At 49.8% G+C, this 57,671-nt stretch carries 48 protein-coding genes (1 of these 48 running past the window's edge); 36 read left to right on the top strand and 12 right to left on the bottom strand.

The genetic code is table 11. The features are described from left to right. The 27 genes from DC28_RS15820 to DC28_RS12370 form a co-directional block, all read left to right on the top strand. Positions 1-269, top strand: the end of a protein-coding gene (locus tag DC28_RS15820) for a glycosyltransferase (protein WP_052078865.1). 835 nt of this gene lie to the left of the window's left edge; 269 of the gene's 1,104 nt are visible here — the last part of the coding sequence; its start codon lies off the left edge, out of view; the stop codon is at positions 267-269. Beyond that, positions 266-1,669, top strand: a complete 1,404-nt coding sequence (locus DC28_RS12495; RefSeq protein WP_052078864.1) for an oligosaccharide flippase family protein — start codon at positions 266-268, stop codon at positions 1,667-1,669. Before DC28_RS15820 ends, DC28_RS12495 begins: the two co-directional genes overlap by 4 nt. A gap of 9 nt (positions 1,670-1,678) precedes the next feature. Next, positions 1,679-2,779, top strand: coding sequence for a Gfo/Idh/MocA family protein (locus DC28_RS12490; RefSeq protein WP_037549256.1), 1,101 nt, complete (start codon positions 1,679-1,681; stop codon positions 2,777-2,779). A 12-nt stretch (positions 2,780-2,791) separates the two neighbouring features. Continuing rightward, positions 2,792-3,883 carry a DegT/DnrJ/EryC1/StrS family aminotransferase gene (locus tag DC28_RS12485; protein WP_202962977.1) on the top strand — a complete coding sequence of 364 codons (1,092 nt, stop codon included), beginning with the start codon at positions 2,792-2,794 and terminating at the stop codon, positions 3,881-3,883. After that, a complete protein-coding gene (locus tag DC28_RS12480; RefSeq protein ID WP_037549251.1) occupies positions 3,876-4,454 on the top strand; it encodes an acyltransferase in 579 nt (192 codons plus the stop codon). The genes DC28_RS12485 and DC28_RS12480 overlap by 8 nt, the downstream gene beginning before the upstream one ends. Then, on the top strand, positions 4,451-5,506 hold the full coding sequence (wecB, locus tag DC28_RS12475) for a non-hydrolyzing UDP-N-acetylglucosamine 2-epimerase (RefSeq protein WP_037549248.1): 1,056 nt from the start codon (positions 4,451-4,453) through the stop codon (positions 5,504-5,506). Before DC28_RS12480 ends, wecB begins: the two co-directional genes overlap by 4 nt. After that, entirely contained in the window at positions 5,506-6,813 is a 1,308-nt protein-coding gene (locus tag DC28_RS12470; RefSeq protein ID WP_037549246.1) for a nucleotide sugar dehydrogenase, read from the top strand. Before wecB ends, DC28_RS12470 begins: the two co-directional genes overlap by 1 nt. Continuing rightward, positions 6,810-7,865 carry a glycosyltransferase family protein gene (locus DC28_RS12465; RefSeq protein WP_037549244.1) on the top strand — a complete coding sequence of 352 codons (1,056 nt, stop codon included), beginning with the start codon at positions 6,810-6,812 and terminating at the stop codon, positions 7,863-7,865. The genes DC28_RS12470 and DC28_RS12465 overlap by 4 nt, the downstream gene beginning before the upstream one ends. A gap of 74 nt (positions 7,866-7,939) precedes the next feature. Continuing rightward, positions 7,940-9,238 carry a hypothetical protein gene (locus tag DC28_RS12460; RefSeq protein WP_037549241.1) on the top strand — a complete coding sequence of 433 codons (1,299 nt, stop codon included), beginning with the start codon at positions 7,940-7,942 and terminating at the stop codon, positions 9,236-9,238. Then, positions 9,235-10,389, top strand: a complete 1,155-nt coding sequence (locus DC28_RS12455) for a glycosyltransferase family 4 protein (RefSeq protein ID WP_081942186.1) — start codon at positions 9,235-9,237, stop codon at positions 10,387-10,389. The genes DC28_RS12460 and DC28_RS12455 overlap by 4 nt, the downstream gene beginning before the upstream one ends. Then, positions 10,379-11,125 carry a glycosyltransferase family 2 protein gene (locus DC28_RS12450; protein WP_037549237.1) on the top strand — a complete coding sequence of 249 codons (747 nt, stop codon included), beginning with the start codon at positions 10,379-10,381 and terminating at the stop codon, positions 11,123-11,125. Before DC28_RS12455 ends, DC28_RS12450 begins: the two co-directional genes overlap by 11 nt. 52 nt (positions 11,126-11,177) lie before the next feature. Next, positions 11,178-12,305, top strand: a complete 1,128-nt coding sequence (gene gmd / locus DC28_RS12445) for a GDP-mannose 4,6-dehydratase (RefSeq protein ID WP_037549235.1) — start codon at positions 11,178-11,180, stop codon at positions 12,303-12,305. After that, positions 12,302-13,354, top strand: coding sequence for a GDP-L-fucose synthase family protein (locus DC28_RS12440; RefSeq protein WP_456242872.1), 1,053 nt, complete (start codon positions 12,302-12,304; stop codon positions 13,352-13,354). Before gmd ends, DC28_RS12440 begins: the two co-directional genes overlap by 4 nt. Positions 13,355-13,498: 144 nt before the next feature. After that, on the top strand, positions 13,499-14,671 hold the full coding sequence (locus DC28_RS12435) for a nucleotide sugar dehydrogenase (protein WP_037549232.1): 1,173 nt from the start codon (positions 13,499-13,501) through the stop codon (positions 14,669-14,671). 274 nt (positions 14,672-14,945) lie between these two features. After that, the gene (locus DC28_RS15815; RefSeq protein ID WP_052078863.1) at positions 14,946-16,466 is read left to right on the top strand and encodes a sugar transferase; all 1,521 of its coding nucleotides are present in this window, start codon (positions 14,946-14,948) and stop codon (positions 16,464-16,466) included. 14 nt (positions 16,467-16,480) lie between these two features. Then, positions 16,481-17,722: a GumC family protein gene (locus tag DC28_RS12425; RefSeq protein ID WP_037549227.1), complete on the top strand. Its 1,242-nt coding sequence runs from the start codon at positions 16,481-16,483 to the stop codon at positions 17,720-17,722. Between the two features lie 48 nt (positions 17,723-17,770). Continuing rightward, positions 17,771-18,859: a glycosyltransferase family protein gene (locus DC28_RS12420; protein ID WP_156104684.1), complete on the top strand. Its 1,089-nt coding sequence runs from the start codon at positions 17,771-17,773 to the stop codon at positions 18,857-18,859. Further along, entirely contained in the window at positions 18,849-20,132 is a 1,284-nt protein-coding gene (locus DC28_RS12415; protein ID WP_156104683.1) for a hypothetical protein, read from the top strand. Before DC28_RS12420 ends, DC28_RS12415 begins: the two co-directional genes overlap by 11 nt. Further along, positions 20,122-21,222, top strand: coding sequence for a glycosyltransferase family 4 protein (locus DC28_RS16275; RefSeq protein WP_162180237.1), 1,101 nt, complete (start codon positions 20,122-20,124; stop codon positions 21,220-21,222). Before DC28_RS12415 ends, DC28_RS16275 begins: the two co-directional genes overlap by 11 nt. After that, positions 21,219-21,980, top strand: a complete 762-nt coding sequence (locus tag DC28_RS12405) for a glycosyltransferase (RefSeq protein ID WP_037549219.1) — start codon at positions 21,219-21,221, stop codon at positions 21,978-21,980. Before DC28_RS16275 ends, DC28_RS12405 begins: the two co-directional genes overlap by 4 nt. 22 nt (positions 21,981-22,002) lie before the next feature. Further along, a complete protein-coding gene (gene rfbA / locus DC28_RS12400; RefSeq protein WP_037549218.1) occupies positions 22,003-22,875 on the top strand; it encodes a glucose-1-phosphate thymidylyltransferase RfbA in 873 nt (290 codons plus the stop codon). Beyond that, on the top strand, positions 22,875-23,429 hold the full coding sequence (gene rfbC / locus DC28_RS12395) for a dTDP-4-dehydrorhamnose 3,5-epimerase (RefSeq protein ID WP_037549216.1): 555 nt from the start codon (positions 22,875-22,877) through the stop codon (positions 23,427-23,429). Before rfbA ends, rfbC begins: the two co-directional genes overlap by 1 nt. Then, positions 23,426-24,328: a dTDP-4-dehydrorhamnose reductase gene (gene rfbD / locus DC28_RS12390; RefSeq protein WP_052078862.1), complete on the top strand. Its 903-nt coding sequence runs from the start codon at positions 23,426-23,428 to the stop codon at positions 24,326-24,328. Before rfbC ends, rfbD begins: the two co-directional genes overlap by 4 nt. Next, positions 24,315-25,382, top strand: a complete 1,068-nt coding sequence (rfbB, locus tag DC28_RS12385; protein ID WP_037549214.1) for a dTDP-glucose 4,6-dehydratase — start codon at positions 24,315-24,317, stop codon at positions 25,380-25,382. Before rfbD ends, rfbB begins: the two co-directional genes overlap by 14 nt. 195 nt (positions 25,383-25,577) lie before the next feature. Beyond that, positions 25,578-26,720 (top strand): glycosyltransferase family 4 protein, encoded by a 1,143-nt coding sequence (locus tag DC28_RS12380; protein ID WP_037549212.1) that lies wholly within the window; start codon positions 25,578-25,580, stop codon positions 26,718-26,720. A 43-nt stretch (positions 26,721-26,763) separates the two neighbouring features. Continuing rightward, complete coding sequence (locus DC28_RS12375; RefSeq protein WP_156104682.1) at positions 26,764-27,072, top strand: RpnC/YadD family protein; 309 nt, start codon at positions 26,764-26,766, stop codon at positions 27,070-27,072. 147 nt (positions 27,073-27,219) lie between these two features. Continuing rightward, positions 27,220-28,293, top strand: coding sequence for an Rpn family recombination-promoting nuclease/putative transposase (locus DC28_RS12370; RefSeq protein ID WP_037549207.1), 1,074 nt, complete (start codon positions 27,220-27,222; stop codon positions 28,291-28,293). 7 nt (positions 28,294-28,300) lie between these two features. On the opposite strand, the gene DC28_RS12365 is transcribed toward DC28_RS12370, so the two are convergent. The 3 genes from DC28_RS12365 to DC28_RS12355 all read right to left on the bottom strand — a co-directional run bounded on the left by DC28_RS12365 (position 28,301) and on the right by DC28_RS12355 (position 30,747). Further along, positions 28,301-29,206: a DUF72 domain-containing protein gene (locus DC28_RS12365; RefSeq protein ID WP_037549205.1), complete on the bottom strand. Its 906-nt coding sequence runs from the start codon at positions 29,204-29,206 to the stop codon at positions 28,301-28,303. A gap of 137 nt (positions 29,207-29,343) precedes the next feature. Further along, a complete protein-coding gene (locus DC28_RS12360) occupies positions 29,344-30,027 on the bottom strand; it encodes a hypothetical protein (RefSeq protein ID WP_037549203.1) in 684 nt (227 codons plus the stop codon). A gap of 33 nt (positions 30,028-30,060) precedes the next feature. Then, positions 30,061-30,747: an HU family DNA-binding protein gene (locus tag DC28_RS12355; RefSeq protein ID WP_037549200.1), complete on the bottom strand. Its 687-nt coding sequence runs from the start codon at positions 30,745-30,747 to the stop codon at positions 30,061-30,063. 356 nt (positions 30,748-31,103) lie between these two features. Here DC28_RS12355 and DC28_RS12350 point away from each other — a divergent pair, with 356 nt between their 5' ends. From DC28_RS12350 to DC28_RS15810, 5 genes are all read left to right on the top strand, one after another. Next, positions 31,104-31,709, top strand: coding sequence for a helix-turn-helix transcriptional regulator (locus DC28_RS12350; RefSeq protein ID WP_037549196.1), 606 nt, complete (start codon positions 31,104-31,106; stop codon positions 31,707-31,709). A 98-nt stretch (positions 31,710-31,807) separates the two neighbouring features. Continuing rightward, positions 31,808-33,496 (top strand): capsule assembly Wzi family protein, encoded by a 1,689-nt coding sequence (locus DC28_RS12345; protein ID WP_037549194.1) that lies wholly within the window; start codon positions 31,808-31,810, stop codon positions 33,494-33,496. Between the two features lie 59 nt (positions 33,497-33,555). Next, a complete protein-coding gene (locus tag DC28_RS12340; RefSeq protein WP_156104681.1) occupies positions 33,556-35,304 on the top strand; it encodes a hypothetical protein in 1,749 nt (582 codons plus the stop codon). A gap of 274 nt (positions 35,305-35,578) precedes the next feature. Further along, the gene (locus DC28_RS12335; RefSeq protein WP_081942184.1) at positions 35,579-37,588 is read left to right on the top strand and encodes a DUF1538 domain-containing protein; all 2,010 of its coding nucleotides are present in this window, start codon (positions 35,579-35,581) and stop codon (positions 37,586-37,588) included. Next, a complete protein-coding gene (locus DC28_RS15810) occupies positions 37,581-38,891 on the top strand; it encodes a hypothetical protein (RefSeq protein ID WP_052078860.1) in 1,311 nt (436 codons plus the stop codon). The genes DC28_RS12335 and DC28_RS15810 overlap by 8 nt, the downstream gene beginning before the upstream one ends. A 252-nt stretch (positions 38,892-39,143) precedes the next feature. Here the strand turns inward: DC28_RS15810 and DC28_RS12325 are convergent, their stop codons facing one another. Together DC28_RS12325 and DC28_RS12320 are read right to left on the bottom strand one after the other, a co-directional pair. Then, positions 39,144-41,189 carry a hypothetical protein gene (locus DC28_RS12325; RefSeq protein WP_037549189.1) on the bottom strand — a complete coding sequence of 682 codons (2,046 nt, stop codon included), beginning with the start codon at positions 41,187-41,189 and terminating at the stop codon, positions 39,144-39,146. Between the two features lie 281 nt (positions 41,190-41,470). Beyond that, complete coding sequence (locus tag DC28_RS12320; RefSeq protein WP_037549187.1) at positions 41,471-42,118, bottom strand: hypothetical protein; 648 nt, start codon at positions 42,116-42,118, stop codon at positions 41,471-41,473. Between the two features lie 250 nt (positions 42,119-42,368). Here DC28_RS12320 and DC28_RS15805 point away from each other — a divergent pair, with 250 nt between their 5' ends. After that, positions 42,369-43,331: a GGDEF domain-containing protein gene (locus DC28_RS15805; RefSeq protein WP_052078859.1), complete on the top strand. Its 963-nt coding sequence runs from the start codon at positions 42,369-42,371 to the stop codon at positions 43,329-43,331. A gap of 274 nt (positions 43,332-43,605) precedes the next feature. Here DC28_RS15805 and DC28_RS12310 read toward each other — a convergent pair whose 3' ends face one another. Then, positions 43,606-46,008 carry an SLBB domain-containing protein gene (locus tag DC28_RS12310; RefSeq protein WP_081942182.1) on the bottom strand — a complete coding sequence of 801 codons (2,403 nt, stop codon included), beginning with the start codon at positions 46,006-46,008 and terminating at the stop codon, positions 43,606-43,608. A gap of 261 nt (positions 46,009-46,269) precedes the next feature. On the opposite strand from DC28_RS12310, the gene DC28_RS12305 reads away from it, so the two are divergent. Both DC28_RS12305 and DC28_RS12300 read left to right on the top strand, forming a co-directional pair. Continuing rightward, a complete protein-coding gene (locus tag DC28_RS12305) occupies positions 46,270-47,889 on the top strand; it encodes a hypothetical protein (protein WP_037549182.1) in 1,620 nt (539 codons plus the stop codon). Positions 47,890-47,901: 12 nt separating this feature from the next. Next, positions 47,902-49,257, top strand: a complete 1,356-nt coding sequence (locus DC28_RS12300) for a PorV/PorQ family protein (protein WP_037549176.1) — start codon at positions 47,902-47,904, stop codon at positions 49,255-49,257. Between the two features lie 211 nt (positions 49,258-49,468). On the opposite strand, the gene DC28_RS12295 is transcribed toward DC28_RS12300, so the two are convergent. The 6 genes from DC28_RS12295 to DC28_RS12270 form a co-directional block, all read right to left on the bottom strand. Continuing rightward, positions 49,469-50,458 (bottom strand): DUF1295 domain-containing protein, encoded by a 990-nt coding sequence (locus DC28_RS12295; protein WP_052078858.1) that lies wholly within the window; start codon positions 50,456-50,458, stop codon positions 49,469-49,471. Positions 50,459-50,870: 412 nt separating this feature from the next. Further along, positions 50,871-51,077 carry a zinc ribbon domain-containing protein gene (locus DC28_RS12290; RefSeq protein WP_037549174.1) on the bottom strand — a complete coding sequence of 69 codons (207 nt, stop codon included), beginning with the start codon at positions 51,075-51,077 and terminating at the stop codon, positions 50,871-50,873. A 278-nt stretch (positions 51,078-51,355) separates the two neighbouring features. Further along, positions 51,356-52,108: a fumarylacetoacetate hydrolase family protein gene (locus tag DC28_RS12285; protein ID WP_238565821.1), complete on the bottom strand. Its 753-nt coding sequence runs from the start codon at positions 52,106-52,108 to the stop codon at positions 51,356-51,358. Further along, entirely contained in the window at positions 52,098-53,198 is a 1,101-nt protein-coding gene (locus DC28_RS12280; RefSeq protein WP_037549171.1) for a hypothetical protein, read from the bottom strand. Before DC28_RS12280 ends, DC28_RS12285 begins: the two co-directional genes overlap by 11 nt. Positions 53,199-53,226: 28 nt before the next feature. Beyond that, complete coding sequence (locus DC28_RS12275) at positions 53,227-54,552, bottom strand: hypothetical protein (protein WP_037549169.1); 1,326 nt, start codon at positions 54,550-54,552, stop codon at positions 53,227-53,229. Beyond that, on the bottom strand, positions 54,552-55,913 hold the full coding sequence (locus tag DC28_RS12270; protein ID WP_081942190.1) for an aminotransferase class I/II-fold pyridoxal phosphate-dependent enzyme: 1,362 nt from the start codon (positions 55,911-55,913) through the stop codon (positions 54,552-54,554). The genes DC28_RS12275 and DC28_RS12270 overlap by 1 nt, the downstream gene beginning before the upstream one ends. Positions 55,914-55,977: 64 nt before the next feature. Here DC28_RS12270 and DC28_RS12265 point away from each other — a divergent pair, with 64 nt between their 5' ends. Beyond that, positions 55,978-57,624, top strand: coding sequence for a DUF5312 family protein (locus DC28_RS12265; protein WP_052078857.1), 1,647 nt, complete (start codon positions 55,978-55,980; stop codon positions 57,622-57,624). The last annotated feature ends 47 nt before the right edge of the window (positions 57,625-57,671 follow it).

The raw sequence follows: 57,671 nt of genomic DNA, 5'->3' as shown, positions 1-57,671 counted from the left end.
AATCCGCGTCTATGCAAGAGCATATGTTTGCAGGGAGTATAGTCATCACTGGAAACTGGTTGCCCTATGATAAGTTACGAAAAGAAGGCTGTTACTTTCATTCGATTGACTCAATAGGGTGTTTATCTGAGACTCTGAGCCAAATCTTAGGGGACATTGAGGTTGAAAAGCAAAAAGCATCAGTAAATACTTCCATTATTGATAGGATATCATCATGGGCTGCAGTAAAGAGCCAATGGCTTGACTTATATAATGGTGCTCGTAGGTGAGTAAGCAAACCGAATTTTCTAAATTCTTTAGGGGGCTTAGCGGGTTCTCTATTGGCCCCATAGTATCTGCGTTAATTGCCTTTGCTGTAGTTCCCATTACAACGTTCCTTATTTCACCTGAAGAACTAGGGCGAGGGTCCTTTTTCATTACTATAAATCAACTAATACAATTGATCACTGTTCTTGGTTTTGATCAGGCGTTTGTAAGGGAATATCACCAGTCGACCGATAAAAAAAGCCTATTCACCAATTCCTTTATTCCACCGCTACTGTTTTCTGGATTGATCGGAATAATTGTGGTGATATGGTGGAAGCCGGTTTCCAATCTGGTTGTTGAGGAGCAATCATTTTTGGTCGCTGGGTTGCTATGTGTTTCTGCTGTATTATCAGTTGTACTAAGGTTTTCGTCTCTGCTTATTCGTATGCGAGAGAAAGCTTTATTGTATTCTGTTTTCAATATATCAAATAAAGTCACCAATGTTTTAGTGCTTTTACTGTTTGCATACTTAATACAGGCAGATTACTTGGCGGTAGTTGTTGCATTTGTTACTTCTCTTGTTCTTACTAGCCTCCTTCAGAGATTGTATCTGAATAAGACCTGGGAACTTGATCTAAAAAGTTTGAACATCCGGGAACAGGTGTCTTATTTAAAGTATGGTACACCCCTTGCTATTGCAGGAGCGTTCATGTGGATATTAAATTCTATGGATAAAGTAGCACTACGTTCATGGTCAACTTTTTATGAATTAGGGCTGTATTCTAATGCTTTTAGAATCGCAGGGCTTTTCACAATTATTCAAACTGCTTTCAGTACATTTTATGCACCAACCAGCTATCGATGGTATTCAGAAGAACCGGGTACAAAACGCTTTAGCATAATTAGTTCTCTCATGGCGTATGTTCTAACAATCATATTTATTGTAGTTGCCGTTTCTAAAGACCTGGTAAAAATAATTATTGATGAGTCATACTATGCTTCGCTTACAATGATCCCCTTTCTGCTTTTTTTTCCGGTGATGTATACTCTCTCCGAAACCACAGGTTTGGCGATTTCCTTTAAGAGAAAAACATGGTTGACTCTCGTAGTTACGATCGTAGCTGCGATGGTGAATCTAGTTGGTAACATACTTTTAGTACCAACTTATGGAGGATTCGGAGCCTCTGTAAGTACCGGCATTTCATTTATTGTCTTTTTTTGGTTAAGAACCCTAATTGCGCACAGTCAATTGACGTTAGTTACATTGAAACCCCATGTTTTTACTACGTTATCAATGTTACTTATAGCTATCTTGGTATCCATTAACGTGCAAGGACTCATTTTGTACGGGTGTGCAGGTTTACTTATATTAATTTTTACTCGGTTAGCAATCAAAAAAATTTATGAGTTTAAAAGGATTTAATTAGGAAACATGATGATTAAAATTGCTCTCATCGGCTGTGGCCGCATCAGTTACAAGCATATAGAAGCATACCAGAACAACAAAGAATTGGTACAATTGGTAGCCGTATGTGATCCAGACCTTAACCGGGCAGAAGAAAAAAAACAGGAATACTACACGAAAACAGGTCATGTGAATCAAGTTGAAGTCTATCAAGATTATCACGACTTGATTGCGAAGGAAGAAATCGATCTGGTTGCTATTGCAACAGAATCAGGTATCCATGCTCAGATTGCCATCGATGCCATGCGTGCTGGTTTTCATGTATTAACAGAAAAGCCCATGGCTTTGGATACGGATGATATGACCCGTGTGATTAGTGTTTCTGAAGATACTGGTATGCGGCTTGGTGTGTGCTTCCAAAATAGGTTTAATGCACCTATTCAGAGATTGCGGACTGCTGTAGAACAGGGGCGTTTTGGCCGAATCTTGCATGGACAAATTCAAATCCGATGGAACAGGAATGAAGGGTACTATGCCCAGGCCCCCTGGCGGGGAACATGGGCTCAAGACGGCGGCACCCTAATGAATCAGTGTACCCACGGAATTGATCTGCTCCAGTGGCTCATGAATAGTCCGGTTAAAAGAGTTCATGGAGTAACAAGGAAGTTCCAGAGACCTATTGAGGCTGAAGACTTCGGATCAGCCATCCTTGAATTTGAAAGCGGCGCGGTGGGAATAATTGAGGGCACTGCAAATGTGTACCCGACAAATATAAACGAAACACTAAGTATCTTTGGTGAAAGAGGATCTGCTGTCATTGGCGGTCTTGCTGTAAATAAGATTGAAACCTGGAGATTCGCCGATGCGCAAGAGTATGGGGACCTTGAAGACTCTGTAGTAAATCCACATGAGAAGGATCCGCCGAGTGTGTATGGTTTTGGCCACACCGCCCTGTATAGGGATTTTATTGATGCTATCCGAGAAGATCGTGATCCCGCGGTTTCTGGGGAGGAGGGAAGGAAGGCGGTAGATGTTGTTCTGGCCATCTACAAGTCGATGAAAGACGGACGACCCGTAGACCTTCCATTTGAGTTCAAGACCACCGATATGGTGGGAACCTTTTCATAAGGAGCTATGAGAATGCAATTTGTCGACCTTGGTAAGCAATATAGAGAGTATAAAAAAGAAATAGACCAGGCAATTCAGGGTGTACTTGATAGTACGCAGTTTATAAATGGTGATGAGGTTTCATCTCTCGAGGCTGAGCTTGCGGATTTCGCAGGTGTTTCCTATGCTATAGGGTGTTCGTCCGGAACCGATGCATTACTTGTACCGCTTATGGCGAAGGGTGTTAAACCAGGGGATGAGATACTTGTTCCCGCTTTTACCTATTTTGCTACCGCTAGTATGGTGAGCCATTGGGGAGCACGGCCTGTATTTGTTGATGTTGATCCAATTACGTTTAATATTGATCCGGCAAAAATTGAAGAAAAGATTACCAATAAGACGCGTGGGATCTTTGCCGTTTCCTTGTATGGTCAACCAGCGGACTTCGATGCGATAAACAGCATCGCCAAAGCACATGGACTTTGGGTACTTGAAGATGCGGCGCAATCCTTTGGTGCACGCTCTGGTAGTAAATGTTCTTGCAATCTCAGTGAGATCGCCACGACAAGTTTTTTTCCTGCAAAGCCTTTGGGTTGTTATGGCGACGGTGGAGCAATGTTCACTAATGATCCTGATCTTGCCGACCTGCTTAGAAAATATATTAATCATGGACAATCAAAGCGGTACCATCATAGATACGTTGGCATTAACGGAAGGCTTGATACCATTCAGGCAGCAATATTGCGGGTAAAGTTAAGAAACTTTTCTCAAGAGATTGAGCTGCGCAATGAGGCTGCTGCATATTATACCAAGCATCTACAAGATATTGTTGAGACACCGGTGATTATAGATGGGAATGTTTCTTCTTGGGCCCAATATACAATCAAGGTTGAAAATCGGGACAAGGTGAGAGAAGTATTGTCCACAAAAGAAATACCAACCTCTGTGCATTATCCTATGCCGCTATATAAACAAGAAGCCTTCTCTTATCTTAAGGATTCTGGACCGTACCCGGTAAGCGATTCTCTGAGTACACAGGTATTAAGTCTGCCAATGCACGCATTCATTACTCGGAACGAACAGGATGAGGTGATTGCTTCCATCCGAGAGGCAATTCATGGCTAAAGAAGAAAATTACTTCGTCCACGAAAGCTCCTATGTGGATGAGGGGGCAAGAATAGGTCCGGGGACAAAGGTGTGGCATTTTACCCATATAATGCCACATGCTGTTATCGGTTCAGACTGCTCCCTGGGACAGAATGTGAATGTTGGTTCTCGGGCTATTATCGGCAATAGGGTGAAGGTTCAGAACAATGTCAGTATTTATGATGATGTTGTTCTTGAAGATGATGTGTTTTGCGGCCCGTCCTGTGTATTTACTAATGTAATAAACCCGAGAGCCTTCGTTGAACGGAAGGCGGAGTATAAGAAGACTGTTGTAAAACAAGGCGCATCCATTGGTGCTAATGCAACAATCGTGTGCGGAGTAACCTTGGGAGAATATTGCTTCATAGGAGCCGGTGCGGTTGTTACTAAAGATGTGCCCGCCCATGCCTTAGTGTACGGTAATCCAGCAAAGGCTAATGGTTGGGTGTGCAAATGCGGAGAGAAATTAAATAGCGACCTGATTTGCCCGACGTGTGGTACTGAATATCTCCAACGGGAGGGATTGTTAGAAGGGAAGGAACAACATTGAAGAAGATAATAACGGTAGTAGGCGCACGCCCTCAATTTGTAAAAGCCGCAGTCCTCAGCCGGAAAATAAGAGAGAAATATGCACACTTTTTTGAAGAGCTTATTGTACACACAGGACAACATTACGATGCAAATATGTCTGAGGTGTTTTTTGATCAAATGAAAATTCCCAAACCGCATAGAAACCTGGAAATAGGCTCCGGTAGTCATGGAGCTATGACGGGAAGGATGCTGGAAGGAATTGAAGGAATTTTAAAAGAGGAGTGTCCTGATTGTTTATTAACCTATGGCGATACAAACTCTACTATCGCAGGAGCTCTTGCTGCAAGTAAGCTACACATACCCGTTGTTCATGTAGAGGCAGGATTACGAAGTTTTAATAAAAACATGCCAGAAGAGCAAAACCGTATTCTTACAGACCACATTTCGGATTTCTTGTTTTGTCCCACGGATACTGCAGTAGCGAATTTAAAAGAAGAAGGGATCAGTAAGGGTGTGTATAAAACCGGAGATATCATGCTTGATGCTTCATTGTACTATCGGCAATTTACCGTAAACCTGCCCTTTTCCCTGCCGGGGGAGTTCTTTTTAATCACTCTTCACCGGGCAGAGAATACCGATGATCCTGTGCGCCTTCGTAATATTGTAGAAGCTCTGAATGAATCACAGATCAATGGTGTGTTGCCCTTACATCCGAGAACAAAAAAGGTATTGGAACAACAAGGGTTAGAGTTCACATCAAACATAATTACTGTACCTCCGGTTAGTTTTTTTGAAATGATTGCACTTGAGGAAAAATGTATGGGAATAATTACTGACTCAGGTGGCGTGCAGAAGGAAGCATACTTTTTTAAAAAGCCTTGTATTACCTTGCGCGACCAAACCGAATGGGTAGAGACGGTAGATGCGGGTTGGAATGTCCTGGTTGGTTCTGAAAAAAATCGGATACTAGGTGCGATTAAATCTTTATCTGATAAACATCCATATAATGAACTCTACGGAAGTGGAAATGCTGCCGATGAAATACTTTCTGTTCTTAAAGGAGCAATTTAATGTCAACACATGAAGGATTTTTAACAAAGATAGCCAACAATTCAGTTAAAATCGGAGTTCTCGGCTTAGGGTATGTTGGTCTACCATTAGCGGTAACCTTCGCTAAAAAGGGTATTGAAGTTCTAGGTTTTGAAAAATCGGTAAAAAAAGCCCAAGATGCTGCGGCAGGCCGAAATTATATTTCGGACGTGACCGACGAGGATCTTCTCCTAGTCGTTCAGAATAAAACCTTCTCTGCTACAACGGATTTCAGCCGTCTTAATGAGTGTGATGCAATATTTATTTGTGTGCCCACCCCGTTAGACAGATTCCGTAAACCTGATATGCGGTATATTGAAGGGGCTTGTGAAGAAATTGGGCGTAATATGAAAAAAGGAACCTTCATTGCCTTAGAGAGTACAACCTATCCAACTACGACGGAAGATTTTATGCTCCCCATTATCGAACGTGAATCGGGATTAACCCATGGAACTGATTTTTGGCTTGCATATAGTCCAGAGCGTGTCGATCCAGGAAATACTACCTTTAAAACTGAGAACACACCAAAAGTGCTGGGAGCTATGACGGCAGAGGGGCAGGAAATCGGTATGGCCTTGTACAAGAAGGCTATAAATCAGGTTTTTCCTGTTAGTAGCCCCAAAGTCGCCGAAATGGTGAAAATACTCGAAAACACCTATAGATTGGTAAATATAAGCTTGATAAATGAGCTTGCATTATTGAGCGGTAAAATGGGGATTAATATCTGGGAGGTTATTGATGCAGCTAAAACAAAGCCCTACGGGTTTCAAGCCTTCTATCCAGGTCCCGGTATCGGTGGGCACTGTATTCCTTTGGATCCATTTTACCTGGAGTACATTGCTAAAAAATTCGATTTTGATTTAACCATGATCCATACTGCCGGACATATTGATATGCTCATGCCCCATAGGATGACTATAAAGATTACCTCGGCGCTTAACCGGCAGAAAAAATCAGTGAATGGATCCCGTATTCTTTTCGTGGGTGTGGCTTATAAGCCAAACATTGCTGATGAACGTGAAAGCCCTGCTTTAAAAATTATGCAGGAAGTAGCAAATAAGGGAGGTCTTGTAGAGTTCTTTGACCCACATGTGTACGAGGCTGTCACGGAGGATGGAACCCAGTACACTAGTAAGCCAGCGTTGGATGATGTTTCAATATATGATTGTGTTGTAATCACAACGAAACATAGCAGTGTGGACTTCGAAACGGTACGTGAACAAGCTAAATTAATTGTTGACTTGCAAAATGTGTATGAAGACGGTACAGACAGGATTTATAAACTTTGAGAATTGGTTATTTCTTATATCATGATATCAGCAAAAATGATGGTGTCACGAAAAAAGTCTTCATGCAAGTACAACAATGGCAGCGGTTTGGGCATGAGGTCAAATTATTTGTAGTTTCTGAGCACGTACCCAAGAATTATATCTCCTCAGAAATATGTGTTCCTAAGGGTGGTTTACTCAAATCTAAGTTTGGAATATACCATGAATTGAACCGTGCTGTTGAAGAGTTCGATCCTGACCGACTTTATTTAAGATACGTACCGTTTTGCAGAAATACTCTTGTTTTGCTTAGAGCTTATAAAACTGTGATTGAGATAAACTCCGACGAGATTAAAGAACAAAAACTTGTTTTAAGAAAAAACCCTAATGTAAAAAACTTATTAAGTCTTGTTGCTAATGCGATGACAAGAAATTTTCAACTTCAGCTAGCGGATGGACTGATTACTGTCACTAACGAGTTAAGAGTGAGAGCTGCAAAACTCCATCACAATACTATTGCGATTCCAAATTCAGCAGACTTATCTATTCAATTACAAATTAAAAAGGTCGATGTTGATAGAAGAATTGGTTTTTTCTTCATTGGGTCTCCCAATCAAAGCTGGCATGGTGTTGACTTGATTGTAGGTCTCGCCGAGCGCCTACCTGAATATGACTTTCATATTGTGGGTTCGGAAGGAGAGAGCACTACTAATCTATTCTACTATGGATACAGAACTGAATATGATGATATTCTTGCTAAGTGTGATATTTCCATAGGTTCATTAGCATTGTTTCGAGAAAATATGTTAGAAGCTTGTCCCCTTAAGGTACGAGAATACTTAGCCAGGGGTTTTCCCGTGATAATCGGTTATGAGGATACTGCCTTTTTAAAAGAGCTACCCAATTTCATATTAAAAATAGACTTGTCAAAGGGTATTTCTCAAAAGTCAATCCAGGAAATCAAATCTTTCGCTAAGAAAATGAAAAACTATATAGTTCGTCGTGATGAGATTGAGTCGATAGACAGCACAGTGGTTGAATCCCAGAGACTTAAATTTATGACGCAATTATAAAATCAACTTTAAAAGAACTTTTCTGATGGAATGTGATTATGGTAAAGGCTGCTTTCTGGTAAAAAAGTGATTGAATGAATAACATATCGAAAAAACCAGATTTTTTGGATCAATTCTATCGATTGATCTTATTCACAATACCATTTGATAATCTTTTTTTTGCACCTAGTGCCGGGTGGGCGACGATCACGCCCATGTTGGCTGCAGTTTGGGTGATCCTACGTTTAGCACTAGGCATTAGAATCGAACGAGTAGTGTTATTGAGACAATATGCTGTACTTCTCGGGTTTATTGCTCTAGTGAGTATTCCGGTTGTCTTTTATCCTATACAGATTGGAAATTATATTTCAAGCTTGTTTACGATTGTACTTGGTTTTTCAGTTTTTTTACTATTCTATTTCCGGTATATTATTGATGGCAGATCACTGGAAGAAGATGTAGAAACGTTAATTTTTGCATATACCATTTCTATAATCTACGGTGTTATAAAGCTTTTTGTACATTTCCTTGATATTAACCTATTCAAGTCAATATTTATATTTATTGAAAAACGATACACTCCCCGTATGGGGTTTACGTTTACCGAACCTTCGTTTATTAGCATGCATGTATATGGGGTTCTTTTTATTGTTTATTCTGCATTAAAAAATGAATTAGCAAAAACAAAAGTGCGCTGGCTCATGGGAACCATGGTTCTCCTAGGTACAATTACTTTTTCTTCCATGCGTCTGCTTCTAGATTCAGTTGTTTTTATAACAATTTATCTATTTATTACTGCATTCATGCCTCAAAAATCTTTGAAAAAATCAATACTTTCCACATTGGTAATTCTGCTAGGAGTATTGGGTTGGTTTCTATTATTCGAACCGGTCCTGGAAAAAATTCCAAGACTTGCAAATATTGTATCCGCTGGGATATACAGTGATGGATCTTTAGCATCACGCTTTTTTAGGATTAATGCAACAGTTAAGGGATTATTTGAAGATCCTTTGCTGTTCCTATTCGGATCAGGATTGGGGAATATCTACATCCCACTACGGGAGGGATGGGAGGGTGCGTATGCTGAGTACGATAGTTTGTATCTTAAAGAAGTGATGGGGCTTAAGACTGCGCCGGTAGATAGTATCTTTAGCATGCCGTTCCGATTGATTGGTGAAATTGGGTTCTTTCCAGTTATGATCGGCGGGGTGTATATTGCGTTTAAATCCGTTCAGCAACGGGTCCCATTACTGGTAATTCTAACCACTTTTTGGTTATACATTCAATTTGATAGTTATACTTTTTATACTTTTTATATTTTTCTCGTACTGTTTATCTGTAAGCCTGAGATTAATTCTAATACTAAACTACAGAACAGAAGTGATGTACTATGAAACAAAAAAAAATTTTATTTATTGCACCATTCCCTCCTCCGGTAACAGGGCAATCTCTTATATCTAAACAGCTCTTCCATTGCTTAGGTCGGAAGTTCTCAATGGTTCCAATTGATTTTACAAAAGGGAACTTTGAACAAGGTAAAGCACGGGTGAAGCGACTATTACAGGTCCTAGAAGTAGTTCGGGACTCAATTCGTCTTGGCACGGTTGATATTGTTTACCTGACAGTCTCTCAGTCGCTTTTAGGAAATCTCAAGGACCTTTTAATCATGATATTCGCAAGAGCACCGGTTGTTTTACATCTGCATGGAGGAGGGATATACGAGACGGTATTTCGTTCGCATAAAATCTTGGCTGAATTTAATAAACGAGTTTATCTAAAAAAAGTGAAAAAAATTATTATATTAAGCGATTCCTTGCAGTCCAATTATCCATTTATTGAGAGAAAAGATTACTTCGTTTCCATACCAAACTTCGTTTCTGAAGACTTGTTTATGCCCCTTCAGGGTATTGAAAGAAAATTCCATACTAGCGAGAAGCTGAAGGTTTTATTTTTATCGAATCTCCTAGAAGAAAAGGGTTATCGAGAAATAGTCAAGGCGTTTCTTAGTTTGAGTGAACATACACGCGAGTCTTTAGAGTTGCACATTGCAGGTGCATTTGAGAATGAAGGCAGTGAGGAATGGATGTCTGATATTCTCCAGAAATCATGTGGCATTTTCTATCATGGGATAGTTGCTTCTGAGAGTAAGCGTGAGTTGTTGCAGGGATCGCATATTTTTATTTTACCAACATATTACCGTTATGAAGGTCAACCGGTTAGCATTCTTGAGGCATATGCGACTGGTAATGTTGTTATTACCACAGATCAAGGTGGGATACCAGATGTTTTCTGTGCTCCAGAAAACGGGTACTTAGTAGTTAAAAAGTCCATTCAAGCTATACAGAGAACGCTTGAAGAAATCGTAAAATCTTTTTCAATTGACAATACAATGCTATTACAAATCGCAATAAAGAACTCGGAATATGCACGTAGAGAATTCACTGAAGAAAAATTTTCTGAGAACTTTTTTACTCTCATTGATGAAATCATGCCTGTTGATGATCATAATGAAGTAGTGCTAAAGCAGGGGCCCCGTGAAAATTAGTGTCATAACTGTATCATTTAATAATGAGCAGACAATTGCTGATACCATACAATCAATAAAAGAGCAGGACCACCGGAATATTGAATATATTATTATTGATGGTGCCTCCCAGGATACCACATTACAGGTGATAGATAGCTTTGGACCTGTAGTCTCTCATGTAGTGTCTGAGCCTGATCGTGGAATATATGATGCAATGAATAAGGGAATTGGGATTGCTTCAGGTGACGCAATTGGATTCTTAAATGCAGACGATATGTACTATGATTCAAAGGTTCTTAGCGACGTGGACTTGTTGTTTAAGAGGACAAATAGCGATGTGGTTTACGGTGATATTGAGTTCGTCGATCCAGTGCACACCAACCGAGTAAAGAGAAAGTGGAGAGCTGGAGAATATAAACCCGGAAGTTTTGTCCGTGGATGGATGCCTCCTCACCCGGCGTTCTTTGCAAAAAAAAGTATTTTTTTAAAATACGGAAGCTTCAGACTCGATCTTGGTTCTTCAGCCGACTACGAATTAATGTTGAGGTTTTTGCATGTGAATAAAGTGCCTGCGGTCTACCTATCCAGGATGTGTGTAAAAATGAGGTTAGGTGGGGCGAGTAATGCGAATTTAGGAAACCGATTGCTTGCGAATAGTAATGACAAGAAGAGTTGGGTAGTTAACGGGATAAGGCCAAAATGGTATACGACTATTTTGAAACCTCTAAGGAAAATATCTCAATTTTTTGTTTAATAATTTGGTTATGAACAAGACTAATGGATTGAATTAAGGAGAAGACCAAGGGATGGCGAAAAAAGCACTCATTACAGGCATAACTGGTCAGGATGGAGCATATTTAACGGAATTTCTTTTGAATAAAGGCTACGAAGTACATGGACTGAAGCGTCGATCGTCCTTGTTTAATACGGATCGAATTGACCATTTATACCAAGATCCTCATGAATCTGATGTCCGATTAAAACTTCATTATGGTGATATGACCGATAGTATGAATCTGACCCGGCTTATACAAGAAATCCAACCTGATGAAATCTACAATTTGGCTGCGATGAGCCATGTTCAAGTAAGTTTTGAAACTCCTGAATATACAGCCAATGCAGACGGGATTGGTACCTTGCGTGTGCTTGAGGCGGTGCGACTTCTCGGCCTTTCAGAGAAAACAAGGGTCTATCAGGCAAGTACTAGTGAACTGTTTGGGAAGGTTCAAGAGATTCCGCAGAAAGAAACTACTCCTTTTTACCCTCGAAGTCCCTACGCGGTAGCAAAAATGTATGCCTATTGGATTACGGTTAACTACAGAGAAGCGTATAATCTATTTGCCTGTAATGGAATATTGTTCAATCATGAAAGTCCCATCAGAGGCGAAACGTTTGTTACCAGAAAAATAACTCGTGCAGCAGCGAAAATAATTCTAGGATTACAAGATTGTCTCTTCCTCGGGAATCTTGATTCAAAACGTGATTGGGGACATGCAAAAGATTATGTAGAAATGATGTGGTTAATCCTTCAGGCAGATATCCCGGAGGATTGGGTTATTGCAACCGGAGTAACAACATCGGTTCGTGATTTTGTGAGAATGGCCTTCGCTCATGTTGGTGTATCCTTGGAATTCAAAGGCAGCGGGGTAGATGAGGTTGGTGTCGTTTCTAAAGTGAATCCTACAGATCCCGAGTTGGAATGCAAATTAACGGTAGGCCAAGAAGTAGTGCGGGTAGACCCAAGGTATTTCCGGCCGACTGAGGTAGATATTCTTATTGGGGATCCAACAAAGGCAAAAGAAAAGCTTGGATGGGTTCCTAGGTATACTCTTGATGAGCTTGTAAAGGATATGATGGAAGGAGATGTGGCTCTAATGAAAAAAGATAAATATTTAATTGAAGCGGGCCATCAAATCTTTAGGTACTTCGAATGATGAATCAAGAATCAAAGATTTTTTTGGCTGGTCATAGAGGATTAGTAGGCAGCGCCATACATAAGAATTTACTCGCCAAAGGGTATAATAATATCATTACGCGGACTCATGCCGAATTAGAATTGACTAATCAGGCGGCTGTTGACGAATTCTTTTTACAGCAGAAACCAGAATACGTATTTCTTGCTGCTGCGAAGGTAGGAGGTATTGTTGCAAATAATACCTATCGGGGAGATTTTATCTATACGAACTTGATGATCCAAAATAATGTTATTCATTCGAGTTACGTACATGGGGTTAAAAAATTGCTATTCTTAGGAAGCACATGTATCTACCCCAGACTAGCTCCTCAGCCTATGCCTGAGAGTTGCCTACTAACAGGTGAACTAGAGTATACCAACGAGCCGTATGCTATTGCGAAAATTGCCGGGATAAAGCTTTGTGAGAGTTATAATATACAATATGGCACAAATTTTTTATCGGTGATGCCAACGAACCTTTATGGACCTGGGGATAATTTTGATCTAGAAAAATCTCATGTATTACCCGCACTTTTAAGAAAATTACACCTTGCGAAACTGCTTCATCACGAGGACTTTGAAGGTATTGTCAAAGATTTGGGTGTTTCTTCCTTTGAGGATGCAGTGCCTATACTGGATAGGTTCGGTGTTTCTAAAGACGTTGTGGAAATCTGGGGTAGTGGAAAACCACGCCGTGAGTTCCTTTGGAGTGAAGACATGGCTGATGCATGTGTGTTTATTATGGAGCATCAAGATTTCTCGGATCTAATTAAAGACAAGACGAGGGAGATACGGAATACCCATATAAATATTGGCACTGGCATAGATATAAGCATTCGAGATCTTGCCGAACTCCTTCGTGAAGTTGTTGGTTTTCCAGGAGACTTAAGATTCAATCCTGATTTACCAGATGGGACGTATCAAAAACTCACCGATGTTAGTAAATTGAATCAATTAGGCTGGAAGTATTCTACATCCCTAGAACAGGGATTACCGAGGCTGTACGAAAATTATTTAGGGCAGCCTTGAGTTAAGTTGAGAGCCGGTAAAAATCTGTCAACCTGTCTCTCAATGCTCATATAGCTCGTAACTGATTTGGACTAATTAAATTCTCATTAAATGAAAAAGAACTTTTAAAATGCGGCAACTAACCTCGCCTTTAGCGAGGTCACGATGTCATTACCCATTACGGTGGTAGGTCTTGGATATGTTGGATTGTCCAATGCAGCGGTGTTGTCAAAACACAACCATGTTATAGCCCTGGACATCGATCCAACTAGGGTAGATATGGTAAACTGCGGCCAGTCACCCATTATAGATCCGGAGCTGGCTGACTACCTGCAGAATAGGGGGTTGCACCTAAATGCAACCACGGATAAGCAGCAAGCCTATAAAGCATCCGACATTGTTATTATTGCCACGCCGACGAACTACGACCCGAAGAATAATTTTTTTGATACTACAACCGTTGAGTCGGTGATTGAGGATGTTCTTCGCGTGAACCCCCATGCAACCTTGGTCATAAAATCCACTGTACCGGTTGGATTCACGGCTCAGATGCGGGAGCGCTTTGGTACAAGGAACATTATTTTTTCCCCAGAATTCTTGAGGGAGGGGAAGGCCTTGTACGATAATCTGCATCCATCTCGAATTGTGGTGGGGGATCGGTCTGTCAAGGCTCGCCAATTTGCAGAGCTACTCAGGCAGGGTGCGTTAACAGAAGATGTGCCGGTGCTCTTTACTGACTCAACTGAGGCTGAGGCAATAAAGCTTTTTGCCAATACGTATTTGGCTATGCGGGTGGCATATTTTAATGAATTAGACAGTTACGCGGAAAGCCATGGTCTGAATACGAAGCAAATTATCCAGGGGGTCTGCCTTGATCCTCGTATTGGCGATTTTTATAATAACCCGAGTTTCGGGTACGGCGGTTACTGTCTACCAAAGGATACAAAGCAGCTTTTAGCCAACTACAATCGGGTCCCGAACAACATAATAAAGGCCATTGTAGATGCCAACCAGACCCGGAAGGACTATATTGCTGAACGTATTTTAGCAAGAAACCCGAAGACCGTCGGTATTTACCGCCTGACAATGAAGACCAATTCAGACAACTTTAGAGAGTCAGCCGTACAGGGAATAATGAAACGGATAAAGGCCAAAGGAATTCCGATAGTAGTGTACGAGCCGGCATTCACGGAGCAAGAGTTTTTTCGCTCCCCTGTTCTCCATGATCTAAAAGCCTTCAAAGAGACCTGTGACATTATTCTAACAAACCGAATGGCGGACGAACTCTTGGATGTTAAAGAGAAGGTCTATACCAGAGACCTTTACCAACGAGATTAGGATAAACACCAAACAACTCATTGACCCCTATTTATCCATTAGCTATTCTTTGGGCTGTTGATGCCCGAGAAGGATCTGAATCGGAATCAGGAAATAAATCTATGTCAGCGTGTTTCGGCCGCGGCATGGAGCTGTAGAACTATATATAATAGGAGAAAGTCCGAAACCGGCCTGGCTCGGAAACCTCTGTGTAATCTCGCAAATTGCTGGGTCATGCGTTATAGTGAAAGGTGCTGGCACAGTCAGGAAATAGTAAAAAGTATTTGAGAGGAACATGTTCAACACCGGTAGTCACTATAAGCGAGGCATATCTCTTGGGTTATTTTTTGCATTGCAGACCCTGGTAGCGGTAGGCTTTGCGGTCATAATAAATGATTTATTGGGTAACGGCCGAAGGCTCCTTACCCTCCTCGTATTTTCCGGGCTGTACAGCCTGCTCCATACCCTGTTTTCATGGGTGCTCATCCACTCGAAGAACTACCATATTTATCTTCGTGCTTCCCTGGGGCTCCTCATTCGGGCAACCGCCATCACCGCCGTGGTGTATATTGGATTTGCTCTACTCTTTATATATGGGTTCTACGGGATTTTACCGTCTCCGGCATTTCAATCCTCGGAGTTAACCGAGTATGCAAGTATCCTCGCCATCATTGCCGGAGGATCATCCCTAATAGCCAGCATTCTTATCTACATAGCCTTGTTTGCGTGGATCAGAAACTTGGCTACCGTGGGGTTTTTTAAGAAACGGATTCTGTATATTGGGGACCGTGCGACCGGAGACAGCATTATTAACGCCTTTATCGATTTCGGACGGTCACGGAAGATAGTCTGTTCTGCGGAGTACCGCAACGGCTTTTGGTATGCCCAATTATCCGGCCAGCCTCACCGGGAAATCTGGTATTCTTCTATTCAAGAATTAATCTATACCAACCACATCGGCGAGGTTTTGGTGCTTAACAACAGCGCCCCGACAAGCCAGATAAATAGGGTTCTTGATTTTTGCGAAGGCAACCATATAGTATATTCCGTTGTTGACCCTTTTAAACTGCGCAGCCACCGGGGAAAGATCCATATCGATAGTATCCTAGACGGATTGAGCCGCCGTACCTTCAACCGCGATACCTTTAGCTACGTAAGTCTCAAGCGGCTTGCCGATCTTGTTATTACCAGTCTTGCCTTTGTTGTCCTACTGCCCGTCTTCGGATTGGTGGCCTTGCTGATCTGGCTTGAAGACCGGGGACCCGCCCTCTATGTAAGTACGAGAATCGGTGTACATGGGCGGAAGATAAAATTTTACAAGTTCCGGTCCATGGTCATGGATGCTGAAAAGAAAAAAGCTGAGCTGTTACACCTAAACCAGCGGAAGGACGGACCGCTGTTTAAGCTGGACAACGATCCGCGCATAACCAAAATTGGTCATTTTATCCGGAAAACCAGCATCGACGAGCTTCCCCAGATGATCAACGTGTTAAAGGGCGATATGAGCATCATCGGGCCCCGGCCGCACCTACCCAATGAGGTTCAGGCATACACCACCCGGGACCATCTGCGGTTAGAATGCATTCCGGGTATTGCCTGCCTACCCCAGATCTACGGGCGCGATACCCTAGGATTCCGGGACTGGGTGGAATTAGACCTGTTATACCGGAAACAGGCATCGCTATACAAAGATGCTTGGATATTTGTCCGAGCTCTTTCGGTAAGCCTCTATCCCATTCTGCGTCGTATTCGACCAAAAAAACCAGTACGCACACCCCGGGCTGTTAGAAACGCCTTTCGGTACCAGCCTGATTAAAGGAAACAATACCCATGAGCGACTCTCCAGTGTCTCCTCCTCAGATCGAGGATGATGAGATTGATTTAGTAGAACTCTTTGCCATTCTGCTGCAGTACAGAAAAATGATCATCATTACTACCCTGGTGGTGGGCATTCTGGCCCTGGCTGCCATGGTAGTGACAAAGTTCATTCCCCCTGATATCAGCCCCCTGCCGGATGAGTATACATCAAACGGAAGGCTATTATTGAATCAATCAACCGGAGGCGGTTTGAGCAGTGCCATAGGCGGCGATCTGGCAGGCCTGGCCAGCCTTGCCGGGGTAAATGTATCCAGCGGCGGCTATGGACCCCTAGTAGTGCATATTGTAAAAAGCAATTCAATTCTTGATAGTATTGCTTCTGAGTTTGGGTACTACCAAAAATTGATTGATGAAGGAAACGAAATAGCCAAGACTGTTAGTAGAGATATTGTTCGTTCCATGATAGATGTACAGTTTTTACCCGACTTAAATATTGTAGAAATACTAGTAACAGATATTGATCCGTTGAAAGCTAAAAGAATCACCAATCGATTAATGGGCTTGGTTGATGAGAGGTTTGGTTCAATAGGAATTAATAAGACTTTATCCGAAAAGGCTTTGCTAGAACAAAAACTTACTGATGTTAAGTTGGAATTGACACGGCTTGAGGCTGAACTAAAAGATTTCCAAACAAGGCATGGAATATTAACGGTTGAACAGTTTGCTACCGAGCAGGTGACAATCCTCGCGAGAGCAAGAAGTGAGCTAATACTAAAAGAAATGGAAATATCTACGTATAGTGATTTTTCAATGATTAATGATCCTGTATTATTGAGAATGCGATCTGAAAGAAATGCATTGGAGAGGTTGATCCTACAACTCGAAGAAGGCAGATCTGATCGATTTTCTACTGGGATGTTAAGTCAGAAAGAGTTACCTGAACTGGCGCTTGAGTTTAGTAGATTGGAGCGCGATCTTCGTGTACAGGCAGAGATATATAAACTTCTTACTCAGCAATATGAATTAGTGAAACTAAAAGTAGAAGGTGAAGCTCCTGTATTTCAAATACTAGATTATGCGGAGGTGCCAGAAGCCAGTAGCTCTCCCGATCGGAAGATGATAATAATAATTGCTACCATGATAACCTTTTTTACTTCATGTTTCATTTCTTTTTTAAATCATTTTTTTAAAAAAGTGCTAAAAGATGAAGGTCGTCGGCAGTTGATAAAAAAAGGGTTAAAAAGAGAGTTATAAATCTAGGGTGATTTCGAATAAAATAGTAATTCTTGAAAAGGAACAGATTTGCGAATTGCATATGTTTTAACTTGGAATAAATTCGGGAATGATGGAGTCTCAAAAAAAGTATTGGCTCAAATAAATGCATGGCGCTCATTCGGGCATTTAGTAGATTTATTTTGTTTTGGTGATTGTGTGAGTGAAGAATTGAGTACTGAACAGTATCTGCATTTTTTCCCAAATAATAATGTCGATAAAATTCTAGGCAACGGTCAGGCATATAACCAAATTTGTCTGTTTAAACCAGATTTTATCTACCTACGGTTTGAAATATTCAACATGCGGGTTTATCATATCATTAAATCAATCCCATTTGTATGTGAAATCAATAGTGATGATAACAAAGAGCTTCGTTTATTCAATTGGTGGGAGGTAAATAGGCTAGCTAAATACCTAATAAATAGATTTACACGGAGAATAATCTTGTCGCGAGCTAAGTTACTTTTAGCGGTAACTGCGGAATTAAGCCAAAAGAAGAACTTTAAATTTAAAAATGTGCCAATTTGTCACGCCCCTAATTCTATAAACATGTCTGATCACCCAGTGGTAAAGGACGTTCGAGCAAATACTAATACATTTCAGCTATTTTTCTTGGGAACTCCAAATCAAGAGTGGCATGGATTAGACATAATAGAAAAGATTGCTAAAAAATTGGGTAATGAGTATACATTTCATGTGATAGGCACATATAAGCAGCTAAATAAGATTGAAAATATTGTTTATCACGGGTATCTGAAAAAAAGTGACTATATTGAGGTAATAAGGCACTGTCAGGCTGCAATAGGCACATTGGCATTATATAGAAATGGAATGACTGAAGCTTGTCCACTGAAGGTTCGGGAATATATAGCCATGGGCTTTCCCATAATTATTGGATATACTGACTCTGCTTTCGCTTTAACCAAGCCAGATTGGGTGCTCCAACTTAAAAAGCCTAAAAAAATACTTGAGGAGACAGATGCTATTAAAAAATTTCTAACAAATAAAGGTGATTATGTAGTATCGCACGATGAATCAAAAAAATATATAGATGGATTTATTCTGGAAAAAAATAGAATTAAACTAATTAGCAAATATTTAGGTCATGATGCTTAAAGGAGTGTTTTACAAAAAAGAAATATTACCACTATTGCTACTAATAAGCGTAAGTCTTCCAAATTCATATATCGGTACACTTCTTATCTTGATTGTATTTGTTTTTTTAAATCGAAATCTGATAATAACGATACCAATTGGATTGGAAAAATCGTTAAGATTATTTTTTAGCATGTTTATCTGGATGGTGTTTAGTTTTGCTTTACATCCAGCCTCTTTACAAAATTTGTTCTGGGGAATTTTTACTTTGAGTAGTTTCTTAATTACTCCATTATTGTTAAAGAGGCTTTGTGAAAACGTTGATATAGGGAAAATATTAAAAAAGTATATTGTATTAGAATTTGGGTTTTATATTATACAATACACGTTACTTGTTTTAAATTATAGAACAATTAATCCATTCAGTGCTACTCTAGCGGCTGGGGATTTTTTATCGGGCACTTCAATTGGTAACTCGCATCAGATTGCTGTAACGATGGGTTTGATTAGTTTATATTATTTACCTAAAGTGATTGATAAGTCAGTAACATGGGCTTGGTTTTTTCTTCCACTGATAATGTTTCTTGCTTCATCCTATGTTAGTGCATTCATTGTTTTTGGGATAACCATGATTATTTACTTAGTGAGAAATATTTATTGGGAGCTTAAAAAACTTCGAATTAAAAAGAAAAGTTTTGTTCTTTTAACAGGAATTTTTTTGGTTGCGCTTATTTTCGCAATTTCTCAATTCGGCAATATTCAGTATGGATTAAATGTAATAAACACTGTTGGGGGTTCGAATACCCCAAGAAAAATAATAGGACTACAAAAAACCTTTCTTGAGCTTCCCAGTGAAAGCTCAGAACTCATATTTACTGGAACCGGTCTTGGTACTTATAGTAGTAGGGCAGCACTCATAACCGGAGGAGAATATTTAACACCACAACCTAGCTTTATTCCCACGACACCATCCTTTTATACAAAAAAATATATTTTACCACTGTGGAATAGAGAATTAACCAAAAGAGGTTCGGAGAATTCTGTTGCAAATCAACCGTTTGTACAGTTTCAATCAATTTTTGGTGAAGGGGGCGTAATTGCGCTTTTATTGTTTATCGCAGGCTTTTTAGTACTACTGAAAGGACGTGTGAAGGATAAAAGTGTGTTTTTACTTGTTGTATTTGCTTTAGGAATATTCTTTTTTGATATGTGGGTTGAATACCCTTCTTTCGCACTATTCTTTTGGTTTTTAGTATATGCTGAAAAAAAAGAGGTCAAAAAAATTGAATACTAATAACAATCTTCTTTTTTTGGTTCATTTGCCCCCACCTATTCATGGTGTATCCATAATAAATGAAGAAATCCGACAGCATTTTAGTGCGAAATATCCAGAAAATACCTTATTTCTTAATATTGCAACGTCAGGTAAAACTGAGTATTTAGGAAAGCTTCATTTTAAAAAAAAATTAATTTCATACCTAAAATTATTTTATTCACTTCATAAATTATTAAGATCCCATTGCATAAGAAAATGTTATTTTACTTTTACGCCCGTAGGACCTGCTATTTACAAAGATTATATTCTTTATCTATTGCTTAGAATTTATAAAACAAAGGCACTTGTGCATCTGCATAGTAAAGGGGTAATCAAAGAGAAGAATAATTTATTAAAACGTGTCATTTATATGGATGTTTTCAGGAATAGTGATTTAATAGTCTTATCTCCTAGGTTACTGAGTGATCTTGATGGATTTAGATTAAAATCTGTTAGATATTGTCCGAATGGATTGTTGACTAAATCACCAGAAAATTTTAAGTATCCTAAAAAAGAAAAATTAAGGATATTGTATCTTTCAAATCTAATTAAAAATAAAGGCATTGAAGATTTACTCAGAGCCGTTTCACTGTTAAGAAATGAAAGTATCGAGTTGGTTTTTGTTGGAGGAATGGTTGATGTAAACCAGGCTTGGTTTGATAATAGAGTTAATCGATATGGTATAGAAAATATTACATTTTATTTGGGGCCAAAATATGGTCTTGCGAAAGAAGCTATATATGAAAGCTCTGATATATTTGTTTTACCCACACATCATGATTGTTTTCCTTTGGTTATAATAGAAGCTATGAGTCACGGACTTCCCATTATTTCAACGAAAGTTGGTGCTATACCAGATATATTGATCGATGAGTTTGATAGCTATTTGATAGATCCTGGTGATCATATGGAACTATTCAGAAAATTAAGGCAATTGGTCACGAACCCAGACCTGAGAAGAAAGTTTGGGAAGCGTGCCTTTAGTAGGTATGAGAAAAATTTCACGAAGGAGCAATTTCTTTTGAGATTAGATAAAACTGTTACCGATTGGGTAGATGAGTCTGTATGAATTACGCTCTACTCATAGTTACTCATAATCATGCTAGGTATCTTCCCAGATTAATAGAGTCAATTAAAAACCAAAACTACAAAAATACTTATTTTTGTGATGCAGCTTCAACTGATGGATCTGCAGAGATTATCGAGTCAAGAGGTTTTCAGTCACAAATATTAAAAAAAACTAAACTAGAAAGTTTTTCTAAAAATAACAACGATTTAATACGTGTGTTTAATCTGAGGCCAGATGTTTTCATTTTATTAAATCCAGATACCTATTTCGAGATTGATTTTATCTCGCCAATTCTAAGCATTTTTGAAGAGAATCAAAAAATAGGAATTGCTTGTCCTCAATTAATAAATTTTGATGGTTCATTACAAGATAATATACGGTCATATCCAGGTCTTCATGGATTCTTTAAAAATAGACTTGGTATAGAAATCTTAAAAGACAATAAACCTAGACAATCCCAGAATTATTGGTGTCTAGGTGCTTGTATGTTTATTCGAGCAAATCTTACCAGAGAAGGTGATATGCTTTTAGATGAACGCTATCGATTGTATTGTGAAGACAGTGATGTGTGTTTTAATGCGATTCAGGAAGGTTACATCATTAAAAAGTTTCCAGATCTATGTGTTTATCATGATTTGCAAGAAGAAAGTAGGGTAAAAATATTAAGCAAGAAAAACTTTTGGAATATACAAAGTATATTCAAATTTCTTTTAAAATGGAATTTCAAATATTTTCCGTATATTTTTAGTAAATCATAAACTACTAGAGGTTATTGTTGTAATGAAGGGAATAATTCTTGCGGGGGGGGCTGGAACACGTTTATACCCCGCCACTCAACCGGTTTGCAAACAGCTGCTGCCTATTTACGATAAACCCATGATCTACTACCCCCTGTCCACCCTAATGCTGGCCGGTATCCGGGAGATTCTCATAATCTCCACCCCCCAGGATACCCCGCGTTTTGAGGATCTCCTGGGGAATGGTAGCCAAATCGGACTTTCAATAACCTACCAGGTTCAGGAAACCCCCAACGGCTTAGCCCAGGCCTTTGTCCTTGGAAAGGAGTTCATCGGTAACGACTCGGTTTGCCTGGTTTTAGGGGATAACATCTTTTTCGGTCATGATTTTGCGAAGCTAGTACACCAGGCGGCTCAGCTACAAACCGGAGCCCGGGTCTTCGGCTACCGGGTTTCCGACCCACAACGGTACGGGGTAGTTTCCTTCGACGGCCAGGACAGAGCCTTAAGTATTGAGGAAAAACCCGAACACCCAAAATCGCATTTTGCTGTAGTGGGGCTGTACTTTTACGACAATTCTGTTGTTCAGGTAGCTGAGAATCTGCAGCCCTCAGCTCGGGGCGAATTTGAAATAACTGATGTAAACATCCACTATTTGAACAAGGGTTCTCTGTCGGTAACCAAGCTGGGGCGGGGTTATGCCTGGCTCGATACCGGCACCCACGATTCCCTGTTAGAAGCCTCCAACTTCGTTAAGGCTATTGAGGACCGTCAGGGTCAGAAGATAGCCTGCATCGAAGAAATAGCATGGCGGATGGGATTCATTTCCGGAGAGCAGCTTGAAAGCCTTGCCCAGCCCCTCTTAAAGTCCGGCTACGGCCAGTACCTCTTAGATGTGCTCAAGGAGGATGCCTGATGCCCTGTACCTTTACTCCCGGGCCTATACCGGGGTTAGTAATCATCCAGCCCAGGGTCTTCGCAGATGATCGTGGTTGGTTTATGGAAAGCTATAAAAAATCGGAGTTTATCGACCACGGTATTTCTGAAGATTTTGTGCAAGATAACCACAGCCGTTCCATCCGCGGGGTACTCCGGGGTCTGCACTTCCAACGCAGCCCCCACGCCCAGGGGAAGCTTGTTCGCTGTCTTGACGGCCGGGTCTGGGATGTAGCAGTGGATCTGCGCCGGGGTTCACCCACCTTCGGCCGGTATCATGGCATAGAACTCAGCCCTGAGAATAGTACTATGTTCTACATTCCCCCGGGCTTTGCCCACGGCTTCATTACCCTCTCGGAGCATGCGGAGTTCGTGTACAAATGCACCGAAGAATACGCCCCGGAGTCTGACGGCGGGGTGCGCTGGGATGATCCAGATTTAGCCCTGCCCTGGCCGCTGGACCAGCCCTTGGTTTCCCCTAAGGATTCCCAGCTGCCCTTCCTGGCCGATCTGGGAAAGGACTTTGCCTTATGATCTGGATAGTAGGTGCCCAAGGAATGCTAGGACAGCAGGTAGCTCAGGTTCTCCGCAGCCATGCCATTCCCTTCCAGGCTACCGATAAGGAGCTGGATTTTACCAATCCTCAAAGGGTGCTGTCCTTTGCTGCCGAGCTCAAGCCGAATTGGATCGTAAACTGTGCGGCCTACACCGCCGTCGACCGGGCAGAGCAAGAACCCGAGGCGGCCCGATCATTGAATGTTACCGGACCGGAAAACCTGGCCGTCGCGGCTGCTGCTGTGAATGCCCGAATGATCCATATTTCTACTGACTATGTTTTTGGTTCTTCCGGAGGGCAAACACCCCTGACCGAAGACGATCCGGTTGCCCCTGAATCGGTGTACGGGCAAACCAAGCTTGCCGGCGAGAGAGCCGTACTCCACCACTACCCCGAATCAGTGATCCTGCGCACATCCTGGCTCTACGGGCCCCATGGGAATAATTTTGTATACACCATGCTCCGGTTATTTACTGAAAAACCGGAATTATCCATTGTTAACGACCAATATGGCACCCCTACCTATGCCCAGGATCTGGCTGAGGCAATACGAATAGTTGTCTCCCATCCGAAGCCGGTATCCGGGATCTTTCATTACTCAAACCAGGGGCAAACTACATGGTTCGACTTTGCCAGGAAGATCCGGGAACTGGCTATACAATACGGTCTCCTTGGTCCTGATAACCCTTGCAGCCTGAGGCCGTGTACCACCCGGGAGTATCCTACCCCTGCCAAGCGGCCTGCTTGGAGCGTTTTTTCCAAGGACAAGATCCAGCGAATTTACCAGGTGCCGGTACCCACCTGGCAGGAGAGTCTTGAGATATTTATTCAACAGGAAGCTGCCAGAAAGGAGCCCGCAACCCATGCGCCAGTATAATTCAGTTCTTGTTACCGGCGGGGCCGGTTTTATCGGATCGAATTTTATCCGCTACATGCTCTCCCCTGCCTCGGGATTCACCGGGCGTATTATCAACCTGGATAGCCTGACCTATGCGGGAAATCTCCTGAGTCTGAAGGATGTTGCAGATCAGCACAGCGGATCCCGGTACATCTTTGAGCATGGGGACATCTGCGATGCCGATAATAACCGGAGGATTTTAGAAGCCTACCAGGTTGATGTTGTGGTTCATCTTGCCGCGGAAAGCCATGTTGACCGCAGCATCCACGGTCCCGGAGCCTTTGTACAGACCAATGTAGTGGGCACCTTCAGCCTCTTGGAAGCCTGTAGAACCTACTGGCAGGATCGCAAGGACGTCCTGTTTCATCATGTCAGTACCGACGAGGTCTACGGAAGCCTTGGGGAAGAGGGCTATTTTACCGAGGGAACCCCCTATGACCCAAGAAGCCCCTACAGTGCAAGCAAGGCCGGCAGCGACCACCTGGTAATGGCCTACCATCATACCTACGGACTGCCGGTAACCCTTACAAACTGTTCCAACAACTATGGCCCCTACCAATTCCCGGAAAAATTAATCCCTGTAATGATCTTCAATATGCTGGAGAACAAACCCCTGCCGGTCTACGGGGACGGAACGAATATTCGGGATTGGTTGTACGTTGAGGACCATAACTCAGCAGTATGGCTGGTTATGCAGAAGGGGCAGATCGGCCGGGGCTACAACATCGGGGGAGACAATGAATGGCAGAACATCGAACTGGTCCGGGAACTCTGTGCTATTGTGGCTAGGCGCGTTGGAATCCCCCTGGAAAAGCTTCATAGCCTGATTTCCTATGTTACCGACAGACCCGGCCATGATAGACGTTATGCCATAGACTGTTCTAAGCTAAAAACTGAGCTTGGTTGGCGGCAATCGGTTACCTTTGCTCAGGGCTTGGAGAGGACCGTGGATTGGTATATTGAGAATCAAGAGTGGTCCCAGGCAGTGCGGACCGGGGAATACCGGGAGTGGATGAAGGCCCAGTATTCATGAAATTTTCTTAATAGTAATAAATTTGGAAGGATTTGTTCACTAAAAGATACACAAAAAAGCAACAGTATTTTTAATTCATTCTTAAAAGACAGGTTCTCAAGATTCAAAATTAGTTATCCACCTATTAACCAATATTGGTGGCTGATAGATCTGCATTTCTTTTGTATAATCTTGTACAAAGGAGAATGTCTGTACATGGTACCTGTTTTGCTTCTAACTGCTCTGCTTACCCCGTTTATACTGAATATCCTGCTTACACCCTTAATACTGAAGGTAAGCCATAAAAATAACTGGTACGATAGCCTGGACCACCGGAAGGTTCACGAGGGCGAAGTGCCCCGGCTTGGCGGGGTAGGCTTTTTTTTCTCCTTTGTAGTGTGCTCCCTTCTGGCTGGTTTTCTTGCCCCCAAGCTATTTGATCTACCCGCATTTTCCTTTTCATCTGAGCTTCTATTCTCCTTTCTAGGCTTTACCCTAGTACATATTCTTGGACTCATCGATGACTTCCGGAGCATCCGCGCCCGGTACAAACTCCTTGGCCAGATTATTGCCGGTGTATTAATTGTACTAGGCGGCGCGGTTATACCCGGATTTACCCTGCCGTTCTTCAATATTGATGTACAGTTCGGCATTTTTGCCGGACCCCTGACGGTGCTCTGGCTCATAAGCCTGTCGAACGCCATTAATCTGATGGACGGCATAGACGGTCTCGCCGGGGGCATGAGTACTATTACAGCTTTGATTTTCGCCGGGGTTAACCTTGTCCTCGGCAATGTTACAGGCGCTGTGTTGAGCGCCATTCTGGCCGGATCCTTGGCCGGATTTTTGGTGTTTAATAAGCCCAAGGCTCAGATTTTTATGGGGGATTCAGGCAGCCTGTTCTTAGGCTTTGCTCTGGGCAGCCTTCTGTTCATGAACGGTTCTTCCGGCGCCCTTGATGCTTCTGCTACCTCTGAGACCTCGCAGATATTACTATTCGGCGGACTCCTCGCCACCCTCTCTGTTCTGCTCTTGCCTGTCGGCGATATGATTTCGGCTATCCTGCGCCGAATCCGCCGGGGCACTCCCATCTACGCTCCCGACCGGGAGCACATTCACCATAAATACCTTAACTTTGGATACTCCGTCCCCCGGATTCTGGGGGTGCTCTACACGGTAGTGCTCCTGGATGGCCTTACGGTTATCTTCTGGGCCCTGGTGCACAGCCGCCGGATTGACGCCCCCCTGTGGGTGGGCGATCTGGTGGTTCTGGCCGCCTGGCTGGGCACCGGAGCCTTCCTGCTGTGGAATCACCATAGAAACAACGAATACAAACGCCGTACCGAGGATGCGGGCTGAGGGGTACAATTCAGAGAGCCGAAAGGTGCTGGAGGATAGTGCTATGGGATTCATATCTACACCCGAACGGATCGGGTTGCGGCGGGGTCTGAAGGAAGGTATGGAGAGGGGTATTGAAAAGGGAATTGAGAAAGGAATTGAGCAAGGCATTACTCGGGGACAGCTCGTTGCAGAACAGGCAATTTTGATTCGCTTATTGGAACATAAGTTCAGCCTTTCAGAAGAAGAGAAGGCATTTATCCGGTCGGTGGAGAACACGCAGGCCCTGGAGCGGGCCTTAGATATGTTTGTGGATGCCACGGATAAGGCTCAGGTACTGGAAGTCTTGGAATCACCAGGACAAAACCGGTAGGAATGAGGCGTTTCTAAAGAGGATTTCCAAGGAGCCCGAACTGCCTGCGGATGCGCTGGATGGTGAGGGCTGTGTGTTGTTGCCTGTGCGGTAAAATCTTTCTCCCAGACTTGAAGCAATTCCGCGTTTTTCCGCGGTATTCTATTCATGGAGCCCTTCGATAACGGCTGGAAGTACATCATCCAGCAACACCTGTATGATTTTTTATCCTTCTATTTTCCCCAGGTTCATACACTGCTGGATATCGCCGCCAAACCGCGGTTTCTCGATAAAGAGCTCCAGCGGTTAACCCGGCGGTCAAAAACAGGCAAACGCTATGCCGACCTTCTGGTGCAGGTTCAGCTAAAAACCGGGGAACCGGGAATCCTGTTCTGCCACATTGAGGTACAGCAGAGCCCCGAGAAGAACCTAACCTGGCGTCTGTTTCAGTATTCCTACCGGATATTCGACCGTCTTGGTTTCTACCCCATTACCCTGGCCTTGCTTACCGATTCCGTTCCGGGCTTTCGGCCCGAGGGGCTAACCATTGAGGCAGCGGGCCTGCCGGTGGTCCGGTTTCAGTTTTATACCGCCAAGCTCCTGGATTTTGACGAGAGGGTTTCTGATAGTGCCTTGGGTACCATGGCCGGATCAGGTGCGGCCAACCCCTTTGCCTTGGCGACGAAGATCCATCTTGAGTATATGGCCGCACGGAAGAAGAATAAACGCCGCCTGACGCGCCTGGAAGATGCGAATCAATCCCTGCTGTACCTAAAGCTGGAACTAACCCGGCAGCTGAAAACCCATGGACACTCAAGCTTGCAGATTCAAAGTCTGTTCATGTTTTTGGATTGGATCATCCTTCTTCCCGAGGGGCTGGATGAGGTATACTATAAAGAGAGCCGAAAGGTGCTGGAGGATAGTGCTATGGGATTCATATCTACACCCGAACGGATCGGGTTGCGGCGGGGTCTGAAGGAAGGTATGGAGAGGGGTATTGAAAAGGGAATTGAGAAAGGAATTGAGCAAGGCATTACTCGGGGACAGCTCGTTGCAGAACAGGCAATTTTGATTCGGCAGTTGGAACGAAAGTTCGGGCTTACTGAAGAAGAACGGACGGTCATCAGCTCGATACAGAATTCTGAAACCCTGGAGCGGGCCTTAGATAGTATTATAGAAGCAACAGATAAGGCTCAAGTTTTTGAGGTTTTAGAATCACCAGGACAAAACCGGCAGGAATGAGGCGTTTCTAAAGAGGATTTCCAAGGAGCCCGAACTGCCTGCGGATGCGTTGGATGGTGAGTGGGGCGGAGCCCTCGTAATGGTTGTTGACGTTCACAATCACCCGGCCCGGGGCGAAGGTGGTATTCACGGAAAAATTGATGATGTCCCGGGTGTCTGGTTTTTCATCCACTATCTGGTTCCAGGTGTTGCCGGTTTGTTGTTCGATGGCCTTCCGGTCGCCCCCGAGTAGACGTAGAACCGTGGTAGGGCCCAGGTACTGCCGGTAGGTTTGGAATACCGTGTAGAAGTGGGGCATGTACTGTTTCTGGGAGAACACGTGGATGATGCCGGCTTCCTGCAGGAACCGAAAGTACCCCGGGGTTAGGTAGTTCTTATTTCGAATTTCTATGCCCAGGGGTATGGCGGGATCTATCTTGGCCTTGAATTCCCCGAACCGGTCTATGAACCGGTCCACCGATTCCATCTTCGCCTTGTTCAGGTACTCAAACTCGAACATGTATACGGCTATCTTATCCGCCAGGGGTAGGGTGGCTTCGTGAAAGCGCTTGAAGCCATCGACGGATAGAAACTCGGGGTTTTCCGCCCCCGGAGGGCCGCCTGGGGCGCTGCGGCGGTGGGTCAGGCTCAGGTTCTGCCAGACCTTCGTGGTAAAGACGAAATGATCCGGGGTGTTTTGGTCATATTGGGCCGCTTCCTGGGGGCTGGGGATCTTGTAGAACCAGCTGTCGATTTCCGCGGTGTCAAAGTGCCGGGCATATTCCCCCAGGTAGTCCGCGGCGGTCTTTTGGGTGCAGGTGTAGACCAGGCCCTTCCAGGAGGGGTAGTTCCACGAGCAGGTTCCCAGCAGTAAATTCGGGGGAATGGTTCCTTGATTCCCTTCCGGGGATTCGAATGCCTTAAGTTCGGTCATAGTACTGGGTGTAAGTATAGCCGCCGGGTTCTCGGCTGGTCAATCTTGTATGTGTGTGCAGAAGGGGAACCCGGCCCGCAAGCCCCCGGCTGGTGTGCCGAGGGTTGCAGGCCGGAAGGGGGTGCGTACCTACCGGATTAGGCGCTGAGGGGCTCCTGGGGCAGGATGATGCCGGTACTGTTCAGTACCGGGCTTTGGCAGCATTCCTGGAAGTACTGCTCCGAGGCCGGTAGGTCCTTAGCCCCGGCATGCAGGGCCTCGGTCCACTGGGCGGCCAGGGCGGAGCCGGGCTGCATGCCGAGAATAAGCAGGGGCAGGCCCGAAGGGTCGTCTTCCAGGTTGTTCAGCTGGTCCTCGAACTCCGCCTGGAGATAGTCCAGCAGACTCAAGGTGAACTCCGGTGAGTTGTCGATCCAGAAGCTGCGGTGCAGGGTTTCTACCTCCTGGTGAATGTCCGGCCAGCGTTCCTGGATGGCCTGGAAGCTTACCTGCTCCAGGCGGTACAGGTCGGCCTGCTGGGCCGGGGTGGTGGGACAGTCGGCAGCCCATTGGCGCAGGGCCCTGAGGATGTAGAGCCAGTGGATCAGTTTAAAGGCCGCCGCCCCGTAGCCCCGGGGCATGGACTCTAAGCCCGGCACCAGGGAGGCATGTTCTGCCTCCAGGAAGCAGCGGGTTACCGCCTCCAGATAGATCCGCTGATGATCCGAGAGACGGCTGACGGCGCTAATCCGGCTGATGGTGTCGTACACCGCTGCCCGGTCGAAGTAGTCTCCGCAGATTAGAATCCCCGTAGGGTAATCCTGTAGTGTTGCCTGTAACATTGCTTTCTCCTTTCCTTGTCATGTGACCTAGGCCTAGGCTGCAATCTGGACGGGTTTGTCCATCCGGCCGGTATTCTTCGTGCCCCGTAGTTCCAGTTGATAGGTTCCAGGCTGCAGGTCCGGAAGCAGAAAGTCGATGTAGTTAGAACCCCAACGGCTGTAGATGTCCATCCGCACCTCCTGATCGGGTTGGTCGCCGTTGATGAGGAATAAGCCCTGCTCGGGATTCTGCCGGTCGAAGGTCAACCGGCTGCCCACCACATGGCAGAGGCTGCCTGAGGGAATCTCTGAGCTGGTCGGATCGGCGACATTGACCACCGAGTGGATGACCGGTACCTTTGTTCCCCGGTGTTCGGTTATGGTAATCTGGCTTTCCCGTCGGATGGTTTCCACGATTTCCCGGCTCGGCCGGAACTTAAGCTTGAGGCTGGCTTTATCGATTTCCGGCATTTCATTATCCAGCCGGAAGGATCCGTTTCCGATGCCCAGGTAAAAGATTCCCATTGGGGTGGAGACCTTCCTGCCGGTACATGTGAAATGGATAATGTCGGGACCGAAGCGTTCTATGATGCTTCTAATGTCCGCGATCTCCAGAGCCGTGTCAGTGCGCATTTTGGCAAGTAGTTCCTCAAAGCTCACGGTGTCCTTGTGCTCCACGCTTGCAAAGAAGCTCCCGTCTTTGGTGAATTGGTTCGGCCGTACTACAACGTTAATTCCCATGGTTTCCTCCTGAATGGGGTAATTCTGGTAGCCTACCCCGGCGACCCGGGAACTCCGGTATTCCGGGCTGGTTTGCGCCGGGTACTCTGCCGCGGCGCCGGGGTTGGAAGCGGGGGCCGGGCCAACCGGGGTAGGCTAAAAACACTGTAAGGCCGAAAATTTAGGTAGTGATTTTTCTTATACCATTTTATTATGGAGTGTGATACTTTAGTAACAAAATAGATGTACCGATCATATTGCGCATCATATTACCTACGGCCAGTGCGCAGAACTGCCCAGGGCGCCGTGCCCGGCGGAGTATTTCCAGGCCTGCACAGTTCTGCAAACTATATACCTATAGTAAGGAGGGACTGCGCATGCCTCGATTGGTACGGTTGGGATTATTAGCCATCCTTTTGGGTGCGGCGGCGTATGGGTTGTATAAACTATCAGACAGATTGTTCGGTTTTGTAATTGCAGGGGTAATAGTGGTGTTGGTGGGTGTATTTATCTACGACCTGCCCCGGCGGATCGTCTCTTGGATTACCCCTGTCCTGAAGGAGTTTCTCCAGGAAACCCTCCCGTCTTATCCGGAGGCTCAGCAGCAAAACTCCGGTACCGGGGACGGATACTCATCTGAGGTCCGCACCGGGCGCAGGTCCGGAGGCGGCTCCCCTTCAATATCCTCTATCGGATCCGGTGCCGCCGATGATGACGGATGCCGGTTTCAGATTAAGCACAGCAGTCTTGTACCCCTGAAGTTTGGATACAGACAAATTGCTGTTCTCCAACTGATATTGAATAATGAGCACATGAGCCTGAAAGAGGCGGCCTACGAACTGCGCCTGGACTATGAAACGCTCCGGGCATGCCTGAGCAAAACCTATGCCCGCCACCAGGTAAAGAAGCTGCCTGAACTTATCGCCTGGCTCCATGAAGAGGGCCATGTAGAGCTCTGCAGGGTAATAGATGATGATGAGTAGGTGTGGTACAATTGCCGGTGTGAGCCGGGTCGGAGCGTCATACAACACCTGGTGTAATTCACAGCTGTTAAATAAAAAGTAGGGGATAGGGAGGCGTCATGGCTAGGTTCAGGGTATTGTTCCTGGGTGGGTTGTTCTATGTTCTGGGGGGATTGTTACTCTGGGGGCAGCAGGATATGCGTTTGGTTCCTCTGGATTCTCCAGTATATCAGCTTCTTGACAGCCTGAGCCGAGCCCGGGCTATGACAGTGCCGCCCCTTGTACGGCCCTATACGTATGTTCAAGCCCGGGACTACCTGAACAAGGTTACCGCCAAGGGAAGTCCTGTATCCGAATACGCCAGGGAGCTCATAGGGGCATTAGAATCACTTCTAGAAAAACCAGAACAACCGGCGTATCCACTCCGGGCGGATTTTTACCTAAGTCCCCAACTTACCGGACGGACGAATACCGATATTCCGGCCCTTACGGACTACGGCAAACGGACCAGCCCTGTGTTGCTGGATATGGGAGCATTTGTCGATGGAAGCTTGGTATCCTTTGCCATAGATGCCCGGTTCGAGCTAAAGCCGGATCGGTGGTATGTGGAGGATCATGCTCCAGCAAGCAATATCTACGGTGACCTATCCTTTTATGATGTCCAGTTTCCATTTTTGGCTTACGGCGCTGCTGGGGGCAAGCACTGGCAGCTTGTGCTGGGCCGGGGCGACCTAACCCTTGGACCTGGGGCGCGGAGTAAGCTGCTTGTGAGCCGGTCCCCAGAGTACCTGGATCATCTGCGCTTTACCCTGTATTGGTCCCAGTTTACCTACACCTTTGCAGCTATCGGTTTTGACCCCTACATTTCAGATTCAGAACTGGCCGTCTGGCCCGCCGCGACATCGGATAATCTTGGAAAAAACGAGCTGGTGGATTCGAAGACCCTGTTCATCCACCGTTTTGATTTCGGTATTTTTGACCGGGCAACGGTTGGTATTACCGAGGGACTCATGTGGGGCGGGGCGTATCCGGATCTCCGTTTTCTTAGTCCGGTAATGATTATGCATAACTACTACGATTGGAAGCCTGCCTCCAGCCTCTTTGGTTTGGATCTGTCCATTGCGCCCCTGCCTTGGGTAAGTCTCTACGGGCAGTTCATGTTCAATCAGATTCAGACGGCATACGAAATAGAAAAATACAATGCGACCTCCATTCCCAACGCAACCGGGTGGGTGGCCGGGGGTACGGGATTACTGCCTCTTGGGTTGGTAATCGGTGATGTCGGTGCCGGCGACCTGGAGCTGACGGTTGAGTATTTTCACACCGATCCGTATTTATACATATCCGAAAATCTGCTCAAGACCTTCGCCTGGCGGCGGCGGGTACTTTCCAACTATAAATCCGGACAGGTGGTTCAACTGCCCCTGGGTTTTGTGTACGGTCCGGACAGCAATGTGTGGTACGCCCGGCTGGACTACCGTCTGCCTGCCTGGGGCAGCGCCGGACTGAGCTTTGAGCACCGTGCCCTGGGCCAGAATTCTCTCAGCACACCCTATGCCCGTGGGGTAGAGCCGGCGGCAAAGCGGACCCCGACGGGTATTCCCGAGTACGGTCAGGTTTTGGGCCTGGAATTAACCGCTGCTCCTGATGTCCTACCCTGGCTCCAGGTTGAAGCCGGTTTTTTTGGAACCTGGCTGCAAAACGCCGGCCATCAGGAGGGGCTGAGCGAGGCGGGGTTTGAGTGGAGCTTGGGCATGCAGGCCGATGTAGGAGGTCTGGTGAGGTGGATTATTGGGATGGTGAAATAACCGTATAGTACGTAAAAGGTATTTGTTAAGGGCCACTCGGGTGTGCTATCTTCATGTCCATGAAACGATCGCTGCTTTATCTGCTGTTTACGGTACTCCTTATCCTGTTGTCTGCTGCAGGCGGGTTTGCGCAAAACCTTTCTGATGTATTTGATCCCATCTATGACGATCTAGGGGATTGGGAGCTTGCGGGCTTTATTGATCCCTTGCCCCAGATGCGACCCTACGCAGCCCAGGATGTTGTTCGGCTTTTGAATGATGCCTTGGAGGGGGCTCAGCCGGTCGCCGGGTCGGTTCCCCCCGCTATACTACAGCGGATGGCGTACTATAAAGATGCACTGCTTAATCCGGTTGCTCCCTTGCGGTTTATCGGCTTTACCCAGCAGCGTCTCGCCCGGGGCGATGAGAACCAGTACTTTTCCGTAACGGGTGCTGCCGGCCAGATCATTTGGCCCATTGCAGACCTTGTACACCTGAGTGCCAGCATCTACCCGAATCTTGTGGACCGTGCGGATGGTCATGCCCTTCCTGCAGGTCAGCGCCATACTCGCGACTGGATTAACGATGGTGCGAATATTACCCTTGGCGACCGAACCCTCTGGGCGCTGAGCCAGGTAACCAGCCATCTGACCATCGGAAGCCCTAGTCTTCATGCCTACGCCAGCATCACCCGATCGAGCTTTGGTCCCTTCGACCACGACGGAATTATCTTCAGCCCCCAAAGCCCCTTCGGTATCCGCTTCGGCTACGTGTGGCGAACTCCCACCTTCGAGTATAACTTTACCTACAGACCAATAACCGCCACCACCAATACCGGCGCTGGCAGGGGCAGCGGTAAACACACCGTTATGCATAGCGTAAACGCCCGCATCCTGCCCTGGCTGGAGCTCGGTTTCTGGGAGACTGTGGTCTATGGTGAGCGATTCGAACCCGGTTACTTCGTGCCTGTTTCCAGTCTCTTTTTATCTCAGGGTATTGTAGGGTTTAGCGATAACTCCCTGCTCGGAGTGTCGGCAACCTTCCATCCCGGTCTCGGATTGCGGCTTCCTTTCCAGGTATTCGCGGATGATGTGGATTTTAACGAGGTAGTGAAGTTTAATTTCAATACGAAACTGAAGCTAAGCCTTCAAACCGGTATCCAGTGGGCACCGGGAGCTGTGAACATTCCGGTATTGCGCCGGGTTGCCTTCGACTATACCGCCGTCATGCCCTATATGTATTCCCACCGTAATCCGGATACCCCCGGTCAAACCGAAGCATGGCTGACCAACATGAACTACACCAATTATACCCACGCAGGCTCCAATATGGCCACGGGATTGCCTCCCAACTCGGACCGCTTCCGCCTCGCCGTGGACGCTGAACCGCTAACCGGCCTGCGTCTCGGCCTGAGCCTGGAGCAGCACCGCCACGGAAATGCCAGCACCGGTCAAGACATTGATCCCGCAACGGCCACTGGTACCATCTTTGATCCCGGCTACGGCGGCTCCGAGGGAAAAACTGCCACCTTTCAGCCCCCTTACACCGATCCCACCGGCCAACCATACACCCGATTTTTAACCCAGGATATCCTGGAGTACACCCGTCAATTGGGCATCACCGCCCGCTGGGATCTGGACCTGACTAGTCCTCCGTGGCAGAAGTCCGGGGCATCAGCCAAGGCTCCCGACTCGGATTTCAAGCCTCGTCTTCCTCAGTTTACGTCAGGGATCGGTTACACCCTGGAATCCATTACCAATGCTGGACTCATATCCGGGGAATCCAGATTGAGCCATTTCTTTGTGTTTGATCTCGAGGTACGGTGGTAGAGAAAATTAGTAACCAATATTGGTGTATAGATGATCAAATGAAAATGAGACAAGCTGCAAATTAGTGGTTCAAACGCGATATCGACTCTATTCCCACCCTGGAGTGAGGAAGCCTCCTCACTCAACCTACCTTCACCACCATCCTCTGGCCCATACCCCCTGAAGAGTGTACAATGAGGCCGAACTTAAACAGAATGCCTAGTGCGCAGTGAGGCTCTAGGGTATTTCTGGCCGGCACCGGCCTCCGGCTCGTAGGTACCGGCGCAACGAGGATATGCGCATAACATTTTGGCAGGTAACCATGAACCGAATTTCCATAGCGCCCCCTGTGGCGCTTCGAATGGTGGGCACCTATCTGCGGACCAAATTGGCCGAGCAGATTCGGTCCACCTTTTTTATCGTCGCCTACCTCCTGGTGTTCCAGGTGCTCATTTTCCGGGCCCCCCTGGTTAACGCCGGGCTCCTGGCCCTGGGACTCGGCTTCGTCATTCTGGGGCTTACCCTCTTTCTCGAGGGCATCTTCCTGGGCCTCATGCCCCTGGGAGAGCGCATCGGGTTGACTCTGCCGGTCCGGGGCGGATTGGCGGCGGTGCTAGCCTTCTCCCTGGTGCTCGGTGTGGGGGCCACCCTGGCCGAGCCTGCCATCTCGGCCCTGCGGACCGCGGGCAGCGCTATTACCCCCTGGGATTCCCCCCTCCTTTTCGCCCTCCTGGAGCGCTACTCCCTGGAGCTGTCCCTGGTTATCGGAGCGGGGGTGGGCTTGGCGGTTGCCCTGGGGATGCTGCGCTTCTATTTTTTCCTTTCCTTAAAGCCTTTTGTGGTGATTCTCATGCCTCTGGTTCTGGTGCTTTCCTGGTTTGCCGCCCGGCAGCCCGGGGGCGATCAGATCGTGGGCCTTGCCTGGGACTCCGGGGCGGTTACCACCGGGGTTGTTACCGTCCCCCTGATTCTGGCTCTCGGTATGGGGGTTTCCCGGTTCCGGGGCTCCGGTCAGGGCAGCGCCGGGGGCTTTGGGGTTGTCATGCTGGCCTCCGCCCTGCCGGTTCTGGCGGTGCTCATCTTCGGCCTGGCCCTTTCCCCCGGCATGCCCGCCCCCTCCACCGAGGAGGATTTTATTCAAGGGGTTCTCGACGGCCGGGTCCGGCTTATTTCTTCGGACCGGCTGCCCGAGCTCCTGGAAAACCGGGGTACCCCCCAGGGCCGGCACTACTATGCCCTGGCATTGGAATCATCCCAAACCCAAACCCAAACCCAGAATTCGCCGGGCGAATCCTCTCAGTATGCCGACCGCCCTGCTGCAATTCCCAAATCGGCGGAGAGCCGTGGCGCCGTCCTGGGGCTGCTCGGCACGGAACTCCGGGGAGCCGCCCGGGCCATCCTGCCCCTGGCGGGGGTGCTGAGTCTGCTGCTGTTTTTGGTGCTCCGGGAGCGGACCCGCTACCTGGACGAGGTGGCTCTGGGGATTGTGCTTTCCTTCCTCGGGCTTGTCCTGGTTACCAGCGGAATTCTTCTGGGGCTCTCGCCCCTGGGTGATGAGATCGGTCGGCGTCTGCCCGAGCAGCTTGATCCGGCCCCGGCGGTCCAGCGTACCCTGCGTAATTTCGACGAGACCTCAGTGGTCCGGGGCTACACCCCCCAGGGCGAGCCCCAGCAGCTCGTTATTATTCACGGTGCGGGGGGCACGGAGGTATACCCCTACCGGGAAGAGAATCATAACCGTTCCCTGGGGCTCTACGAACTCATCGTACCCGCCCAGATTCCCCTGGGGCTGCCCCCGGCGGTTTGGGGGCTGGGGGTGGTGTTGGTCTTCGCCTTCGGGTTGGGCTACGGTTCCACCCTGGCTGAGCCCGCCCTGGCGGCCATGGGTAAAACCGTGGAAACCATGACTGTCGGTACCCTCCGGGCCAAGGCGATTATCGCCGTGGTCTCTCTGGGTGTGGGGTTCGGACTGGTTCTGGGGGTGCTTCGGATTGTGTACGCCATACCCCTCTTGAACCTGCTGCTGCCCGGCTACGGCCTGGCCCTGATTCTGACCCTTTTCAGCGAGGATGATTTCGTCGGCATCGCCTGGGACGCCGGGGGTGTTACCACCGGACCGGTAACAGTACCTCTGGTCCTCTCCCTCGGTCTGGGCATCGGCACCGCCCTCGGGGTCTCCGACGGCTTCGGCATCCTGGCCCTGGCCTCCCTCTGCCCCGTCATTACCGTTCTGCTCTACGGAATCCTGGCCCGGATCCGCCGCCGCGCCATCCTGGCAGAAACCGAGGAGGTTCCCCATGCTTGATTCCCTTGCCCCCCAGCTCCCCGAGCCCTCCCCGGTCCACCGCCTGACCCTCTTTACCAACCACCGGGCCGGATCCGAGGCCGCATCCTGGCTTCGTTCCAGGGGGATTCACCTGCTCTACCAACAAAGCGGCAGGGTAGTCCGCCGGCGGGTGCATAAGCGCCGCCTGCTGCCCGGCGTACTATCCCGCCTGGATGACAGTCCCTCGGACGTCTTCACCTGCATCCTCAAACCCCAGGACAGCCCCGACCTCCTGGCCGGCCTCTACCAGCACCTTGACCTCTCCATCCCCGGCCGGGGCAGCCTCTATCTGCAACACGCCAAGGAGTACCTTCCCCTGGATGTTCCCTCCGCCGGGGCGCTTGGCCCCATAGCCCCTGCAGAACCTGCCGACCGGGCCCCGGGTCGCTCCGCCCAATCCCCCCAGACCCCCAATACGGATGCCTTCCAAAACCCAGGCCCCCCCGGACCCGGCGCAACCGCCCCAGGAGCCGACAAAACCGGCCCAGCCCGGGCTGCCGGCCGCCCGGATCCGGTGCAGCACCTGCCCGGGAGTCTGGGCGGTCTGAGCCTGCTCACCTGTATTCTGTCCATGCCCGGCAGCGGGGAACGTCTTGCCCGGGTCATGCTGGATCTGGGAACCTCCGTGCCTCTGGTTACTCTGGGAGCCGGAACCGGCTTCCGGGATCGCCTGGGCCTATTGCGGATTACCGTTCCCAACGATAAGGAAATAGTCCAGGTGTTGATTCCCGAGATGGATCAAGAAGCCGTAATCAGCCAGTGTGTGGAAATCGCCCGGCTCAACCGTCCCGGCCAGGGCTTTCTCTACGCCGTGCCGGTCTACCAGGCCCTACCGGATACCCGGGTACAGATCGGCTACCAGAGCCGTGCCGCCAGCCTGGATCAGATCATCGCCACCCTGGACCAGCTCAACGGCGGGACCGCCTGGCGCCGCCGGGTACGCTCCCCGGGCAGCGAGGGCCTGCAGATTCGGGGTGCCGGATCCGAGGTCAGCTTCATCTGCGAGGAGGGCAAGGGCTCGGCCTTCGTCCAGGCCGCCATGTCCGCCGGCGCTCCGGGAGCCACCACCGCCCGGTACTCCCGCCTGGGCCCCCACAGCCTGCTCCCCGGCTCCCGCACCAGCAATGCCGCCCGGGAACGCATCACCATGACCGTTCCCAGTCTATCCCTGCCGGGCATCCTGTCCCAAATCTGGCAGGCCCAGCACCTCACCGGTATTGCATTGGAATCTCTGCAAACCATCCAGGCCCCGGCTTCCTACACCTACCAGTCCGGCTCCTAGGCGCATTCCTTGGGGGGCGGCTGTCCCTGGTTTGCGGAGCAAGGTCCAGGTATCTATAACACTCAGGAAGATCCAAAATCTTTGCTTAGTGCGCAAAAGGTTGTAACTTTCGGTGCTGACGCCGCTACCTGTGGTGTGCCCCTCGGCTGGAGCTGCTATATCTGGTGTTGTTTACAACCTTTTGCACACGACAAAAAAAACCGGCAGATTGCTCTGCCGGTTGGTGTCTTCCGTGTTCTCTAAGAACCCTGCTTAGAAGCGGAAGGAAACGCTCAGTCGGAGGTTAGAGAGAATTCTATCGAAGTTCACATTGTTCCCAGTGTTTCCGCCGAGAAAATCAAAATTCAGGGCGTTCATAATCCCGGTACCGATCAGGTCGATGGTCATGTTCTCCAGGGGCATCCAGCGGAGCATAAAGTCCATGGAGCCTGTCCAGGTGCTGGTGGTCTTTTGGGTGGTTACCTCATCCTTGGTCGTGCTAACCGCAGTATCCGCCGGATCGGGACTTACCGTGGTGCCGGCGACATTGTTTACGGTAGTTACCGTTGTGGTAGTAGAACCTGCTGCGGTGTACACATGAGTGGTTGCGGTGTGGTCCAAGCGGTAGCCCCCGAAGAGCTGGAACTTCTGGGGTACGATGTCCAGGCGCACTCCCACAGGAATGGTCAGGGTTTGCTCGTAGGTGTTGTGGGTATCTTTATCGGCGAAGACAGTGGTTTCGGTTACAACCGCGCTTCCCTGGGCTGCTCGAGTTTCAATATTGTTTGCAGTGGTGGCTGCTACAGCATCGGGATCGGTGTTGGTGGCATCGGTCCAGCTGTAGTTGGTGGTGGTAACCTCATTCGCCTTTGTGGTTGCCTCGAATTCGAAGGTAGGGTGGTATACCAGCCCGGTGCTCAGAGCCAGGCGGTCGTTGGCTGTGGTAAATTCCAAAATACCTGCAAGTTCGGGATTCAAGGTGTTGGTAATAATGGTATCCTTGGCGGTCTTGGTACTGCTATTTGTGTAGCTGGAAAGGTCCGCTGCGCCGTTGGCTAGATCCAGGCTGATGCTGTAGGACTCATTTGTGGTGGTTTCGCCGCTGGCGATGGAGTAGCCGATACCGGCCCGGGTTCGCAGGGCCACAATCTCCGAGAGGGAGAACCGGGGATCCATTTTGGCATTAATACCCAGGCTGAAGGTGCCTCCGGCTGACTCGGCGGGATTCTGGGCACGCTGTTTAGCGAGACCACTATCAGCAAGGGCAAGAAGGCTAGCCTCGTCCCGGGTAGCATCCACAACACTGAATATACTATCGATCCACTCAACTGGAGGAGGAATAGTACCGGGGTTACCTCCAAATGTTTTGGCGTCGCCCAAGAGATCTAATGTGCTGGAGGTTACTGTCAGGGTGCTGTTCTGTTCGGCGTTGGCAGCCCCGGTAACGTTTGTAGTGGTCAGGGTGGTGGTAACCGGCATATCGCTGGGGCTGTTGGGTTCGTAGCCAATCTCGAGGCTTGCGGTAACCGGGGTTCCTTCCCCGAAGAGGCTCAGGGGCAGATCCCCTAAAATCATGAGATCCCAACTTCCGGTATCGCTTACCACAACGTTTTTCCCCTCATTACCGCCGTACTCGGTGGTAAAGGATGTTATCTGGTCATTGGGGGTGGTAAAATCGTTGTCTGATCCCTTGGTCCAGGTGTAGGAGGTGGTTCCGCCCATAAACTCCCGGACATCGCTGTGACTAAAGAGCAGGCTGGCACCGATGGGGCCCAGGTCCAGTCCGAGGATCCATTTGTTAGAGTGATTCTGACTAAAGTTGGAAACATCTATGGCTTGGGTATAGCTGTAGTCGGCGGTTCCGTCGGGCTCTCCGTCGGCATTTACTGTCCTATTGTATTGCCAGTTAGTGGTGGGGTTTACCGAGGGTGTCAAGTCCTCAGTGATAGTGATTTTACCGATAGTGGTCCGGGTGAATCCTCCCAGAATACCTGCCCGCATGCCCAGAATATCCGTGGTGAATCCAAGTTGGAAATCACCGAAATTCCCCGTGTTTACGGTCGTGGTAGAAAAGGGATTTACCGTGTACCCGGGGTCGTCGTAGTTGCCGTAGGCGGTGTACACCCCGATGCCGGAGTAGTTGGACAGCTCCGCCGGGGACCGGAAGATAATGTCCCACTCGTCGTACATGAGTCCCTGGGTTACATCAATGAGCATGCCCCGGGGCAATCCTGAGGTGTCAATCCATGTCTCCTGCTGGGCGCTGAGCCCGCCTGCCAGGAGAAGAACCATGAATACGGCTAATGCAATGCGCTTCATATCAAAGCCTCCTTCGTCGAAATGAATATGCTTTCTGTAATTATACCCCCCCTTTCATATTGATTCAATGAAAAGTCAAATATGCGTATTTTTTGGGGATTACTGCATTTCGTTGCGACAAAAAAAGGGCAGCTCTTCTAGCTGCCCTTATCCGTATTATTCGTTCAACCTATTCGAAATAATGGAAGATTGCATCATCCCCGATGCTGAGGGAATAATAGTAGAAGTCGCTACCGTTGGGTTCGGTGACCTCGCAGTCTTCAATAATGCCCTGGCCCTGGTTAATAAATCCAATACACCGTGCGGACCGTGCAGTCCTGGGTTACCCGGATGCTCTGGCTTTGAATTATCTGACGGGAGGCTTGGCTTGCCTCGGGGTCCAGAAAGGCCAGGCTGTAGGCTGCACCGGGCCAGACCAGGTAGCGGATGGTAAACTCCTGTTCCAGGGGAATGATCCTGCTTACCGAGGTGGGGTAGCCGTCTTTGAGCAGGGCAAGCTGGATGGGGGTACCGGGCTGGAGGGTGGTGGTCTGAGCCGCTGTTTCTTCGCTCTGCTGAATTCGGAACTGCAGGATGCCCATCCGAAGGGTGCCGAGGTCCACCGCTTCGGCGCCGCTGGGAACTCGGAAGGAGTAGGATGCTTGGAAATAGTCCTGGGGGGTAAAGGGCCGCTGGATGTCCGCGTAGAATGATTGAATGCCTTCTTCAAATCCGTGGAAGATCAGGGTGCCCGAGGTTGTGCCCCGGGGCAGGGAGATTTCAAAGGCGGCATCCTGTGGTCGATAGGGGCCTAGTTCCCTTCGGTCGGCCAGTATTACCGAGTACAGCAAATCGGTGTCTGAACAGGCAATACGTCCCCGGACGATTTCCGGATATGCCGGGATCATCCATCCGGAGATAATAATCACCAGTAAGACGTACTTTTTCATATAAATTACCTTGGCACCTCTAAAACTGCCTGGTTTCCTATATTTTGTGCTGTCAAGATTCTTTGCGATGCTTACATAATTCGATTTCGGTGGTTCGCAGATGCTACAAAATCTTTCCACTTTTCCTATGGAATCAATACTAGGCTTTTAGAGGTGCTCCCCTAAAACTTTTAATGTAATATAAAAAGTTTAGTTTCCGGGTATGGGAATATCAAGAGAAAGAACGAGTTATTTAGTTATAATTAGGGGGATGGACATCATGGTTTACAGACTCTACTACCTGGATAAAAAACTGACCCTGCAGAAGGATCGGCGGTATTCCCTTGGCCGGAATCCCGAGGCCGATATTGTTCTGGAAGAGCCTACGGTGTCCCGGCACCATGGAGAGCTGTGGTATGACCAGGGCAGATGGTGGATTATAGACCGGGGAAGCAGAAATGGTACCCGGGTGAATGGCAGGGCCGTACAAAAAGAACGCCTTTGCGATGGCGATCGAATCACCATAGGATCATTCAACCTGGTGTATATTGAACAGGATAGCCGGGGTGAGGATGATGAGTTCTCCCGGCTTCTCCAGGACACCCTGCTTCTGGAGTATCGGATGGCGCGATTGTTAGATGAGGCTGCGGGGGGCGGCAGGATGCGGGAGGAGATCTTCGGTCTGAAGCGGCTGATTAACAAGTCCCGGGATCAGATGCACGCTGCGGCGAATGTGGATGCCCTGACGGGGCTGTACAACCGGCGGTTCTACGACCAGCAGATCCGGTCTGAGGCTCAGCGATCCCTGCGGTACCGGTCGCCGGTGAGTCTGATTATGGTGGATATAGATTTTTTCAAGGCGGTGAACGATCGCCGGGGGCATCAGGCCGGTGATGATGTGCTCCGGGGGCTCGGCGGGCTCTTGAAGGACAACCTGCGGGCCCACGACGTTCCCTGCCGCTACGGGGGAGAGGAGTTCTCCATAATTTCACCGGGGATACCGGGCTCCGAGGCCGGCCGGCTAGCAGAAAAACTGCGCCGCCTGGTGGAGGGGCAGTCCGAGGCTATCTTCGGCTTTCGGCTGACGGTGAGCATGGGGGTGGCGGAGCTTCAGGCCGAAACCCGGGAGTACCATGAGAAGGTGATTGATGCATGGGTTGCCCGGGCGGATGCTGCTCTGTACCGGGCGAAGGAAACCGGGCGGAACAAGGTAGTTATTGCCCGGTCTCTGTGAAATACCCGGTGATCTGTTGTGTACTCCGGGCACCCGTTGTCCTGCAATGTCCACCCCGGGCAGCCCGCGCCTCGGCGGGCTTGACCGTGATGGGCCTGTCCCGGACAAGGATTGGCTGTCCAAGGTTGTGGGTCTGGGGAGGCCCGGGCTTGGCCGCACCCCAGTCAGCCGCTGCCCTGCTATGTCAACCTCGGGCTGCCGTTGCCTTGCAATGTCAACTTCGGGCAGCCGCTAACTCCGGGCAGCCGCACCCCGGGTTAGTTGCTCGGGCTGATTACGGATTTGCTAGGCTGATTATGGTGGTAACCAGGGACAGTACCGATCCTACGATGCCCAGGACGGTGCCGATGGTTCCCAGGGTGGGGCCGATGCTAGCGTTAACATTGTTGCGGTGGACGTGGACGGTGTCCATGGGCTGCACGGGTTCGCCGGGTTTCTTTTTATCGCCCCCGGAGGTGCGCAGCTCGTAGGATCCCGAGCCTGCCTGGGGATTTACACCCCCGGCAACATCGATGTAGTAGTCCACGCCCCGGCCCTCGACGAAGGGAATGAATCCCGGGCTGTTTACCGCCCCTTGGACATTCACCCAGAACTGCCGGTACGGGACAACCAGACGGTCGTAGGGTTCGATGGTGATAGTACGGCCGCCTTCGCCCAGGAGCATTTCAATAAAGTTAACGGGAATATGCTCGTCCGAGGATGCTTTTACCAGGTAGGCTTCGCCCAGGGCGGCCTGCTGGGCCAGGAGGGGATAGGCCTGGCGCACCGCGTCCTGGAGGTTTGTTCCGGGTATAAAGTCCTTCCGTTCCCGGAGCCAGGGCTCCAGGCCCGCTGCGGTTACCCGGGCGTCTGAACTTTCCGTGGTGGTCAGGCGCTCCGCCCTGAGGGCTCCCTCGATGAAGAATACCGACTGGCGGACGTTCACGCTGGGAATGGTAAATGCGTCCAGGTTCAATACCGGGATGGCGTTTATCTCCTGGCCGATGGACAGGTTAATGAACTCTTTGATCTGCTCCCGGTTGTTCCGGATGACGCTGGCGTTGACCGGGTCGGCGTCGTCCAGCATTCCCTCTGCATAGCGCTCGATGAGATCGGTCAGGGTATCTGTGGGCAGCAGGGTGTAGGTGCCCGGACGGTATACGCTGCCGGAGATGGTTACCTTTCGTTCCGCCCGGGGAATAGTGATGCTGTCCCCGGGGAGCATGTAGGGGTTTTGGGTGACGTCACCGTAGCGGGTGTACTGGAAGAGGTCCAGGGTACGGCGGGTGCCGTCTGCCCGTTCCAGCAGGATGTTCCGGGTGCTGGAGGTTTCCAAGAGGTGGGACGATATAACATCGCTTAACCGGGTGTATCCGCTGACGCTCACCAGTCCTGAGGTTTCTACCGCTCCCCGGACGAGAACGGTGAAGGTCTGGGCGTAGGGGATAACCAGGCGGTCTCCAGGCTCAATGGTAATGTTCTGGCCGAATTTTCCGACCAGCACCTCAGGAATATCCACGGGTAGGGGCTCCTCGGCCTGGCTCTTTAACAGGTATGCGTCTTTGAGGGCGGCATCCTGGGTTAGATAGGGGAAGATACTTCGGACCACGTCTTGCAGGGAGAGGCCGGTGATGAGCCGCCGGGATTGCCGGTACCAGGGTTTGGCTGTGCCTTCCGTACTCTCTGCCCGGAGCACCTCCTGGCCCTCGTTTTCAATCTTTAAGACGTCCAGGGCTCCCTCAACGTAGTAAAGATCCTGGTTTACCTCATGGGAGGGGATAACAAACTCATCTTGGTTAATAATGGCCAGGGCAGTCTGGGCGGAGGGATTGGAGAGATCAAGATAATCCCTGGTCACCCGTTCCTGGGTGCGGGTCCTGGTAACGTTGGATAGATCGGCCTGGGGAAGCAGGCCGTCGCCGTAATGGTGAATCAGGTCGTCAAAGGTTTCTCCGGGCAGCAGGGTGTAGGTGCCCGGACGGTATACGCTGCCGGAGATGGTGACCCTGCGATCCGCCCGGGGTACTACAATCTCATCGCCCGGGCGCAGGTAGGGGTTCATGGCCGGATCTGCGGTACGGCTGAAGAGGAAGAGATCGGCCTGGTTGGTTTGTCCGTTTCGATGGGTAATGGTGATGTTCCGGTTGCTGGAGTAGGGCAGCAGCCGGGAGCTGAGGATAGCCGAGAGCCGGGTGAGTCCGTCTGCCCGGATAATCCCTGCGCTGGTGACGCTTCCTTTTAGGGTGACTTCAAAGTTTCCCAGGCCGGTTAATACCAGGGCGGGACTGCTTTGGGGGTAGGCGCGCCGGACGATGCCGAGAATTTCCTGCTTCAATTGAGAGAAGGTCTTTCCCCGGCCGTTAACCTGGCCGAGGAAGGCCATATTGACGGTATAATCTTCTTCAACAAAGAGTTCCAAGCGGTTCAGGCCGCTGGATATGCCTCCTCCGGCGGCCATGCTCAGGGCATAGGTGTCTCCGGGGGTTACCAGGTAATCCGGCAGGGTATTGGCGAGGTTCAGCCGGTCGTCCAGGGAGGCAATGGTGACCGGTGAGGCATCGCTGCCGGAGCTGTCCGTTTCGAGGGTAGTCTGGCCTGGGACAGCGGTTTGAGAGTAGCTTGGCATGATTACCGCGGTTGCAAGCAGAAGCACTAAGAAAACCGGTTTTAGGACGAAAGATTTATATCCTATAGTCATGATGCGTATACCTTTATGTGGATTCTGGCTTAGAGCACTACTGTACCTTATTCCATGGGGCGCCGCAAGTTGAAGATTCCCCGGGGAGCCTGCTTGGGGCTAACCAATCTTGGTTATATAGGGATCGGTAGGCCATGGTATTTTTTTGTATACAGTAAGGGGGCGGGGGGAGTACACGGGCCTTGGAATCACCCTGGAAGATTGACCGGAAAAAGTTCTTGACTCAGGAAAAATTCCATGGCCCGGGGGTATACTTAGAGTATGGAACGTACACGAATATCCGCCCGCGCCCTAGTTTTGGGCGCCCTGGCGGCGGCTGTTTTATTGGTAAGCGGATGCGACTTCATTGAGTACCAGGATGGAATATCCGGTGCCGAGGGGGTGTATTCAGTGGCTCTGAGCCAAGAAGGCCGGGTTATCCGTGCCGAGGTCAGCCTGAATTGGGAAACCTGGCAGGAAACCGTGGCGAAAAAGGAAGCCGACGGCGTGCCCCTTTCTCTGCCCACGGACCTGTTCCTGTGGCTGCGGCTCATGCCCGCGCGAGATAATTACGGCTACGGCGGCGACGCTTCGTTTTACCCCGCCGCACGAAAACGGATTGATCCTGCGGTCTTTTATGTTGAGGGGAGCGATCCGGTGGTTCTGGAATTTGACCTGGGCTACCTGGCCCGGAACTACATCGTTCCTGAACTCTGGCCCGAGCGTCTGGACGGGGATAAGACCGATGATCCTAATTATAATTGGGACTATGATCCGAATAAGGACGTTGATGCCCTGGAGGTCATGGTGGCCGACGGCTATGCCCACTCCGAAGACGCCTATACCTATCATACCGTCAGGACCGAGAGTGCCTATTCAGCGGTTAGGCCCAATGATTACAGCGCAAGCCAGTTTACCTTCCCGAGCTCCCTGCCCCGGGGAATCGGGCGCTCGAAGATTACCGGCCTCTATTACGATGAGAACAATCCCGGCCATGACTATGAGTACACCCCGGTTATCCTGCCCACGCCTGGACTGAAGTTCTCAGCCGAGGAGAGTTGGGGCGGTCAGGAGTACACATTAGTATACAGTCCTGGAGAGGGTGAAGAATTTACCCAGGTCCAGGTAGATGGCGTTCCCTGGAGTACTCCGGTTTTGGATGATTCGAATGCCTCGGAAAATGACAATGGCAAGCTGACATGGCGCATCATATTTGAACCTTCGGGTGATCCCTGGTATGTGGACACCTCAGGAGGTTCCCAGCTGGTGCACATCCCAGGTTCGGCCAATACCTGGATCGGCTTCTCCGTCCAGGGCGGTTCCTACCAGTACACCGAGACTTACTACCGGGGCTATCCGATTACGACTATCCTAGACAATGAGACCTTCGACGGCTTCAACCTGCTCACAGAACCCGGGGACAGCAACTGGTACCTGGGCACCCTGAATAGTGGGACGCAGGTTCCCCCGTCCCCTGATGATTCCACCGGATGGGTACTCGGCTTGGGTGCGGAGCCTGGATTTGAATCCCCCTACGAAGCAAACCGCTACGACAGCGCCGTTCTATTCAGCCTCAGCGATACCGAGGCCCAGGCGATTACCGATAACCAGAACCTGGTACTCAGCTTCGACCGCTTCAAGGATTTGGATTACGGATACTATGATTACGTTCAGCTGGAGGTCGTTCCTGATGACCCATGGGGAAGTACCCGGTACTTTACCTCCTGGTGGGGACCCCAGGACATAGCGGAGAAGGGCGGCTGGTTCCGGGAAACCATATCCATGTCCGGCTGGGATCTTCCCGACAGCGGGTTCAGTGTGGAGCTGCGGTTCTTCAGCAACGGCTGGGGCACCGGCAAGGGGTTCTTTGTGGATAACCTCTCTGCCTACGTGCTGGAATAAGGAGAAATGACCATGATGAAATTACAGATACATACGAAGAAATCCGGCTTCCGGGTCGCGGTAGTAGTCGTTCTCGCCCTGGTCTTGGCCCTGCCTCTCTGGGGTCAGACCTCCGGGGATGTCCGGGTGCGGGGTATGGCCGGGGCCTACACCGGGTTGGCCGATGATGCGAACAGTCTGTTCCTGAACCCTGCGGGACTGGGCTACCTGGACCATTCCAGTCTGGTCATCGGCGCCGGAGCTGATTTTGAATTGACCAAGCGGGTGCTCTCGGACCAGGGTGATTTGCCCTATGTCTACGAGGATTACAGTTCCTGGAATCCCGACGCCCCCATGGAGTACGTCTATTGGGACGATTTTCTGAATGCCACTGTTCCCTTCGACCCTGCAGATTACGGTTTTCCCTATGATCCCGAGGACCCGGAAAGTAAAAAGCAGGCAATCCAGGATTACATGACCTACCAGGAGACCTACGAGTTTTACAACTTCGCCCAGGGTACCAGCTACCTGACCATGATTCCCCGGGTAACCTACGCCGAGAAGGGTTTCGGTGTTTCTACCATCAGCGAGTTCTCCATGGACTTCCTGACCGAAGACACCTACTCCGGTCCTGAAACCCCCCTGGGTGTTTCGGTGGTCCGGAAGCTCGGGGTAGTCGGCGGCCTGGGGTTCAATTTGGGCCCGGTGGCCTTGGGTGCCAATGTGAAGTACTACAACCGCGGCCTCTTTACCCTGGATTATACGGCGGAGGATTTCCAGTACGGTCCCCCGGAAGACCTGTTTAAGTTCCTGTTCATGGGGGTTCCCGAGGGGGAAGAAACGACCAACCACTTTGAGTTGGGAATCGGCGCCCTCTTTACCCTGGGAAAACTCAGTGCAGGGGCCTACCTGGATAACCTGCTGTTCTTCCTGGATCCCGAGGGAACCGGGGTGGATGCCAAGGGCATCTTTGAGACCCTTTCGGTGGGTGTTTCTTGGACCCCGACCAACAGCAAGCACGATGAGGACTGGAACTTCCTGAACCTGGCTTTGGCGGGAGACCTAAAAAACATCGGCAGCCAGACCAAGCGTCAGCTGAACGCCGGCATTGAGGTAGGCTTCAATATTGCCCGGGTTCTAACCAGCCATCTACGCCTCGGTTACACCCAGAACCTGCCCGGAACCCTGGGCGAGGCATTCGGTGCCTTCTCTCCCTGGGAAGGGGAGTATACCGTGGGCTTCGGCGGTCGTCTGCTCTTCGGAGAGATTAACATGGCTGCCACCTTCCCGGCAGATGTGGTTCTCATGCCGCCTTCAGGCAGCCTGACGGATGAGGAGAAGAAGCAGCTCTTTACCACAATGCAGGTGGAGGTGCTCTTCCGTCTGTAGATATGGGTTTTAACACAAAAAAAGCTCCCGGTAGGTTCCGGGAGCTTTTTTTATGCCGTGTGACTCGGCCTTATTCCTGCGGGTGGCTTCCGACGCTTCGGTCGACTCCGGCAGCCTTAGGTAGACACCGGCAGCTTTAGGCAGATGCCGACAAACTCCGGCAAACTCCGGCAAACTCAGCGGTCCGGGGCCGAACATAGGATCGGCGGATTTAGGTATTGTTGTTCCGGGTCGTTTGGGCCTGGGGGGAACCGGCCATCCAGGGAATGATGGGAGATGTGGTTTTTTGGTAGGTCCGGTATGCCTCGTATTTTGAGGCTGTTATGCCCTCAGTAAAAATCGTGCTGCCGATGAATAACAGGGTGAGCATGGCCGGGCCGATGATGCTCCAGTGAAGCAGGGTTCCCTGGGAGGCCGCGCCGAGCAGGTAGATGGCCCACCAGAAGCCCAGTTCCCCGAAGTAGTTGGGATGCCGGCTTAACGCGAAGAGGCCGGAGTGCAGAAAGCCGTCCCGGGCGTCTTGTTCCCAGGGGTGGCCCGAGATGTCCTGGCCCTGGCGGTATGCGGTTTTAATCCGGTGGAAATTCCACTGCTGTTGATCTGCCAGGGTTTCATAGACGAGCATCCCCAGGAGAAGGATGGCGGTGAGGAAGGCCGCAGGGGGAAGGCCGGGGATTGCAGAGAGTCCCAGGGGAGTTAGGGCATTGGAATCCGCCTGGGAAAGAATAGATAAGGGCATGGTAAAGAGGATGAAGAGCCCCACCTGATACAGGCAGATGAAGAAAAGATGGAAGATTTGCCAGAGCCAGGGGTTGTTGATGCGGTCCCGGAGGATCGGCCAGCGGTAGTCCTCGCTGCCCGAATAGCCGCCCCGCCTGGCGAAGTTAAACGTGAGCCGGGCACCCCAGAGGGATACGAAAAAGGCTGCCAGGGTGGTCCAGGGACCGTAGCCGGATTTGGCGGCGTAGATCCAGGCGAAGAGGATGGGTGCGGTGCTCCACAGGCGGTCAACCCAGCTGTAGTCCCCCGTGGCCAGGCCGAAGCCGAAGGCGGTCAGGGCAAAGCAGAGGGCAAGCAGGCTGACGATTTCCAGGCCCGAAGCGGCGGTAAGCCAGGGGCCGATTTCGAATCCCGAGACAACCGATAGGCCGATAAGGCTTACTGCGAAAAGTCCAAGTACAAATGCGATGAGCTGTTTCATGGCTTCCAGTATACCCGGAGGCCGGGGAAGTTGCAGCTTGATTTTTCCTAGTGCGCAAAAGGTTGTAACTTTTCGCCTCTACGACACTATCCCTGGGTTAGCTCCCGATCCACGACGCTATATCTGGCGTAGGTTACAACCTTTTGCACACTACCCAGGGCTTGTAAGGGTTCCCGCGGCTGTAGATTGGGCAGGCCGGTGCTGGAACGCCGGCGGTTCTGTGTCTCTGCCGTGCCCCCCCGGGCCGGGAACGGCGTGCCTCCGGGTTGGAATGGCGTGCCTCCCCCGGGCTGGGAACGGCCGGCGGGGCAGGCCGACGGTATCGCCTCAAGCTGTGCCCGGCCCGGGTGGCCGGTGCATGAAGCCCACGAGGGTGCATCAGCGGTACTGCCGGCCCGGTACCTGGGGCGTTCTAGTTGGTTAGGAAATCGAATATATTTGAGGCGCCGCTGGTTTTGCTGCGGTAGATTTCGGTGAATCCGCAATCGGCACAGCTGACAGTGCGGAACTTCTTGTTTTGCACATCGAATAACTTGGCAAAGGTGCCGCCTGTTGCCTGGAATTGATCCAGGTCGTATTCTTGACATCCGCATTTCGGACAGGTCCATCCGCGATCCATAGTTGCTCCTTACCTTAATATGTGGCCCGGGGGCCTGGGGTTCTGTGCCGGTGTTCGGCACCTGGATGAGGATTGTACCCCCGGCGGAGGGGATTATTCGGCTCTTTGTGGAAAAATGGGGGAGTGCGTTGTTTGATGGGCTTGCTTCATGAGTGTGAGAATTCCTTAGTGCGCAAAAGCCTGTAAACGACACCAGATATAGTGGGGCAACCTATAAGTTCCCCCTGGGTGGTGTCGTCGGGGTACAATGTTACAACCTTTTGCGCACTATCAACAGGCTATGCGCTTCTTAGCGGGCCGTCCACGGGATTGGAGAGGGTGCCGATGCCTTGGATCTCAATTTCGATGGTGTCGCCGGGGTTGAGGGCACCGATACCGCTGGGGGTGCCGGTGGCAATGATATCGCCGGGTTCCAGGCGGATATGACGGCTGATGAAGCTGATGATGTGTTCCAGGGTAAAGATCATGTGTTTGGTATTGGAGGACTGTACTGTGCGGCCGTTCAGCCGGGCGGCGATGGCGAGGTTCTGAGGGTCCAGATTCTGGGATGCAAGGTATTCGAGGGTAGCCACTGCGGGGCCGATGGGGCCGAAGCTGTCCAGGCTCTTGCCCCGGAACCAACCCGAGGGATCACTTTTTTGGATGTTTCGCTGGCTGACATCATTAAAGCAGGTGAATCCGAATATTGCCTCCCGGGCTTCTTCCGAGGGTAGGCGGGAACATGGTTGGCCGATGATGATGGCCAGCTCAGCCTCGTAATCTGTCCGGGGGTTGGGGTGATACTCGGTTAAATACTCGGGAATGATGATGGGCTGACCCGGTCCTACCAGGACGTTGGGGGTTTTGGCAAAGAGTACCGGTTCAGCGGGAGCATCCAGATCCTCATTGTTAAAGGTGAGGCTCTCCTTTACATGGTCACGGTAGTTCAAGCCGACGGCGATGATTTTTCCGGGATTTATTGTATAGCTTTCTCGGCTGCCCAGAACAGGAAGGATGATGGGCTGAGAGGATGGGGTCGTGCTAGAACTCACTGTCAAACTCCTTGGCGATGTAGTCTCCCGGGAAGGGTTTGTCCATTAGCAGTTGGACGGCTGATATCATGCCCATACTGGCGTCGATCTGGGGAGGGACCGCCAGGGATTGCACTCCCAGAAGCTGAATGAGGGTGAGAAAGGCATCGTGGTCCACTGCCCGGATGATGGTGTGGCGGTTTTTTTTATGGTAGAAGAATTCCATGGTGTGGGGGGCTTCCTTATCGGCGTCCTGGGCTTCTTGAAGGGCGAGGGTTGCCCGCCCGTAGGACCAGTCTCCCCTGCGCTGAACCTCGAATTGGTCTTCCAGCGGGGCGATGTCAATTCCCGGTTCGGGAACGGTAAAGTCTGCCAGATAGAGCCGCTGCGCCATGGCTGGGTGATCGGCCGTCGGGGTCGCCAGCCCGCTGAGGAAGATGCACTCCGGCAGATGTTCCCCGATGAAGGGGCCGAATTGACTGCGGCTCAGGCTGCGACCGGCGAGGGCGTTGCCGAAAAACTCCACATCGTTTTCGGTATAGGTACCGAAGGCGGCGAACTGGCCCAGGGGGGTAAACCCGGGAACGTCCTCCCAGGGGGCATCCAGAGGATGGTCTGCCGGCGGAGGACTGATTCCCACGGGAATGAGGACGGACAGAATCAGAGTCCTGTTTCCCTCTACTGCCTGCCGGAGCTGGGGACTGACTACTACATAGTCATGTCCGCTGACCGCTTCGCTCACATGGTAGATGTCGGGGTGCATTTCATCCTGGAGGGTGTAAAACCGACAGATCAGGGACTGGTAATGCAACAGGTTATTCAGCATCTGCAGCTCATCACCGGTAAAGGGTCTGGGGAAGTCCCCGTCCTTTTCTGCCTTCAAGATCATGCTGATCCTGTTCGGATGGTTCAGGGTGTGGTAGAGCAGCAATAATTCGCCGAACTGGTCCTGCCAGAGCTCTGCGTCTTCTCCCAACCGGGCAGCATAGCGCTGGATGATCCGGTAGATTGGTTTATCTAGACGTTGCTCGCGTGCCCAAGGGACGATGAGCTGTCCCAGGTCAAGGATGATCTGCTCAATGGTTTGGGCTCGTTGATTGAATTCGTGCATTGGGAATCCTCACTCAATACTATACCTGTTATTCCTGGCGATACAACCGCTGCCAGCGTTCAAGCTCCTGGATGAGGGTATCCTGAGAAGTGCTTGTATTTTCAGGAGCCCGTATATTAGCTATTATCTGGGGTAAAATTACTTCCTGCTTCATCTTTTTCCATTGGCTGGGCAAAATTTCTGAAAATACTAGTTCATCCAGACCCGGCACTGGGTTTTCCAGCCCGGGGAAGTAGGTGCTGGCCCAGGTTGTTTGACCCATGGGGGTGATCGGAAACCCTCCCAGGTAGGAAAGGCCGGGCATCTGCTGATCGATCCACAGGTCGTAGAGGGCTTGAATGCCCTCGGGGGAGGATAGCCAGGTAAAAAAGTTCAGGGTCCGGTCCTGGTTGGTGCTGGTCTTGAGGATCGAGGCGGATACCGGTTGGGAATAGAGGGGAATTCCAGGGTGATTTTGTCCGCCGGTGAACCAGGCATATGCCAGGTTCTGGCGGAGAACGCTGGGGATGCTGTAGTACTCTTGAAAGGAGGTCAGGGTAAACCTCAGGCGTCCGTCGCTGACCATGATATGCCAGGGGTCATAGGCCAGCTCCTGTTCGAAACGCCGCTGCTGTTCCAGGGCGACCTCTTCGGGATCAAACCAGCCCCGCAGAAACTCTGTGAACGCCGTAAAGGCAGAAGGGTTCCAGGACAGGCGGTGCTCCAGCACCGAGGCCTTAAAATCAACCTTGAAAATTTGGGCGGCAGCATAGAGAAACGCCGGATTATTCGTGGGCAGGAAGCCGGCTCGTATCAATCGGTTGTCTTCCAGGGTGTTATATTCCCGGGCAAGAGCAGCAAGTTCTTCCAGGGTGATTCGACGGCGGCCGGCCATAGAGGGATCGTTTTTCCGGTAGACCACTACAGGCAGGGTTGCCGATAGGGGAAGGGCAACGTAGCTTTGGGCTTCAGGATCCATAACCAAGGCACGGGGAGGATAATCGGCCGGGCTGCGGTTCAGGGATGTAATCAGGGAGTTTACCGATGCAAAGAGGCTCAAACTCTGGGGGTAGAGGTGCTGATTGCTGATGATGCCGTCGGGACGGGGACTCATGGTTCTCATGTGGGGAACCAATCCGCCGTCAGCCGCTTCGGCAACCTCTATCCGGATCGGGGGGTCTTGACCTAGGGCGTTATAGGCCTGAGCTGCCAGAATTACCCCGGGGTTGTCGGTTAAGATTAGCGGGCCCTGGGTTTGAGGGGCTTGATCCGATCCGCAGCCGGCGAGAATCACACTCGCGGACAGAATTCCTGCCGCGACTTTGAGACCTGCCCGCAAGCCGCCCCGGAGAATTCTTGTCCAGAACCCCTGCATTAACGGCGGTCCTTGGTTTCGTCTTGTTCGGTTTTGCTTCCTTGGGTTGTGTTTGTACCACCCAGCCGGGCGGCAGTGCGGAAAAGCTCGTTGTATAGCTCGGGGATGTCCTGGGCATCGATGCTGGAGAAGGCAATCCGAAGGAAGGTGCCGGCGATGGATATGGTGCCGATGCCCTGGTCCAGAAGGGCCAGGCGCAGGTCTTCCGAAGAGAATCCCTGGCATCGGAAGCTCATGAAGTACCCGGAGTTGAAGGGCAGGGGCTCCAGGTACTGGCGGGCATCCTGGGCTTCGGGGGTTTCCAGCACCTGGCGGACCGCCAGGTAGCGTTCCTTCATGGTTTGCTCAAAGGATAATTTTTCCTTCTGGTAGTCCGGAGCCTGAAGGGTTTTAATGAGCAGGTGTTGGCTTATTCCGGGGCTGCTGGATACCGAGCTGCGGATGGAGCCCATGAGCTTTTGCAGCAGGGCTTCGTACTGGGGCTGGGTCATGTCCCGGCTTCCGAAGGTAACAAAGCCTACCCGGAAGCCCCATACCAGGTCCTCTTTGGTGGCTCCGTCGATCTTCATGGCCAAAATCCTAGGATGGGCTGTTACCAGCTTAGCGAAGATACTCTCCCGTTCGCACTCGGGTTCAAAGAAGAGCCCGAAATAGGCATCATCGGTTATCACCAGGATGTCTGTGCCCCGGTCTGCCTGGGCCGTCAAGGCTTGGACGATTGCGGCGGCTTCCTGGCGGGTGGGGGTATATCCCGAGGGGTTGTTGGGAAAGTTCAACATGACGGTAATTTTGTCGGTCTTGTCTGCTGCCGTTTCCAGGGCCTGGGAGAATGCCTCCTGGTTGAAGGTGCCTTGAGCGGTAAAGAAGGGAAATTCCTCGATGACCGCTTGACGGCGGCCTTCTATCACGAGGCGGTAATTGCCCCAGAACATATCCGGAATAAGGACTACATCACCGGGATTGAGGAAGAGCTCGGCAGCCTGGAAGATCCCTGCAGTCAGGCCGGGAACTACCATGGGGTGGCTGATGGCTTCCCCGGAGACGATGCTGGGGTTTTTTGAAAGGATCTGATCCTTCCAGAGACCCCGGAGCACCGGAAGGCCGCCGGTGGGGGCGTAGGCTACTGCTTCGCGGCTGGTTAAACCGGGAACCAGGTGCTGCAGGCTGGGCAGCATCAGGGGCTGTCCCGATCCCAGGGCCATGCCGACAGTGGCGTTAAAGCGCTTCGCGTGGGCTGCCGCCTCCGCTGATTGAGCAACGATACCCTTGGGGAAAAACATTCGTTTCCCCAGGTCCGATAACAGGCGCTCGGCAATACTGCCCTGGAGCTGCCGGTTCAGGTCTTGGGCCAGGCTATTCATAGGCCATAGAATACCCAGGGCACTGTTAATTGACAAGCCCATATAATTGACATAGGTTATTATCATGGCTATAGATGGCAAATCAGATAAATCCGGCGAGGGCGGCGGACTATTGGGCTGGATCGTTCAGCTTTTTATGGGTGGAAACGATCCCGAACGGGAAAAACGGCGCCTACTGAAACAAATCGGTAAAGACCTTGGCAAGCTCCGGTTCAAGTTCTATAAACCCAAGGGCGAGATGGCCCTGCCCCAGCTGGCGAAGCTCTTTTTCGAGATATACAAGGTAACCGCCAGCGCATCCAGTCTGATGCAAAACGCTGAGTCCAGCCATGCCCTGCGTGAGATAACCATCGATTATTTTCTGAACGATTCCATGACTGCCCTCCGGGACGGCCTGAGTGAGCCTGCCATCCGGGAGCTTGCCAAGACCATGGATCCTAAATTCCTGGCGAGCAAGCTCAAGGACGACATGCTGACTTTTTTCGGATCCTTCGATTCCAACCTGGTGAAACGGATCAACAGTACCTACAATTTGATCCTCCGGTTCTCCAACTTCGTGCGGTTCGATTACTACTTTACCCTGAAAAAGTTTGATTCCACCCTCTCTGAGGGGGATGTCTCCGGATCGCCCAAGTTTGAAGCCATTAACGGGGAGTATATTGCCGACGACCTGAAGGATTTTCTGGAGGTTGCCCTGCCCATCGACAAGGATGCGGACTGGGATACGGTTTTTGAAATTCTTAAACTCTACAAGGGAGTAGAGGTGGTAAACCGTGCCGGATGGGGACGGGTAACCCAGATAGTAAAGAATATTGTCCATGCCGAGGTGCTAACCCTGGTGGTTCAGCACGTATCCGAGGATCCCTACTACAAGCCCGTGCTGCGGGTCCCCGGCGAACGGATTGTTGAATCGTATCTGAACAGGCTGAAGACCCAGACCGAGCAGATTATCCAGAGGATTGTCCAGGAAAAACGCGGAGCTAAGGTGGAGAAGCTTATTCAGGTGATTTTCGGCGGGCCTGTCACCCCCCGGGTAAAGTACTACACCGACCGGGCGAATATGTCTTTTTCCAAAAAGCTGGGTGTGAGCTACCAGTACACCGTGCCTATTAACTATCTCAAGGCCTTTCTGCTGGACTTTTTCAAGAAGGATGTGAGGGAGCTGGAGGACTTGCTCCTGGTACGGGGTAAGTGGACGACGAATGTGCTGAGCCAGCAGATGTCAGATCATTATTACAAGGTGCTTGAGGTTTCGGATACTCTGCTCGCCTTCGATGAGAGTCTGGGTGAGGAAGGCGAGATCGGACAAAAGCTTAAGCGTTTGGTCGGCAGGGTGATTGAGCGGGACGAAGCAACCGCGCGACCGGTTCGGACCATGGTGGAGGAGATCAACATCCGCGCCCAGAAAATTGTGGCTGAAGCAGCCAACAGCCTGATTTCTTTCGGAAAGGGGATCAAATCCCTCCTGGAAGATTTGGACCGGCCTAACCATGAGCTAATAATCAACTGGAAGGAACTGGAGTCTCTGAGTGAAGAGCCCCTGAAGCAGCGTATGGGTGAGGTGTATAAAAGATTATACTATTTCATTCAGTTGCTGCAGATGTTCGCCAAATCCGGTGCGGTTGACCCCTCGGTTGCGGAGGAGGAGGCTGCTCAGGTTGAGGCTGCTAGCCGAGCCCAAGCCTCGGAAATCGAGGAGGAGGACTTTTGATAGTGCGCAAAACCCTGTAACTTTTTACAAACCTCCCCCCACCCTTG

This window comes from Spirochaeta lutea (assembly GCF_000758165.1).
Taxonomy (GTDB): Bacteria; Spirochaetota; Spirochaetia; order DSM-27196; family Salinispiraceae; genus Spirochaeta_D; species Spirochaeta_D lutea.
The sequence above is the reverse complement of the archived record's forward strand: the minus strand, read 5'-3'. Positions and strand labels throughout refer to the sequence as shown.

What these genes read in the sequence shown, in the direction of transcription:
- DC28_RS12345 (WP_037549194.1), top strand. Translation starts at nt 31,808, where the DNA reads ATGGCTAGGTTCAGGGTATTGTTCCTGGGTGGGTTGTTCTATGTTCTG.
- DC28_RS12485 (WP_202962977.1), top strand. Translation starts at nt 2,792, where the DNA reads ATGCAATTTGTCGACCTTGGTAAGCAATATAGAGAGTATAAAAAAGAA.
- DC28_RS12375 (WP_156104682.1), top strand. Translation starts at nt 26,764, where the DNA reads ATGGGATTCATATCTACACCCGAACGGATCGGGTTGCGGCGGGGTCTG.
- DC28_RS12455 (WP_081942186.1), top strand. Translation starts at nt 9,235, where the DNA reads ATGAAACAAAAAAAAATTTTATTTATTGCACCATTCCCTCCTCCGGTA.
- DC28_RS12340 (WP_156104681.1), top strand. Translation starts at nt 33,556, where the DNA reads ATGAAACGATCGCTGCTTTATCTGCTGTTTACGGTACTCCTTATCCTG.
- DC28_RS12320 (WP_037549187.1), bottom strand. Translation starts at nt 42,118, where the DNA reads ATGAAAAAGTACGTCTTACTGGTGATTATTATCTCCGGATGGATGATC.
- DC28_RS12415 (WP_156104683.1), top strand. Translation starts at nt 18,849, where the DNA reads ATGATGCTTAAAGGAGTGTTTTACAAAAAAGAAATATTACCACTATTG.
- rfbC (WP_037549216.1), top strand. Translation starts at nt 22,875, where the DNA reads ATGCCCTGTACCTTTACTCCCGGGCCTATACCGGGGTTAGTAATCATC.
- rfbA (WP_037549218.1), top strand. Translation starts at nt 22,003, where the DNA reads ATGAAGGGAATAATTCTTGCGGGGGGGGCTGGAACACGTTTATACCCC.
- DC28_RS12290 (WP_037549174.1), bottom strand. Translation starts at nt 51,077, where the DNA reads ATGGATCGCGGATGGACCTGTCCGAAATGCGGATGTCAAGAATACGAC.
- DC28_RS12270 (WP_081942190.1), bottom strand. Translation starts at nt 55,913, where the DNA reads ATGAATAGCCTGGCCCAAGACCTGAACCGGCAGCTCCAGGGCAGTATT.
- DC28_RS12425 (WP_037549227.1), top strand. Translation starts at nt 16,481, where the DNA reads ATGAGCGACTCTCCAGTGTCTCCTCCTCAGATCGAGGATGATGAGATT.
- DC28_RS12380 (WP_037549212.1), top strand. Translation starts at nt 25,578, where the DNA reads ATGGTACCTGTTTTGCTTCTAACTGCTCTGCTTACCCCGTTTATACTG.
- DC28_RS12355 (WP_037549200.1), bottom strand. Translation starts at nt 30,747, where the DNA reads ATGGGAATTAACGTTGTAGTACGGCCGAACCAATTCACCAAAGACGGG.
- rfbD (WP_052078862.1), top strand. Translation starts at nt 23,426, where the DNA reads ATGATCTGGATAGTAGGTGCCCAAGGAATGCTAGGACAGCAGGTAGCT.
- DC28_RS12295 (WP_052078858.1), bottom strand. Translation starts at nt 50,458, where the DNA reads ATGAAACAGCTCATCGCATTTGTACTTGGACTTTTCGCAGTAAGCCTT.
- DC28_RS12280 (WP_037549171.1), bottom strand. Translation starts at nt 53,198, where the DNA reads ATGCACGAATTCAATCAACGAGCCCAAACCATTGAGCAGATCATCCTT.
- DC28_RS12360 (WP_037549203.1), bottom strand. Translation starts at nt 30,027, where the DNA reads ATGTTACAGGCAACACTACAGGATTACCCTACGGGGATTCTAATCTGC.
- DC28_RS12275 (WP_037549169.1), bottom strand. Translation starts at nt 54,552, where the DNA reads ATGCAGGGGTTCTGGACAAGAATTCTCCGGGGCGGCTTGCGGGCAGGT.
- DC28_RS15815 (WP_052078863.1), top strand. Translation starts at nt 14,946, where the DNA reads ATGTTCAACACCGGTAGTCACTATAAGCGAGGCATATCTCTTGGGTTA.
- DC28_RS12335 (WP_081942184.1), top strand. Translation starts at nt 35,579, where the DNA reads ATGCGCATAACATTTTGGCAGGTAACCATGAACCGAATTTCCATAGCG.
- DC28_RS12435 (WP_037549232.1), top strand. Translation starts at nt 13,499, where the DNA reads ATGTCATTACCCATTACGGTGGTAGGTCTTGGATATGTTGGATTGTCC.
- DC28_RS12265 (WP_052078857.1), top strand. Translation starts at nt 55,978, where the DNA reads ATGGCTATAGATGGCAAATCAGATAAATCCGGCGAGGGCGGCGGACTA.
- DC28_RS15810 (WP_052078860.1), top strand. Translation starts at nt 37,581, where the DNA reads ATGCTTGATTCCCTTGCCCCCCAGCTCCCCGAGCCCTCCCCGGTCCAC.
- DC28_RS12365 (WP_037549205.1), bottom strand. Translation starts at nt 29,206, where the DNA reads ATGACCGAACTTAAGGCATTCGAATCCCCGGAAGGGAATCAAGGAACC.
- DC28_RS12490 (WP_037549256.1), top strand. Translation starts at nt 1,679, where the DNA reads ATGATGATTAAAATTGCTCTCATCGGCTGTGGCCGCATCAGTTACAAG.
- DC28_RS12405 (WP_037549219.1), top strand. Translation starts at nt 21,219, where the DNA reads ATGAATTACGCTCTACTCATAGTTACTCATAATCATGCTAGGTATCTT.
- DC28_RS12440 (WP_456242872.1), top strand. Translation starts at nt 12,302, where the DNA reads ATGATGAATCAAGAATCAAAGATTTTTTTGGCTGGTCATAGAGGATTA.
- DC28_RS12480 (WP_037549251.1), top strand. Translation starts at nt 3,876, where the DNA reads ATGGCTAAAGAAGAAAATTACTTCGTCCACGAAAGCTCCTATGTGGAT.
- DC28_RS12350 (WP_037549196.1), top strand. Translation starts at nt 31,104, where the DNA reads ATGCCTCGATTGGTACGGTTGGGATTATTAGCCATCCTTTTGGGTGCG.
- rfbB (WP_037549214.1), top strand. Translation starts at nt 24,315, where the DNA reads ATGCGCCAGTATAATTCAGTTCTTGTTACCGGCGGGGCCGGTTTTATC.
- DC28_RS12310 (WP_081942182.1), bottom strand. Translation starts at nt 46,008, where the DNA reads ATGACTATAGGATATAAATCTTTCGTCCTAAAACCGGTTTTCTTAGTG.
- DC28_RS12460 (WP_037549241.1), top strand. Translation starts at nt 7,940, where the DNA reads ATGAATAACATATCGAAAAAACCAGATTTTTTGGATCAATTCTATCGA.
- DC28_RS12300 (WP_037549176.1), top strand. Translation starts at nt 47,902, where the DNA reads ATGATGAAATTACAGATACATACGAAGAAATCCGGCTTCCGGGTCGCG.
- gmd (WP_037549235.1), top strand. Translation starts at nt 11,178, where the DNA reads ATGGCGAAAAAAGCACTCATTACAGGCATAACTGGTCAGGATGGAGCA.
- DC28_RS12305 (WP_037549182.1), top strand. Translation starts at nt 46,270, where the DNA reads ATGGAACGTACACGAATATCCGCCCGCGCCCTAGTTTTGGGCGCCCTG.
- DC28_RS12470 (WP_037549246.1), top strand. Translation starts at nt 5,506, where the DNA reads ATGTCAACACATGAAGGATTTTTAACAAAGATAGCCAACAATTCAGTT.
- DC28_RS15805 (WP_052078859.1), top strand. Translation starts at nt 42,369, where the DNA reads ATGGACATCATGGTTTACAGACTCTACTACCTGGATAAAAAACTGACC.
- DC28_RS12370 (WP_037549207.1), top strand. Translation starts at nt 27,220, where the DNA reads ATGGAGCCCTTCGATAACGGCTGGAAGTACATCATCCAGCAACACCTG.
- DC28_RS12325 (WP_037549189.1), bottom strand. Translation starts at nt 41,189, where the DNA reads ATGAAGCGCATTGCATTAGCCGTATTCATGGTTCTTCTCCTGGCAGGC.